This is a genomic window from Embleya sp. AB8 (genome assembly GCF_049739465.1).
GTDB lineage: Bacteria > Actinomycetota > Actinomycetes > Streptomycetales > Streptomycetaceae > Embleya.
In genome coordinates this window covers 230,687-278,170 of sequence record NZ_JBMHHY010000015.1, presented here as the reverse complement: position 1 = coordinate 278,170, position 47,484 = coordinate 230,687, and the positions used below count along the sequence as shown (strand labels likewise).

Genomic DNA, 47,484 nt, shown 5'->3' with positions numbered 1-47,484 from the left:
CAGCAGCCTCGGCTACCGCACGCCCGTCGAATACGAAGCCACACTCGCGGCCTGACCACCACAACGACGGTGTCCGTCAAAGCGGAGCAAGCTCATACACACATCAGGTCGGGCGAGGCCATGGCTCGGGGGCCTTGCCGACATCGGGCGCGCTCAACGCGCGCCGCGGACCAGCCTCCCCGGCCGGGCCCCCGTGTCGACGCCGGCTCGGCGGGTCACCTGGCCGGCCACGATCGTGGCGACGTAGCCCGTTGCGGCCTGGAGCATTCGGCCGCCGCCGGCCGGGAGGTCGTGGACCATTCGCGGTCGGTGCAACGTCAGCGCTGCCAGGTCGATCACGTTCAGGTCGGCGCGTTTGCCCTCCGCCACGACGCCTCGGTCGGTCAGGCCGTAGAGGGTCGCGGTGTCCAGGGTCTGCTTCCGGATCAGGAACTCCAGGGGCAGCCGCTCGCCTCGGGCGCGGTCCCTGGCCCAGTGGGTGAGCAGGAAGGTGGGCTGGGACGCGTCGCAGATCATCGAGCAGTGCGCGCCGCCGTCGGCCAGACCGAAGACGCTCGCCGGGTGGGTGAGCATCTCCCGGATCGCCTCGTGGTCGCCGTCCGAGTAGTTGAACATCGGGACCATCAGCGTGGCCCGCGCGTCGTCGGCCAGTTGCAGGTCGTACAGCGTCGCCAACGGCTCCTCGCCGCGCGCCCGGGCGATCGCCGCCACCGTACGGTCCGGCAGTGGCTCGTAGTCCGGGACCGGATCCATCGGATACATCCGGTCCAGCATGAACTGCATCGCCAGATTCACCGAGTCGCCCGGGATGTTCGGGTCGCTGGGCAGGTCCGCCTCGGCCAGGATCGCCGCCCTGACCTCGGGCCGGGCCAACTCCGCCGCGAACGCCGCAGCGTCCAGCTCACCCGCCATGCGCCGGTCGTCCAGCGCCCGGAAGGTCGGTCGTTTGCTGAACGCGTTGCGCGTGCCGAACCCGGTCAGCATCCCGAACGGCCGCCCCGCGACCTGCGGATGCAGCCGCGCGCCCGCCTCGTTCGCCGCCTGCGACTCGGCCATCAGCTCGCGCCACAACGCCGGCGCCGCGTTTACCTGGAGCAGGGCGAACGACACCGGCATGCCGATCTCGGCGGCGAGTCGGCGCATCCAGGCCACCTCCGAGGCCGGCGCCACGATGTCCTCGCCGGACGAGCCGGTCGGCGCCAGCTCGAACACGGCCCGGCCGCCGGCCGCCATCGCCCGTCCCAGGCCGAAGAGTTCGTCCTCGCCGGCGAACGTGCCGGGCACCGGCTCGCCGCCCATCGCCTTGTGCGCGAGGGTGCGCGACGTGGAGAAGCCCAGCGCGCCGGCCTCGATCGCCTCCTTGACGATCACCGCCATCGCCGCGATGTCCTCGGCCGTGGCCGGCTCGTTGCGCGCACCTCGGTCGCCCATCGCGTACGCCCGTACCGCGCCGTGCGCGATCTGTACGCCGATGTCGGCCGCGAACCGGCGCCCTTCCAGCACGTCCAGGTATTCCGGGAAGGTCTCCCACCCCCACGTCATGCCCTCGGCGAGCGCCGTCCCGGGGATGTCCTCGACGCCCTCCATCAGCCGGATCAGCCAGTCCTCGCGCCCCGGCCGCACCGGCGCGAAGCCCACCCCACAGTTCCCGGAGATCACCGTGGTCACCCCGTGCGACGTGGACGGATCGAGCACCTCGTCCCAGGTGGCCTGGCCGTCGTAGTGGGTGTGGATGTCCACGAAGCCCGGCGTGACCAGGAGCCCGGTCCCGTCGATCGTCTCGGCGGCGTCGCCGTCGAGGGCCGGGTCCGGATCGGTCCCGTCGTGCCGGCGGATCGCGACGATCACGCCATCCCGGATGCCGATGTCACCCACATACCGATCCGCGCCGGTGCCGTCCACGATCGTGGCGTTGCTGATCTTGAGGTCGTAGTGGTCGTAGTGGTCGTACATGTGCGCCTCCCCGGTAACGTGGGCCAGACCGTATGGCTGCGCATTGTGCGAGTCAATATGCGCACTATGCGAAAAGATCGGCAAGACCGGATAAGGTGCCCGCCATGCCCGCACGACCGTCCCCGCAGACCGACCGGCTCGTCTCGCTGATCGACGCGATCGCCGAGCGGCCGACCGACGGACTGACCCTGTCCGAGATCGCCCGCCATCTCGCGGTGACTCCGGCCACCTGCCATCCGATGCTGGCGAGCCTGACCTCCCTCGGCTGGCTGATCCGCCATCCCACCCGCCGTACCTACCGACTCGGCCCGGCCCTGGTCGCGGTCGGCCGGGCGGCGGCACGCGGGCTCGGCGTACTCGACGTCGCCCGCCCGATCATGGGCCGGCTGCGCGACGAGACCGGGCTGACCTGCTTCGCGATGACCCCCGGCGAACACCACGTGGCGATCGCCGAGGTGGTCCGGGCGCCCGGCCCGGAACTGCACCGGCTGAACGTCGGCGCCCAGGCGCCGATCACCCCGCCGCTCGGCATCGGCTACGTGCCCTGGGCCGCCGAGCAGACCGTCCGCCGCTGGCTCGACCAGGCGGACGCTCCGGCCGCGCGCCGCCGGATGGAGCGCGCGATCGACGACGCCCGGCGTCGGGGGTTCGCGATCGAGCAGGTCACCGACGTGGAGACGCGGTTGGGCGAGACGCTCGGCGAACTCGACGAGCACCTGGAGGGGTTGGACACGCTGGGCGCGGGCGCCGCAGCGGCCCGACTGCGCACCCTCCTGGAGGAGATCGCGACCGAGATCGGCGGCAGCTCGGACGGCGGGCAGATCGACGACCTCGATCCGGATCGGGACTACCGGGTGGGCGCGATCAGCGCGCCGGTGCACGACCGGGACGGCGACCTGGTACTGATCCTCAGCCTGCGCGGCTTCGCGCCCCGAACCGACGGTCAGGCGGTGGAGAAGACCGGCCGGCTGCTCGCCGAGGCGGCGGCGGAGGTGACTGCGGCGATCCGCACAGTCGACGCCCCCGCATGACAAAGCCGGTCGGGCCGCTGCCGCGACCCGACCGGCCGTACTGCCGAAACCCGATCAGCCCGCGATCAGTCCTTGTCCTTCGCGCGCCCGTCCGGATTGTCCTGATCGGGGCTGCGCAGGTCGTCCTCGCGGCGCTTGAGGTCCTCTTCCCAGCGCTTGAGCATCTCTTCCTCGTCGTTGCCCGCCGCCGGGACATCGCCCGGCTTGCGCTCGTCCTTGGCCAGCGAGGCCAGGAACTCCGGGTTGTCGTCCGGGGCGAGCTGGCCGCCTCGACCGCGACCGCCGAAGGCGAATCCGCCGCCGCCCGCCGCCTGTGCGCTCTTCTCCCGCCCGGCGACCAGCCAGCCGATCGCGCCGAACAGCGGGAACAGCAGGATGACGAAGACCCAGGCCAGCTTGGGCAGCCCTCTGACCTTACGTTCGTCGGTGGTCAGACAGTCGATGAACGCGTAGATGTCCAGCGCCAAGGGCACCAGAATCATCAGGACCCTGAGCATGTGACGGACTCCTCGGCAGCCGATACGTGGTCTTCCCTCGTCCAGCGTAAACGGTCGGCTCCCCGAACACCGCCGACGCCGGATCGCTCACAACCCGGTGACCTTGCCCGACGCGTGCAGTTCGTACACCAGCGTGACCCGCCGCCGCTCACCCGGGGCCAACCGCAGGTCCCACCGCACGATCCCCTGCGCGTCGACCACGTCCGGCGCCGGCTCCGACAGGTCGTCGCGCACCTTGACCTCGACCGCCGACACCTCCGACACCGGCACCCGCTCGCGCAGTACGACCGGCCCGGGCGGCTCGGCGCCCGGTGCGGCGAGGTGCGACACGAAGACGGTCACCGTACGGGTGACCACCGTGCGCCCGGTGAGCGTGGCCGTCGTCCGCGCCTCGGTCACCTCGCGCACCACCCGGAAGTCGTCCTCGCTTCCGAACGGCAACCGCACCTCCTCGCCCGGCGCGGCGAAGTCGAGCTGCCCGCGCCCGGCGTACCCGCTGCCGCGGACCAGCTCCACCGGGCCCGCGAGGAGTGCGTGGCCGGCGTCGTTGGCGAAGCGGACGACCTGGCTCACGAACGGGGACAGTTCGGGTGAGCAGGCCGCCTCGGGCTCGCACGGCACGGTGAAGGTGGTCAGCCCGACCCGATGCGGCCGGCCGTCGGCGGGCAGCTCCACCGGCGCCGGCGCGGCCAATACCCGAACCTCGCCGCCGTCGTCCACCCCCGGCAACTCGGCCGAAGCCGAAGCCGAAGCCGAGCCCGCCGCCACCGTGCCCACCGTGGCGATGTCCTCCTCACGCAGATCCACCTCGACCTGCTTCCGCTCCTCCTGGCTGCGCTCGCGCAGGGTCAACCGGTCCTCGGCCAGGCTCGGCGGACGCGCCGCCAGGGTCGGCCGCGCGGTGGACAGGGACAACGCCACGTCGGTCCAGTCCTCGCCGGTGCGCTGCCACACCACCGCGTACGACTCGACCTCGATCGACCGCCGATCCGCCGCCAGCGTCGCCCGGTAGGCGGGCCGCCACAGCGCGCACGGCACCAGGTGCACCACCCGCAGTTCGGCCGAACCGGCCCGGTCGGCCTCGATCACCACCTCGACGCTCGCGGTCAGCTCGGTCGGCTCCCGCTCGGCCGCGCTCAACGCCGCCTCCGCGTCGCGCAGTCGGCGGCCCAGCGTGGTCCGCTCGTCGGCCAGCGCGTGCAGTTCGGCGTACCGCTCGTCGGCCTCGGCGGCGAGCCGATCCAGCTCGCCGGCCCAGCGCTCCGGCTCGGCGATACCGAATCCGGTGTTCTCGCCGATCTCCCGGCGCAGGTCCGTCCGGGCCTGTGCGACCAGGCCGAGCCGGGTGCGCAGCCGCTGCTCGCGTCGGGACGACTCCTCCTTGCGCTGGCCCAGTTCGTGGACCAGCCGGCGCAGCTCGGAGGCGTCCGGGCCGGGGCCGCCGGCGGGCTTCGGGGTGTACACCCGGACCACGCGCGCGTCGATCGCGGTCGCGGTGCCGTCGTCCGCGAGCACCTCGGCGCGCAGCGACCGGTCCACCGCGAGCGGGGTCACCGGGCCGATCAGGATCCGCTGTACACCCCGGGCCAGTTCGAGCCGGCCGGACCGGGTCACCTGGGCCCGGTCCTCCAGACACGTCACCGCGGTGATCGGCAGCGGCTCCGGCTTGGGTTCGGCCGGGGCGTGGTGTTCGAGCGTCGACTCGGTCATGTCAGACCCTCCTGTTGCCGCCGACGACGGCCTTCGCTGCCGGGATCCGGATCTCGTAGCCGCCGGTGAGGTTCTTCCGCTCGCCGGGGGCGAGTTCGACGTGCCATACGCGCGCGCCGGGGACGTGTCGTCCGTCGCGCAGTTCGGTGTCCTCCACCCAGCGCGGGGTGCCGGCGTGCTCCTCGATCCTGATGTCCTTGTCGTCGGTGACCGGGACCCGCTCCAGGATGTCCAGGCGGATCGGCCGGGCCAGGTGGTTGACCGCCGCCACCTCGATCCGGTGGTCGAGTACCGCGGTGCCGCCGCGCAGTCCGGCGGTCGACTCGCGCATGTGCGCGTTCCGGGAGACCTGCACGCTCTCCACGACCCCCACGCCGACCCGTTCGCGGGCGCCGGGCGCGAGCGTCGGCAGCGGCACCGTCATCAGGAACTCACCCGCCACCGACACGTCCGCAGGGCCGGCGAGCAGGGCGTGCGCGGAGGCGTTGGCGAGTACGACGGTGCCGAAGACCGCGTCGTCCAGGGCCGGTACACAGACGAACTCGGGTGCCAGGCCGATCTCGATCTCGCACACCGGGATGGTGTGCCACACCCCGTCCGCGGCCACCTCGGCGGGCGCCGCGGTGTCGTAGCGGTAGTCGTACGACCCGGCCGCGTCGCGCGGTGCGAAGGCGTGCTCGGGCAACATCAGGCGGGTGACCTCGTCGGCCCGGCGGCGATACTCCATGGCCGGGCCGCTGGTTCCGGACGACGCGGGGCGCAGCCGGCCCCGGGCCTGCGGGTCGTCCGCGCCGCGCAGTTCGAGCCCCGCGTAGTCGAGCAGGTCGGCGCGCGGCTCGGGGGCGTCCGGCAGCGCGGGTTCGAAGCCCTTCTCGGCGACGAATGCGACCCCCTCCTGCGCTGGCGCGAACCCGGCGACCTCGAACGCGGCGCCGGGCTCGGGCGGGCCGGCGAGTCCGTGCCGCATGCGCTGCCGGTCGGATGCCGCGGCCGGGTGCGGTCCCGGGGCGCCGCCGTAGCCGCCGGATGGCATGGGCGCCGACAGCGGTACCGGCGCCGCGACCACCGGGGTGGGTGGCGGCGCCGGGCGCGACAGCATCCGGTGCTCGGTGTACAGCGTCTCCTCGGCGGCGCCCGCACTCGCCGCCGCCGCCGCGTAGGTCGACCGCTCACGCTCGCGCTCCACCTGCGCCGCCACGTCATATCCGGTGAACAACTCGGCCAGGCCGGTGGGTGGTTCGCGCCAGCCCGGGTGCGCGGGGGCGGTCTGCCGGCGGCCCAGGCGCAGCGACTTGAGTTCGGGCAGGTCGGTGCTTCGGGCCAGGTCGGCGGTGGACAGGCCCAGTCGTACGCCGGTCCAGTCCTCGCCGGTGCGCTGCGCGACGCACGCGCGCAGGATCAGCGTGCCGCCGGTCATCGCCTCGTCCAGACGCAGTTGGTACATCGGCGACCAGCGGGCGCCGGGCACGTGGTACTCCACCGCGAGTTCGACCCGGCCGGCCTCGCCGGTGTGCTCCAGGGTGACCACCGCGCTGCCGGAGACCTGGGCCCGTTCGGTGCGCACCGCGCCGGATCCCGCGTTCAGCCGGGCCCGATACAGCTCGGCTTCCCGTACCGCCTCGCGCAGTTCCGCGTCGCACGCGCCGATCCGCTCGTACAGCGCCGCCGCGCGCGCGTCGGTGAACTCGGCCAGGTCGAGCAGCGCGGACACCGGTGCGTTGCGTGGTGGGTCGCCGCGCTTGACGGTCGGGAGTACGGCCGCCAATCCGGCGATCTCGGCCAGTTCGGCGGCCAGCCGGCCGGCCCGATCGCGCAACGCCCGTACCCGTGACTCGGCCGCCTCCAGGTCGAGCAGCACGCTCGGCAGGGCCGCGTCCTCGACCACCTCGACGTCGACGCCCGGCCGCACGTCGGTCACCCGTAGCGCCACGTCACCCGTACCGTCCGCACCACCCGCCGGCACCCGGGCGCGCAGCCGGTCGCCGTGCGCGGTGAGCGGAAACCCGGTCACCCGTACCCGGATCGGCCCCGGGGGACCCGCCGGCAGCTCGACCTCGCAGTTCCGTACGCACACCGCCCCCACGGCATGGACGACCACCGAACGCAATTCCGAAGCGACCGTGAGCATGTACCCCTCCTGCTCGTCCCTGCCTGTCGTCCCGGCCCGGCACGACGGTCCAAGGTAGCCCGACCGGCCGGGTGCGCGTGCGGGTCCGGCGAGTCCGTATCGGATACTGGCACGCATGGCATACGGGACCTTGCGCGCTTTCCTGAAGGCACTGGAGAAGCGCGGTGACCTCAAGCGCGTGCGCGCCGAGGTCGATCCGCATCTCGAGGTCGGCGAGATCACCGATCGGGTGAACAAGGCCAAGGGTCCGGCGCTGCTCTTCGAGAACGTCAAGGGCAGCTCGATGCCGCTGGCGATGAACGTCTACGGCACCGACGAGCGCATGCTGATGGCGCTCGGGCTGAAGAGCTACGACGAGTTGTCGGAGAAGATCGGCGGGCTGCTCAAGCCGGAACTGCCGCAGGGTTTCGGCGGGATCCGCGAGGCGTTCGGCAAGCTCGGTTCGGTGGTGCACATCCCGCCGAAGAAGATCAAGGACGCGCCGTGCCAGGAGGTGGTGCTCAAGGGCGACGACGTCGACCTGGACACCATTCCGGCGCTGTTCACCTGGCCCGAGGACGGCGGCTCCTTCTACAACCTGGGCCTGACCCACACCAAGGACCCGGACTCCGGCGTGCGCAACCTGGGCCTGTACCGGTTGCAGCGGCACGACAAGCGCACGATCGGGATGCACTGGCAGATCCACAAGGACAGCCGCAACCACTACCAGGTGGCGGCCAAGCGCGGTGAGCGGCTGCCGGTGGCGATCGCGTTCGGCTGTCCACCGGCCGTGACGTACGCCTCTACCGCACCGCTCCCGGGCGACATCGACGAGTACCTGTTCGCGGGCTTCATCGGCGGCCGGCGGATCGAGATGGTGGACTGCGTGAGCGTGCCGCTCCAGGTCCCGGCCGAGGCCGAGGTGGTCCTGGAGGGCTGGTTGACCCCGGGCGAGATGTTGCCCGAGGGCCCGTTCGGCGACCACACCGGCTTCTACACGCCGCAGGAGCCGTTCCCGGCGCTGACCATCGACTGCGTGACGATGCGCGAGAAGCCGCTGCTGCAGTCGATCGTGGTCGGCCGGCCGCCCACCGAGGACGGGCCGCTGGGCAAGGCGACGGAGCGGTTCTTCCTGCCGCTGCTGAAGATCATCGTGCCGGACATCGTGGACTACGACCTGCCCGAGGCGGGCGGCTTCCACAACTGCGCGATCGTCTCGATCGACAAGAAGTACCCCAAGCACGCGCAGAAGGTGATGAGCGCGATCTGGGGTGCGCACATGATGTCGCTGACCAAGCTGATCGTGGTGGTGGACGCGGACTGCGACGTGCACGACTACCACGAGGTGGCGTGGCGCGCGTTCGGCAACACCGACTACGCGCGCGACCTGCTGCTCACCGAGGGGCCGGTGGACCACCTCGACCACGCGTCGTACCAGCAGTTCTGGGGCGGCAAGGCGGGCATCGACGCGACCCGCAAGCTGCCCGAGGAGGGCTACACCCGGGACGGCGGCTGGCCGGAGATGGTCGTGTCGGATCCCGAGACCGCCGCCAAGGTAACCCGTCGTTGGAAGGAATACGGACTGTGACGTCCGCTGCGCTACCCGCTCCCGGGGCACCGTCGGAGGTCGGCCGGATCAAGGCGTTCCTGCGCCTGGTACTGATCGAGCACTCGGTGTTCGCGTTGCCGTTCGCCTACATCGCGGCCTTCACCGCGATGTACGAGAGCAACGAACGCCTGCACTACTGGGAGCTGTTCCTGGTCACCGTGGCGATGGTGGGCCTGCGTACGTTCGCGATGGCCTGCAATCGGATCATCGACCGGGAGATCGACGCACGCAATCCGCGCACCGCGACGCGGGAGTTGGTCACCGGCGCGGTCTCGGTGCGCACCGCGTGGATCGGCGCGCTGGTCGCGCTGTTCTTCTACCTGGTCGCCGCCGCGCTGCTGAATCCGCTGTGCCTGGCGTTGGCGCCGGTGGCGGTGATCCCGATGGTGGTCTATCCGTACGGCAAGCGGTTCACCGACGTCCCGCACGCGATCCTGGGTCTGGCCCAGGCGATCGGCCCGGTCGGTGCGTGGCTGGCGATCACCGGCGAGTGGTCGTGGCAGGCGGTCGTGCTCGGCCTGGCGGTGGGCACCTGGATCGGCGGCTTCGACCTGATCTTCGGCTGCCAGGACGTGGCCGCCGACCGCGCGCACGGCGTCAGGAGCGTGCCGGCCAGGTGGGGCATCGCCGCGGCGCTGAACGCCTCCAAGATCACCCACGTGGTGACGATGGTGCTGTTCGCCTGGTTCGGCGCGGCCACCGGCGCGGGCTTCTTCTGGTGGCTGGGCCTACTGATCGTCGCAGCGGCCTTCGTCTACGAACACTCCCTGCTGGCCCCCGACGACCTGTCCAAACTCAACCGGGCCTTCTTCACGACGAACGGCTTCATCGGCGTGGCGCTGTTCGTCTGCGCGCTGCTGGATCTGGGCGTGCGGGGGCTGCGGCCGTAGGGGATCGGAGAGCTTGTGCCCGGCCGCCCGACTGCCCGGCCGCCCGACTGCCCGGCCGCCCGGCCGCCCGGCCGCCCGACTGCCCGGCCGCCCGACTGCCCGGCCGCCCGGCCGCCCGGCCGCCCGGCCGCCCGGCCGCCCGGCCGCCCGGCCGCCCGACCGCCCGACCGCCCGGCCGTCCGACCGCCCGGCCGTCCGACCGTAGGGCGGGCCCGTTGGTCGGGGGTCGATTCGACCCGGAGCGTGGGATGCTCGTTATCCAGTCCTGGAAGGCCCGAGCCGAGCAGGTGGCCGAGCTGACCATCCCGGGCCACGAGGACGCGATCGAACTTCCGCTGCGCATGCTGCGGTTCTTTCCGGAGGTGGACGGCACCGGTGACGACTCCGACGCTCGATGCGTTGCTGACCTCGGTCCGGAAGCGGGCCTGGCACTTGGAGATGCGGGACGACTACGCCGGTACGTCACCGGCGTTCGTGGCCTGGCAGGCGGGGGTTGTGTACGATCGCGGCCCGGCCGATCGGGCGTGGCATGCCCTGGTGCGTTCGGCCATCGCGCACGGGGCGGAAGTACGCAGGGCCCGGATCGTGTCCGAGCCGATCAGCGACTACATCCGCTACGAGCACGAGGCGACACCGGCGGCGAACCTCGCGGCGGGCGAAGAGGTTCGGTGGCTGCCGCGCCGACAGGCGTCGGATCTCGCCCTGCCGGGCAACGACTTCTGGCTGCTGGACGACGCCGTCATGTTCAACCACTTCACCGGCGACGGCACCTGGACCGGAAACGAAACGGTCACCGATTCGACCGTCGTACAACTCTGCGCGGCAGCCTTCGAAGCAGTCTGGCAACGCGGAACCGACCACCGGAACTACCGCCCCGCCTGAAACCGTCGATCAGTTCGTGGCCACATCAACCGCCTCCGCCGTGCGACAAGCGCGTGAAGCGCTCGGCCCGGGCCTGCGGGAGATTCGCAATCGTGGGCGGTTCGGGCTCGCCATACACGTGGTCGCGGGTGCACTCGTCCGACTGTTGTGCGGACCGCTCACCCGATTCGGGGGCCGACGCGTACGACCCACCGCCGGCGCCGGCAACGCCCCGTGTGCTGAGGCGAGTTCGGCGAATCGGCGGTCTCTTGACCACCCGACGGCAGCACAACACTCTTCGATCACATCGTGATTGATTCGTCACCTAAAGCATCCAACCATTCAATATGGTTGCGTCTCGCGGCTACACACGCCCGCCCGTGTGTACCCGACGGACGACGCGAGGGGGACGCGTGGGATCGACCGTGCCCGCCGACTTGGCGGAGGCGTTGAGCTGGACCGGGGTCCAGTGGCCCGCCATCGACGCGGACGCCCTGGACCGGCTGTCCATCGCGTACAACGTCTACGCGGGCGAGGTCGACAGCGCCCGGATGGACGCCGATGTGGCGGCCACCGAAGTGATGGCCGACAACAGCGGTCCGGCCACGGACGCCTTCGCCGGATACTGGGGCCAGGTCTCGGGCAGCCACCTGGTCGCCGTGTTCAAGGCATCCAAGCAACTGGTCACCGCCTTCACGAACGCCACCACCGAGGTCCGCAACGCACAGACCGAGGCCGAGGGCCAGCTGCGCACCCTCCGCGACAAGATCGCGACACTGCGCGCCGAGGGTCGATTGCCCCCCCGGTAGCCCGATCGGCGACACATACGAGGTCTCCAGCGCCCGCACCGCGCTCACCACCCGCTTCGACGCCATGACCAACAAGGTCGCCGGCCTCCTGCAAACCGCCCACGACCTCGGCGGACTCCAAGCGCTCACCGCCGAGAGCACCCAACTCGGCGAACGCGACATGGAACCCGCCGCGCCCGCACCCCCACCGGCCGACCCCGCCGGATCCGGCGGCCCGATCGTGGCGCCGCAGTCGAAGATCGCCGCCACGCTGGCCCCGAACGGCGGCCACTGATGCCGCCGAAGCCGCCGCCGAAGCCCCCGACCCCACCGACCAAGCCCAACGCGCCCGACCTCACCAAGCCCAACACCCCGGGCGCCCAGCCCCCCAAGGGCCAACCACCAAAGGGCACCGCCCCGCCGGGCAAACCACCCGCCAAGGACACCGAGGGCCCCAGGTTCGACCCACCCGACCAGCCCTCGACACCCAAGCCCGGCAACCCCTTCCTGACCTCGGCACCCGACGGCACTCCCGGTGCGTCCGGCACCTCCTCCTCGCCGTACATGCCCACCATCGCGAGCAGTTCCAAACCGCCCTGGCGCCCACCGGCCCCCGCAGCCCCCGGCGCCAAGACGGTCACCACCCCACAGTCCCTGGAGTCCGCCGCCACGCGCATGGACGCCGCGAGCAAACGCATCGTCGACGCCCAGAACACCCTCCAAAAGGAAACCGCCGGCACCAACCCCTTCGGCAACGACCCCTACAGCGCCAAACTCAAACCTCAATACGAAACCGTCGTCACCACCCACCAACGCGGCACCGCAAACGCCCCCACCCTGGTCACCAAAACCGGCACCGGCCTCCGCAAAAACACCCAACGCACCACCACCAACGACAACACCCAGGCCGACAACTTCCGCAAGACGCCCACCGGCCCGACAGCCAACAAAACCGCAGCCGGAGGTCAGGCCAAACCCCCGCAATCATCCGGAAAAGCCGGTGCCTCAAGGCCCGGCATATCCACCTCCGGTCCGACGAGCGGCCAATCACGATCTCCCGCAGGTCCCTCGGGGGCAGGCAGCGCGGGAAGCGGCGGGCGAGGCGGAGGAGGCGGCAGGCCCGCAGGGCCGGGAAGCGGTGACTTTCGTCGATACGACAGGCCGGGGCCGGAAGGTAATCCGCCGATCCGACGTACCCAGGGTCCAACCGGGCGCGGCGCAACGGGTTATGAGGGGCGCACGACAACCCTGGGACCGAATCAGCCGAGCCAGGTCGAGCGGGACTCGATCATGCGCGAGGCTTCCCAACAGCTCGCGAACGACACACGAGAGGCCGTCGCCCAAGATCCGCAGGTAGGCAAGCGCACACGGCCGACCATGGCCGGTGCCTTCGAACACGACGGAGTGGTCACCAGCCACACGAGCGTGCGTCGGGGTGAGGTCGATATCCACCCGGCCCTGCGCGAACTCTACGATCGCGTGCCCGAGGCGGAGCGAGCCATCGGGCATGGACGTTGCGCGGAGGTGCCATTGTTGTCGGATCGCCTACAGGCCATCGAGGCACAACGCCGAGGGCTGCCGCCGCTCACCCCCGAAGAGGCCCGGGACTACCTCTCCGGTGGTCGGCTGACCACTCACGCCATCAACTATGAAAACGACCCCGCTTTGGCGCCCCATGGCTCATACGTGCCTGCCTGCCGCTCCTGCGCTCGGGTCATCGATTACCTTGGGATCACCCATGTACCCACCGGCGTTTGAGAAGGGAGAACCGTGATGTCCGAGCGTTTCCCCGCTCAAGTCGAGGAAGTCCTCAGGGGCGCCGGCTGGTTCCCGGGGCGAGATGTCTCGGCGAATTTCGAGGACTGGATCGCCGAGACGAATCACCGGCTCGCCGAAATGGAGGGCGATCGGTGTGTCTTTCCCGCGCTGCGCACTGCCTTGGCCGAATTCGGTGGCATTACTGTCCGGCAGGAAGGTCCCGGAGTCTCACTCGGGCGGTTCGACTTCTCGATCGGCGACAACGTATCGGCCGGCGTCATGCCCAAGTCCCTGCTCGAACAAGAAGAAATATACCGGCAGTTCGCCCTCCCATTCGGTCGAACTGCGGATATGGGTGCCAGGCTGTTCATGGGAAGGGATGGCCGGGTCTACCTCGATCACCCGGTCGGCGGGGACTTCCACCTCGGCGCGAATCTCGATGAGGCGCTCGTCGTGCTGGTACGCGGGATCAAAACCGAAGAGGTCGACGTCGGTCATCTCGACGACCAAGACGTTGCGGGCGCCGAGATCCGGCGCAACCCCGAAACCCCCGTCGAGGTACTCGACGGGATTCCGGTGGACTTCCTGCCGGCGACATCCGGGGCTTTGACCATTGCCGATTACGTCTTCAGCCACACCAGCCTGAAAGGTGACGGCGAGCCGAACCTGCACCCGGTGTTGAGGGAGTTCCTCGATGCCCTACCGGTGCGTCTGCTCGAGCCGGGTATCGGCCGTTGCGCGGAAGCCGTTCTCGTATCGGACGCGTTGTGGCACATGCAGGAGGATTGGGGAGACGAACCCATGGACCCTGAATGGGCCTGCGAGTCGTTTCGCCACAACACGGCCGCCGTCACCGTGACCCGGATCCGAGAGTGGGGCGATCCCACGCACGGGACCTTCCAACCGCCCTGCCGCTCGTGCGCCGCCATGCTCGAGTACTTCCACATCGAGGTCGTGCGCACATGACGCAGCTGAACTCCGATGCCCGCCTGCGTCTTGCCGCAGCAGGATGGCAACTCGGCAGCCGGGACGACGAACGGGCTCGCCGGCTACGCTTGGCCGTCGCGACCCACCGCTCGCCCGGCGGCCTGGCGCATACGGCACACCCGGCCGCCGTCGAGGCGTGGGCCCGCTACGCCTCGCTGCGTGTCGAGCAGGACGGCGCGGGTGCCGAACTGGCCCTTCGTACCTTCGCGTTCGATCCGATGGAGGCCATCCACACCGTCCAGGGATGCGCGGCATTCGGAGCGCACGTCGGCCATCGGATGGCGCCCCTCGGCATCCTCGGGGCAGGGGAGGCGTTCCTGCTGATCGACAACACGGGTCGCGTTTTCTCCCGTGACCACACCGGTGACTGGTTCGTCGGCATCGACATCGACGCTGCCATCAACACCCTGACCTCCGGCACGGCCTTCGTACGCGTACGGGAGGACGGCACCTGGTGACGCCGGCGCCGATGCGTCGAGTGCGGCCCGAGTAGGGGTCGGCGCGTCGGATCCGCCTGCCGGGACGCGTCGCTGCCTGGCGGCAATGCCACCCGTGGCTGTGATCGAACCGGCAGGTTTGGGGACTCGTCGGATCAGGCCGTCTTGGTCGGGTCCTCGCCGAAGAGGGATTCCAGGCCGCTGCCGGTGCCGAAGGACTTGAGGATTGCGTTCAGGTCGATGGTGTCGGCTGCGGCCGGGGCCTTGGGGGAGATGGTGCCCTGGAGCTTGGAGTATTTGAGGTCGAGGGTGAACTCGTTGGTGCCGTCGGACTTGTCGTCGGCGGTGACGCGGATCGGGAAGGGCTTGCCGTTGGCGGCCACGTAGATCGTCGTGGTCGTGCCGTCCTCGTCCTTGGTGATCAGCGGGATCACCTTGGTGCCGTTGATCTCGGTGACCGCGCCCTTGGTCGGCTTCGGCTTCGGCTTCGCGGAGTCGGTCGGGTCCGGGGAGTCGTCGGAGGGGTCCCCGGAGCCGAACGGCAGGCCGGTGCCCGCGCCCGGGCCGAAGAGGCCGTCGAGCTTCGGGGCGCTGCCGCCCTTGAAGAAGTCCTTGCCGAGTTTGCCCGCGTCGGAGCCGCCGAACTTGAGGTACTTGCCCTCGACGAGCTTGGCCGCCTCGGTGAACATCTTGGTGAACCGGTCGCCGAGCGCCTTGTCCTCGGGTGACTCCGTCGCGGCCGAGTCCGAGCCCGAACCCGAAGCCGCCTCGGCCTTCTTGCCCAGGTCGATCAGCGCCTGGATCGTGCCGGGCGCGATCCGGACGTAGGCGGTCTTGTCCACGCCGATCACGTCCACGCGCTTGTCGGCCAGGGTGAGGTTGCCCTCGACCTGTTCGCCCGTACCGATCTTGAGGTCCACGCCGAGCGGGGTGTCGTAGGCCTTCCCGGTGCCCTCGACGCGCAGGTTGGCCAGGTCCTTGAAGGCGGCCTGCGCCTTCTTGGCCAGCTCGTCCACGCTCAGGCCCTCGTTGGAGGGGCCCTTCGGGTCGAGCGCGTCGCCGCCATTGGCCGCGACGGTCTTGAGCGGGTCGCCCGACCCCTGTCCACAACCGGCGACCAGCAGGGCCAGCGGTACGGTCAGGGCCGCAGCGGATATCCGGAGCGAGCGCACAGTTGAACTCCCCGTGGAGGAACGATCGAAGACACCACACCAAGCGGGATGCCTACCCGAATCGTAGGCAGCGATGTCCAGCCGATTATCCGATCGGCAGTCCATCGGGCGAGAGCTGCGACACATCGCGCCGACCCGGACGCCGGCGACGCAGCGCCACCGCCGCGAGCATGCCGCCGATCAGCCCGAACAGATGGCCCTGCCACGACACCCCCTCCGCGAGCGGGGTCAGCCCCATCGCGAACGAGCTGCCGTAGAAGCCCAGTACGGCGAACCCGATCAGCACGTCGACCACCCGCCGGTCGGCGAAGCCGCGCACGATCAGGTAGCCGAACAGGCCGAAGACCAGGATGCTCGCCCCCGCCGTGTTCGACCCCGAAGGTGCGGTCAGCCACACCCCGAAGCCGCCGACCAAAATGATGGCGAGCAATACCACCAGGAATCGGGCGATCCCGCGCAGCGCGGCCAGGAAGCCGAGCAACATCAGCGGGAACGTGTTGGACACGATGTGCCCGGTGCCGAAGTGCAGGAACGGCGCGGTGAGGATGTCGGGCAGCTCATCCGTCCGCCGCGGCGTCAGCCCGTACGTCAGCAGCGAGTCGTCGGTCGTGTAGTTGATCACCTGGACCACCCAGATGGCGCCGATCAGTACGGCGGTGATCAGGGCCGCGTCACGGACTCCCGACACGGATATTCGGGACGACATGCGCACCCCTCCCCTGCGGTAGGCGCTACCGCTCCGAAGCCACAATAGGAGGCATGTACGACGAGCGGAGCAGTACGCGGGGACGACGGCCGTGGATCGTCGGCGTGTCGGGGGCCTCGGGCACGCCCTACGCCGCGGCGGTGTTGCGCGGACTGCTGGACGCGGGTGCGGAGGTGGACCTGGTGGTCAGCCGCGCCGCCCGGCTCACCCTGATCGACGAGACCGGCATCGCCTTCCGCGACGCGCACTGGCGGACCGACCTGGCGGCCTGGACCGGGCTCGACGACGCGGCGCTCGACCGGGTGCGCTACTGGGCGGCCGGCGACCTGGCCGGGGGACCGGCCAGCGGGTCGTATCCGGCCCGGGGCATGGTCGTCGTCCCGGCCAGCACCGCCTCGGTCGCGGGCATCGCGCTCGGCCTGTCCAAGGACCTGCTCCAGCGCGCCGCCGACGTGACGCTCAAGGAGCGCCGCCCACTCGTGGTGGTGCCGCGCGAGACCCCCCTGACCGGCACCACGCTGCGCCACCTGGTCCGCCTCGACGACGCCGGCGCGGTGATCCTGCCGGCCTCCCCGGCGTTCTACGCGGGGGCCCGGGACGTACAGCGCCTGGTCGACTTCGTCGCGGGCAAGGCGCTGGACGCGCTCGGCGTCGCACACACCCTCTACCGCCGCTGGGACGGCGAACTGGGTGGCGCCCGACGCGACGAGGTGGGCGGATGAGAGACAGCCGAGCCCGCACGACCGAAGAAACCAAAAAGGCCCCCGTGAACACGGGAGCCTTGGCGGTTCGGGTCGGGTCTGCCGAGGTGATCAGCGACCGGACTTGCGGCGGCCGACCAGACGCTTCACACGCTTCAGCGTGCTCGACGGCTGGGTGGCACGTGAGCGTTCCGCGATCGCTTGCAGTTCCTGCATGTGTGCGCGGGCCATCTCCAGGGTGTACACGGTGTCGTCTCCCCACGAATCGTCATCGGAGGCTGGTGGCTTCCGATGCCTTTGATTCTAAGGGTTAGAATCAAAATCGTCCAATGAATTACAGGCCCTGCTGGGGTTTGCACCTTTGTCATGTCGCAGACCCCTGCCGGCCCCCCGGTGGACACCATCGATTACCTGGAGGAAACGGACATGGATGCCGTCGACCGCAAGCTGATCCAGGCGCTGCGCGGCAACGGGCGGGCGTCGTACGCGGAGTTGGGCCGACTCGTCGGCCTGTCCGGTCCGAGCGTCACCGATCGCATCAACCGGCTCGAACAGGCCGGCGTGATCACCGGCTACCGGGCCTCCGTCGACCCGGTCTCGCTCGGCCTCGGGGTCACCGCGCTGATCGGGATCCAGCTCTCCGACGCGGCCGACCACGACGACGTCAGCCGCCGGCTGCGCGACCTGGACGAGATCGAGGACTGCTGGTTCATCGCCGGCGACGACTCGTTCATGCTCAAGGTCCGGGTCTCCGACATGGAGGGCCTGGAGAACGTGGTCCGCCGGCTGTCCGGCACCCGCGGCGTCGCGCGTACCCGCACCACCGTGGTGCTCTCCACCAAGTGGGAGTACCGCGCGGCCGAACTCCCCGAGCCCACCGAGTAGTCGGCCGAACCCGCAGCGCCCGAACCGGCTGCGCCCGGAGCGGCCTCGGCCGGCACCCTCGCAGGCTCTCGTAGGCTGACGGCCATGACGAATCTGGTGACTCTCGAGGACCTCCGGGCCGCACAGAAGCGGATCGCGGGCACGGCCGTACGCACCCCCCTGCTGCCGTCCCTGCACGGTGCCGCCGATCGTCCGCTGTGGCTCAAGCCGGAGAGCCTGCAACCGATCGGCGCGTTCAAGATCCGCGGCGCGTACAACGCGATCGCGGCCCTGACCGACGCCGAGCGCTCGCGCGGGGTCGTCGCACACTCCAGCGGCAACCACGCGCAGGCGGTCGCCTACGCGGCCCGCCTGTTCGGCGCCAGGGCGGTGATCGTGATGCCGGACACAACGCCGCGGATCAAGATCGACGCGACCCGCGCACTGGGCGCCGAGGTGGTCATGGTCACCCCCGACCGCCGCGACAGCGCCGCGGCGGAGTTGGCCGAGGAGCACGGCTACGCATTCGTCCCGCCCTACGACGACGCCCGGATCATCGCCGGCCAGGGCACCGCGGGCCTGGAGATCATCGAGGACCTGCCCACCGCGGACACCGTGCTCGTCCCGGTCAGCGGCGGCGGCCTGATCTCCGGCATCGCCGCCGCGGTCAAGCTGACCAGCCCGCACACCAAGGTGATCGGCGTCGAGCCCGAACTGGCCGCCGACGCCGCCGAGTCCTTCCGGACCGGCGTACGCACCACCTGGACCACCGGGCAGACCTACCGCACCATCGCCGACGGACTGCGTACCACCTCGGTCGGCGTGCTGCCGTTCGCCCACATCCAGGCGTACGTGGACGACATCGTCACGGTGAGCGAGGACCAGATCCGCGAGGCGATGCGCTTCCTGGCCCGGCGCGCCCGACTGGTCGCCGAACCCGCCGGCGCCGTGGCCACCGCCGCCTACCTCTTCCGCGCCGACGTACTGCCCGCCGGCCGCGCCCACGTCGCCGTGGTCAGCGGCGGCAACGTCGACCCCGCGCTGTTCGCCGAAGTGCCGGCCGGGTGACGAGCGGGTGACGGCCCGAGCGGACGGCGGACACACCGGGCGTAACCTCGTACGAGCCGTGCAGCGGCAACCGAGAAGAACCAGAGGGAGTGTGCCGGGACATGGACGCGGGCTTGCGCAAGGAGATCGAGGACAAGGTTTTCGCCGGGGAGCGACTGAGCCGTGAGGACGGCATCGCGCTCTACGCGAGCGACGACCTGGCGTGGCTCGGCGGGCTCGCGCACCACGTGCGGACGGTGAAGAACGGCGACAAGGTCCACTTCAACGTCAACCGCCACCTCAACATGACCAACGTGTGCAACGCGTCCTGCGCCTACTGCTCGTTCCAGCGCAAGCCGGGCGAGAAGGACGCGTACACGATGCGCATCGAGGAGGCCGTGCGACTCGCCAAGGAGATGGAGCCGGACGGCATCACCGAGCTGCACATCGTCAACGGCCTGCACCCCACCCTCCCGTGGCGCTACTACCCCAGGTCGCTCAGCGCGCTCAAGGAGGTGCTGCCGAACGTCGCGCTCAAGGCGTTCACCGCGACCGAGATCCACTGGTTCGAGAAGATCTCCGGCCTGTCCGCCTCGGACATCCTCGACGAGCTGATGGACGCGGGCCTGGAGTCGCTCACCGGCGGCGGCGCGGAGATCTTCGACTGGGAGGTCCGGCAGCACATCGTCGACCACGACACGCACTGGGAGGACTGGTCGCGGATCCACCGCCTGGCCCACTCGAAGGGCCTCAAGACCCCCAGCACGATGCTCTACGGGCACATCGAGGAGCCGAAGCACCGGGTCGACCACGTGATCCGGCTGCGCGAACTCCAGGACGAGACCGGCGGCTTCCAGGTCTTCATCCCGCTGCGCTACCAGCACGACTTCCACGACAGCCGGGACGGCGTGGTGCGCAACCGGCTCCAGGCCCGGACCACCATGGCCACCGGTGCCGAGGCGCTCAAGGTGTTCGCGGTCTCCCGGCTGATGTTCGACAACGTCCCGCACGTGAAGTGCTTCTGGGTCATGCACGGCCTGGCCACCGCGCAACTCGCGCTCAACCACGGCGCGGACGACCTGGACGGCTCGGTCGTGGAGTACAAGATCACCCACGACGCGGACGACTTCGGCACGCCGAACAAGATGACCCGCGACGACCTGCTCGACCTCATCCGGGACGCCGGTTTCCGGCCGGTCGAGCGCAACACCCGGTACGAGACGCTGCGCGAGTACGAGGGCCCCGACCCGGCCCGCCGCGACACGCCGCAGCCGATGAAGCTCTGACGCCCGTCCGGGTCGGTGGGAACGGGGCACTGGGGAGTGCGGCATGCCTGAGGCACCTGATGCACCTGAAGCACTGCGGATCGGGGTCACTCGACGCGACGTCGAGGAGTGGTTCGGGTCCGGGCCCGGTGACGTGGTGCGGTACGACCTGCCCGAGATCGCGCACGAGCCCACCCGGCGCTTCCTCGCCGAGGTGGGCCTGCCGCGCGAGGCGGCGCTGATCCGCTTCGACCCCGGCGGCGAGCAGGACGGGCTGATCGTGCTCGGCGAGTACGGCTCGCTGCGCACCCCGAGCCTGGCCGTGCTGCTGGACGGCGCGACCGGGCGGGTGTTCGCCGAGGAGCACTACGGCGACCCCGCGGTGATCTCGATGGATGTGTCCACGCTGGTGCGCAACGCCGGTCTGGTGGAGGCGATCCGCACCGGGCGCGGGCCGCTGCGCACCGGCGAGGAACTGCTCGACCTGCTCGGCGAGACCGAGCCCGAGCTGGATCCGGGGCACTCGTTCTGGCACACCTCGTTCGCGCTGTGGCAGCTGCGCCGCGCGGCGGTGCCGGGGGAGGGGTTGGCGGTCCGGATCACCCCGGCGATGCTCGACCTGGTCTACGAGGACGAGTTCTCCGGCTACGCGGAGCGGCAGTTGCCGGCCGCGATCACGCACGAGCCGACCCGCCGCTTCCTGCTCGACATCGGGCTGATCGACGCGTGGGCCTACCTGGACATGCGCAGCGACGGCAAACCGCTGCCCACCCTCGCCGAACTGGCCGCCGAGCGCCGGGCGGACTGGGACGACGCGCCGGCGCCGCCGCCGGACGCCGAGCACCTGGTGGTGCTCGGCTACGTCAGCGAGGACGGCGACCTGCTCGTGGACGGGCGTACCGGGGTGGTCCGGCGCTGGTACACCGGCGGCGACGAGCCGGTGACGGACACGCTCAACACCGACCTGTCCACGCTCGCCTTCACGATGTGGGTGATCGGCCGGATGCACCAGCAGGGCGAGCGGTTCGGGATCGGCATCCACGACGTGTGGGAGTCGATCGCGGTCGACCTGCTGTCCTCGGTGGACCCGCTCGCGTGGGCCGAGCCGGAGAGTTACTGGGAGCAGATGATCCTGGACGGGATCAACGGCCTGGGTCCCTGAGTCGGGGCCCGGATCCGCGTCCCGGATGCGGGATGCTTGACTGGAGGGGACGGCCGGCCCGGCCCGCCGTCACTCGTACCGCGACCGCTAGGGGAACCGAAGGTGACCATGTCGAATCCCGCGCTGCGTTACTCGCTCTACCGGCTCGGCATCTTCGCCGCGGCGTTCGCCGCGGTCATGGTCGTGTTCGGGCTCTTCGACCTGGACGGTCGGGGCAACGTGTTCATCGCGATCGCCATCGCGGCGTCGGTGTCGGCGCTGATCAGCTACAAGTTCCTGAACGCGCAGCGGGACGCGATGTCCGAAGCGCTGTACAACCGGGTCCAGGCGGCCAAGGAGCGGATCGCCGAGGACAACCGCGCCGAGGACGAGTCGGTGGCGTCGATCACCCGGGTCGCGGGGGAGACGTCCAAGGCCTGAGGCCGTGTCCGGCCCGCCTTGCCGGGCCCGCCTCGCCGGGCCCCTTCGCCAGGCCTGCCCGGTTGTGACCGCCCGTGTCGGCCTGCCGCGTTAGCCGCGTAAGCGAGGTGTGGCCGGCCGTGTCCGCCGGTGTCCATCGGTGTCCGCCGGTGTCCGGTCCGTAATTCTTTGCGTTTATCGGTTTAGTGTCGCTATCCTCACTCCCATGATCGGTGCAGGCGACACGCAGATGACGCACACGGCGGTGGGTTTCCCGCTCGTGTCCCGTCGTCATGTCGACCTGGGCCGTTGCTCCACCGCGCTGTGTCGCGGCTGACCGCCGCCGTGCCCCTGCCGGGCCGACCCGCTTGACGCTCGTCGCCCCGGCCGCCCGCACGCCGGCCCCAGGCGGCCGTTCTGCGCGAAGTATCGCTTCTTCTTCGTAGTTGTTCCTGCGGGCATTCGCGTGCCCATGTGATGCGCAGGTGTTGAAGCGCAGGTCCACGGCCGCTCCGTACCGCCACCCTCCGTCCCCACGGTGCCCGTTCAGGAGCCCTGCCTTGTCTGCAGTCGATTCGCTCAAGTCCCTGAAGAGAACGCCCTTCTGGGTCCAGATAGTCACCGGCCTCGTGCTCGGCGTGGTCCTCGGCTTCATCGCCAAGGAGTACAGCGTCGATTGGCTGACCGAGACGCTCACCCAGATCGGCACGATCTTCGTCCAGCTGCTCAAGCTGGCCGTGCCGCCGCTGGTGTTCACCGCGATCCTGGTCAGCGTCGTCAACCTGCGCAACGTCAACAACGCCGCCCGGCTCGCCGCCCGCACCCTGCAGTGGTTCCTGATCACCTCGCTGATCGCGGTCGGGATCGGCATCACCATCGGCTTGGTCACCAACCCGGGCGACGGCTTCAAGGCACCGGCCAAGGCCGATGTGTCCAAGCTGCACAACGGTGGCTGGCTGGACTTCCTGACCGGCATCATCCCGACCAACATCGTGAAGTCCTTCTCCGAGGTCAACGTCCTGCAGATCGTCTTCCTGGCGGTGGTGGTCGGCGCCGCGATCCTGTCGGTGGGAGCCAAGGCCGAACCGGCCATCAAGGCCGCCGAGATCGTCCTGGAGATCGTGCAGAAGGCCCTGTGGTGGGTCATCAAGCTGTCCCCGCTGGGCACCCTGGGCCTGATCGGCAAGTCGGTCGCCGTCTACGGCTGGGACCTGGTCAAGCCGCTGGGCACGTTCACCGCGGACATCTATGTCGGTTGCGCGCTGGTGCTGTTCGTGGTCTACCCGCTGCTGCTCGCGCTGGTCGGCAAGGTCAACCCGCTGCACTACTTCAAGGGCGCGTGGCCGGCCATCCAGCTCGCGTTCGTCTCGCGCTCCTCGGTCGGCACCATGCCGGTCACCCAGAAGGTCACCGAGCGCCTCGGCGTCCCCAAGGACTACGCCTCGTTCGCGGTGCCGTTCGGCGCCACCACCAAGATGGACGGTTGCGCCGCGATCTACCCGGCCGTCGCCGCGATCTTCGTGGCCGAGGTCTACGGGGTGAACCTGGGCATCAAGGACTACCTGCTGATCGCGTTCGTCTCGGTGATCGGTTCGGCCGCCACCGCCGGCCTCACCGGCGCGATCGTGATGCTCACCCTCACCCTCAGCACGGTCGGCCTCCCGCTGGAGGGCGTCGCCCTGCTGCTCGCCATCGACCCGATCCTGGACATGATGCGGACCGCGACGAACGTGGCCGGGCAGGTCGTGGTACCGATCCTGGTCTCGTCTCGGGAGAAGACGTTGGATCTGGAGATGTACAACAACCCGCGTGATCTGGACGCGCCCGACGAGCCGGTCACGGCGCACGTCCCGCTCCAGAAGACGCCGGAGCGTGAGCCGGTCGCGGTCTGACCCGCGCTCCCGCCGAAACGGCGCCCCCGATCCCCTCGTGCCGAAGGGGTCGGGGGCGCTTCGGTGTTCATGGGGTGTCCGGGATCCGCGCGGTGGCGTTCGTGTAGCGCTCGGCCAAGCGCCTGATGTAGGCGACCAGTTCGGGCGGCTCCTGCACCTCGAAGTCGGCGTCGAGCAGGCTGATGTAGACGGCCAGGTTCTCCATGCTGGACGCGACCGTCTCGAATACGCAGGTCTCCTCGTCGACCACGGCGAACGAGCCGAACCCCGGCGGTACCCGTTCGGCCACCGTGCCGATCGGGGCGCGGACCACCACTCGGGCCCGGTACTGGCCGCGGGCGCTTTCCACGCCCTGGCTCACGAACGCCGCCACGTCGCCGTCGGCGGGCAGTTCGCGCGGGGTGAAGCGCGGTCCGTGTGGGGGACGCGGGGTGATCCGGTCCATTCGGAAGGTGCGCCAGTCCTGGCGTTCGAGGTCCCAGGCGACCAGATACCAGCGGCCCATCCGGTGCACGAGCCGATAGGGCTCGACCCGGCGTGAGGACTCCTTGCCCGCGTGCGAGCTGTAGCCGAAGCGCAGTTGCTCGTGGTCGCGACACGCGCCGGCCAGTACGGTCATCACGTCCATGTCCACGGCCGGGCCGGTCTGGCGGACCGGGACGGTGTACTTCTGCAGCGCCTTGACCCGGCGGTGCAGTCGGGAGGGCAACACCTGGTCGAGCTTGGTGAGCGCGCGCAACATCGCCTCGTCCATGCCGTCCACGACACTGCCGGCGGCGATCCGCAGGCCGACCACGACGCTGACCGCCTCCTCGTCGTCGAGCAGCAGCGGCGGCAGTGCCTTGCCCGCGCCGAGCCGGTAGCCGCCGACCACGCCGCGGCGCGCGTGTACCGGATAGCCCAGGCCGCGCAGCCGTTCGATGTCGTAGCGGACGGTGCGCCCGCTCACCCCGAGTCGTTCGGCGAGTTCGGGACCGGTCCAGTCGGGCCGCGTCTGCATGAGCGAGAGCATGCGCAGGAGTCGCGCGGAGGTTTCCAACATGCCCCGAAGTCTGCCGGCCGGGGAGAGCAAAACAGGAACGGAGCTTGCCTGATTTATCTTTAGGTTTGGAGACGTGGAAAACAGCGGCGAGACGATCCTCGCAACCCCGTCCTCCAAGTCCTCCCGGCCCTCGGTGGGTACCAGGCAGCGCTGGCTCGGGCTGCTGGCGGTGCTGGCCGCCACGTTGATGAACCTGCTCGACTCCAGCGTGGTGGGCGTCGCGGCGCCCGCGATCCGCCGGGATCTGGGCGGGAGTTACGCGAGCCTGCAGTGGATCGCGGCCGGATACACGCTGGCGCTCGCGGTGGGCCTGCTCACCGGCGCTCGGCTCGGCGACATGTACGGCCGCCGGTTCATGCTGATGGTCGGCGTGGTCGGCTTCGTGGCGCTCTCGGTGGCATGCGCGGTCGCCTGGTCGCCGGAGACGCTGATCGTGGCGCGGGTGCTGCAGGGGTTGTGCGGCGCGTTGATGATCCCGCAGACGTTCGGGCTGATCCGGGATCTGTTCCCGCCGGCCGAGATCGGCAAGGCGTTCGCGGTGTTCGGCCCGGCGATCGGGCTGTCCACGGTGCTCGGGCCGATCGTCGCGGGTGTCCTGGTCGACGGCGACGTGTTCGGCACCGGGTGGCGGATGATCTTCCTGATCAACCTGCCGCTGGGCGCGTTCGCGCTGTTCGTCGGCGCCCGGGCGTTGCCGAGGGTGGCCCCGAGCGAGCGTGGTGGTCGGCTCGACGTGGTCGGCATGGCGCTGGCCGGGGTGGGCACCTTCATGCTCGTCCACCCGCTCGTCCAGGGCCGCGAACTGGGCTGGCCGGTCTGGTCGTTGGTGGAGTGCGCGGCCTCGCTGCCGGTGCTCGGCGCGTTTGCGGTCCACCAGTTGCGGCGGCAGGCGGCGGGACGGGTGCCGCTGATTCGGCTGGGTGTGTTCCGGCGGCGGTCGTACGCCTCGGGGGTCGGGTTCGTGATGGTCTTCTTCGGCGCGATCGTCGGGATGTCGATGGCGATCGGGCTGTTCCTGCAGATGGGCCTCGGTTACAGCCCGACCCGGGCGAGCCTGACCATGGGCGCGTGGGCGCTGGGCGCGTTCGTCGGGTCCGGGGTCAGCGGTGTGGTGATGGGCAAGCTGGGGCGGCGCATCCTGCACATCGGGTTGAGTGTGATGGCGGTCGGTATCGGGTGGCTCTACCTGGTCTTCGACCGGACGGGGACGGGCATCGGCAGCGGCGATCTGCTCGGCCCGCTCGCGGTGTTCGGGCTCGGCATGGGGATGATCTTCGTACCGGTCTTCGACATCATCATGGGCGAGGTCGAGGACCACGAGGTCGGCTCGGCGTCCGGCGCGCTGGAGTCCCTGCAACAGCTCGGCGCATCGCTCGGGATCGCGGTGCTCGGCACGGTGTTCTTCGGCGTGATCGGTGCCCAGGCCACGCACAACTTCGACACGTCGGCGGCGCCGAGGCTGCGCACGCAACTGTCGGCGGCGGGAGTCCCGGCAGCCACGCAGGACACGATCGTGGCCGGCCTGCGGGCGTGCGTGGACGCCCGGGAGAACGCGACGGACCCGGACCGGGTGCCGGCCGTTTGCGGGACGATCCCGGTCCCCGCGACTCCTTCGGCCGCGGGCGCGGTCGCCGCGGCGGGCGCCGAGACCCACACCCGCTCCTCGATCGACGCGGTCAAGCGCACGTCGCTGCTGGCCCTGGGCCTGACGGTGGTGGCGTTCGCGCTGGGCTTCCTGCTGCCGAGGCGGGCCCGGGAGAACCAGGTTGTGGCGGGGGAGGCGGCGAGTTCGACGCGGTTCGAGTCCGCGTCGCCGTCGACGGACGAGCGCGAGCCGGCACTGACCTGACCTCGGATTCGATTGCGACGCCGCCCGGCGCGAGACCCATGGTGGGTCTCGCGCCGGGCGGCGTTCGGGCGTCGCGTCGGTGGAGACGATGCCGGACATCGATCACTCGTCTGCTTCGACTTCGGGGAGGGCGGCGAGCGATTCGCGCGTGTGCCCATATGCGGCGAGGACGTCGTCGAGCGGCGTGCGCCTGCCGCTGCCGCCGCTGTCGGTTGCGGCGCGCGCGAGCACGAGTGCGAGATCACGGAGGTCCGCTTCGGCCGCTGCCAACTCCGTGAGACGGTCGATGCCCACGATCGCCGCCACGGGACGCCGACGCCGGGTCACGAGGAACTCGGCGCCCTGCTCCACGTCGGCCACCAGGCCGGACACGCCCTGGCGAGCCGCATCGGTGACCGAGATTTGGTGGGATGGGGGCATGATGGTTGGACTGTAGAGAAATCTGCTTATCGCCGTGCCGGTGCGCTCAGTTGCGCTGGTTGGTGGGGTGCGAGATGGGTTTCCGGTGGAGCTTCGGGGTGGGTCGGGGGCGCAGTTGCGCGGAGCGCCGGTAGGGCGCACAACGTCGCCAAGGGGAGTTCGGCGCAGCCGGCCATGGTGAGGGCGATGGTTCGGTCGAGGCCCGGGGCGGCGGTGAGGATGTCGAACCAGGCGTCGGCCAGCAGGAGGGCTGCGGTGGCGGCGGCCACCGGCGCGGCGCGGGGGTCGGCGCGGCGGAGCAGGGCGCCGGTGCCGAGCAGGCCGGCGGCGATCAGCGCGTCGAGGCCGATCCAGGCGGTGGACCAGTTGTGCGCCTCGGTGGTGGCGGGGAGGGCTTCGGCGAGCACGCAGATCCACGGGAGCAGGGCCGCCCCGGAGAGGGTGGCGATGGTGGCCAGGCGGGACTCCGGGAGGAGGGTGCGCAGCAGGGTGGGCATCGCCGTGTGCTCCTAATCCTGTTCGTGGGTCGGGACTTGCGGCCTCGCCCCGCCAGCCTCCCGGGTGCGCGGCGGGATGTCGGTGGTGGCGGATGCCGAGTTCGTGGTGGTACTGGGTTCACCTCTCCTCGGGATGCGGGGGACCTGGATCGGCTCGGGTTCGGTCCCTACCGTTTTGCGCATGAACCTTCCGTCCGCGGTGCCGGCTGGGATCGAGCGATTTCGCCGGCGGGTGACCTTCCTGGTCACCGGAGTGCTGCTGCACGGCGTCGCGTTGTGGTTGTGGATCTGGTTCCTGCTGCCGTTGTTCGTGGTGTCGGCGGCCGCCCTGGTGCCGGTCCTGCTCGCCGCGGCTTCGGTGGTGCCGAGGACCCGGTTGCAGCGGGGTAGGTTCGCGTGGATCGTCGGGGTCGAGATCCCGGCCACGCCGGCCATCCCCGGGCGCTACGGGCCGACTCGGGTCCATCGGCGGCTCGGATCGCGGACGTACTGGCGGCAGTTGGTCTTCCACCAGGCCGTCGGGCTGCTGCTCGGGGTCGCCGAGGCGGTCGTGCTGGCGTTGTGGGCGGCCGGTCTCGCGGCGGTGTTCGTCTTCGTCTGGGCCAGACCCGCCGAGGACTCGCCGGAGCAGGTGTTGGTGGTCGCGGCCGGCGTGGTCATCCTCGGCCTGGTGCCCAGGCTCGTGGACGCGCTGATCCGGTTCGAACAGCCGATTGCTCTGCGCCTGCTCGGGCCCAGCCTGGCCGAGGACTTGGCGCAGCGCGTCGAGGATCTGACCGAGCGCCGCGCCGACACCGTGGCCGCCGCCGACGCCGAGCGGCGCCGGATCGAGCGGGACCTGCACGACGGCGCCCAACAGCGCCTGGTCTCGCTCGCGGTCAACCTGGGACTGGCCCGGGTCACCCTGACCGACCTGCCCCCGGAGGCCCGCCGGGTCATCGACGACGCGCATCGTGAGGCCAAGGCGGCGATCGAGGAGCTGGGCCGGCTGGTCCGCGGGTTGCATCCGGTCGTACTCGAAGACCGGGGCCTGGACGCCGCGTTGTTCGGGGTCGCGGCCGGGTCCACGGTGCCGGTACGACTGCGCGTCGACCTGGCGTCGCGGCCGGCCCCGGCGGTCGAGGCGGTGGCCTACTTCGTGGTCACCGAGGCGCTGACCAACATCACCAAGCACGCCCGGGCCGAGCAGGCCGAGGTGAGCGTGGTCCGCGAGCGGGACATACTGCGGGTGTCCGTGACCGACGACGGTACGGGCGGCGCCGACCCCGCGGCGGGCAGCGGCCTGGCCGGGCTGCGTCGACGGGTCGCCTCGGTCGACGGGACCTTCCGGCTGAGCAGCCCGCGCGGCGGCCCGACCGTCATCACCGTGGAGTTGCCGTGCGTGCTGTGATCGCCGAGGACTCGGTCCTGTTGCGGATCGGGGTGGCGAAGGTGCTGGAGACGGCCGGCTTCCGGGTCGTGGCCGAAACGGCGGACGCCGAGGGCCTGTTGCGGGCGGTGGACGAACATCGACCGGACATCGCGGTGGTGGACGTACGGATGCCGCCGGGGTTCACCGACGAGGGCGTGCGGGCGGCGCTGGTGATTCGGCGGCAGTGGCCGGATACCGCGATTCTGCTCCTGTCGCAGTACGTGGAGGAGCGGTACGCGGCCGACCTGCTGTCCACGGACAGCGGCGGGGTCGGCTATCTGCTCAAGCAACGGGTCGCCGACGTCGAGGAGTTCATCGAGGCACTGCGCCGAGTAGCGGCGGGCGGCACGGCGTTGGATCCGCAGGTGGTCGCCCAACTGCTGGTACGCAGGGGCGCGGCCGACCCACTCGACCGCCTCACGCCACGCGAACTCGAAGTCCTCGGCCTGATGGCCGAGGGCCGCTCCAACGCCGGGATCGCGAGCCATCTGGTGGTGGGGGAGAGCGCGGTGGCCAAACACATCAACAACATCCTGGCCAAGCTGGACCTACCACCGGCCGAGGGGGCACATCGAAGGGTGCTGGCGGTACTGCGCTTCCTGGGCCGGGGGTGAGGCGGGGGCGGGCGGGTCGGGGTGTGTCCGTAGGCTCCGCCCATGGCGGCTTTCGAGGAAACGCTCGCGTCGGCGGGTCGGCGGCTGGGCGAGGTGTTGCGGCGGGCCGGTGTCGATGCGTCGTTCGGTCCCGGGCCGGTCGCCGAACTTCGGGATGTGGCCCGGGAGTTGGCGTTCTCTGCCGAACTGCGTGACCTCTACGCGACGGCCGGTCCGGTGCACCGCGTACACATCCCCGCCCCGCTCGGCGGGATCACCCTGACCCCCGGCCGGGAACTGGCGGCCTATCAGTCCGGCTACCGGACGAACGGCAACGACGGGCGCCGGCAAGCCGGTTGGCCGGACTCATGGGTGGTCGTCGCCGACCACTCGGCGGATCCGTTCATCGCCGACACCGGGACACCGGGCACCCCCGTCGGCATCGCGATGCACGGGTCGGGCTCCTGGCGGCCGTACTGGGTGGCCAGGACGCCCACCGACTTCCTCGGGCTCCTCGCCTGCTTCACCCAGGCCTACGTGGTGGAGTACCTCAACGGACCGGACGACGACGCGGGCGCGAGCGCGGATGCGGATGCCGACGAGATCCGGCCGCCCGCCTATCACGACCGGCTGGCCGCGCTCCTGCACGCGTCCGAGCCGGGCGTCGACGTCGCCGCGTTTCTGGACTACCTGAGCCAATAGGGCGGGTGAGGCGCGGTGGGGCGGGGTGCCCGGGCAGCGAGCCGCGCCCAGGCGCCCCGCCCCACCCCGAGCACCCCGCCTACGGCGAATCCGCCGTTCAGTACGCCACGGTGAACCGCTTGCCCCGGTGCTTCGGGTTCTCGATCTCGTCCAGCATCGCCACCGCGTAGTCCGCGACCGAGATCCGGCTCACCCCGTCCGCGTCCACGACCAGGTCGTCCAGGCCGGTGCGATAAGCCCCGGTCCGCTCGCCCGGCCCGATGTCGGCCGCGGGCGACAGGTACGTCCAGGTCACGTCGTCGACCGTGCGGTAGTGGTCCAGTGCCGCGCCCTGACCCCACATCACCTGGATCGCGAGCTCGGGCAGGCCCTCGCCGTCCCAGGCCCGCGAGCCGTCCGCCAGGCGCAGCGACCCGGCGCCGCCCACCACGAACAGGCCGAGCGCGGGGGCCTCGGCACCGAGCGAGCGCAGGCCCTCGGTCAGCGCCGCCGCCGCGGCGGCCACCAGGGCGGCGTGCGCGGCGCCGTCCACATAGTCGCCGCCGATCGCGCTGACCACCGCGTCGTGCCCGGCCGCGATCGAGGCGACGGAGCCCGGATCGGTCACGTCGCCGGTGACCACCGTCGATTTCTCGTGCGTCTCGGCGCCGCGCACCGAATACACCCTGACCCCACTCGGCGAAGGCCTGATCGAGACCTACCGCGCCGTCCAGGACTGGGCCGAGGCCCACGTATCCGAGGTCCTCGCCAACCGCGAGACCTACGACCGCACCCAGGGACGATAAGGATCTCCTCCTGAGGTAGCCCCGGGGGTCGAACGGGTGCGCGGGAGAATGGTCGTATGACAACGCCCGTCCGGCTTTCCGCGATCGATCTCGTCACGTACACCCCCGGTCTGGCCGCGCTGCTCGTCGACGCGGTGGAGGACGGGGCCGGGGTCGGCTTCCTGGCCCCGTTGCCGATCGACGCGGCGGCCGAGTGGTGGGCGGCGCAGGGGGCCGAGATACGCAGCAATCGCGTCATCGTGTGGGCGACCTCGGATCACCAGGGGGTCACCGGGACCATTCAGCTGCGCTTCGCCGGCATGCCGAACAGCCGGCATCGTGCCACGATCGCCAAGCTGCTCGTCCACCGGCGCGCCCGAGGCAACGGGCTGGCCCGCGAACTCCTGGCCACCGCCGAGCAGTTCGCCGCGGCGTCCGGGCGCAGCCTGCTCACCCTGGACACCCAGACCGGCAGCGACGCGGAGCGGCTGTACAAGCGGGCCGGCTGGGTCGAGTCGGGCGCGATCCCCTCCTACGCGGCGGATCCGTCGGGCGTACTGCGCTCCACCACGATCTTCCACAAGCACCTGGGCTGAGCCGGACGGGTTACCGTTGGAGGCGATATGACAACCAAGACCTCCAAGGGCGCCAGGCCCGAGCCGCTCGACGCCCGCCTGGACGCGATCGACAAGCTCCCGTCCCGCGCCAAGTTCCACCTTCCCGGTCGGGAACGCACCGTTGCCCTGACGCTGGGCGAGTCGGGCGTGCGCTGGTACGCGTACGACCTGATCGCCCGCCGCCTGGGCCCGGCCAAGCCCGCCAAGGAGGGCCGGCAGACCCCGTACCGGGGGCACCCGGTCTTCGTCGCGCAACACGCCACCGGCACGTGCTGCCGCGGCTGCCTCGAAGAGCTGCACGGCATCGCCAAGGGCCGGCCGCTGGACAAGGCCGAGCTCAACTACGTCGTCAATGTGATCTGCCGGTGGCTCGAGCGTGAGATCGGCCCGGTGGCCAAGCCGACCGGCCGCGGCGCCCGGGCGGCGCGCTCGGCGATGCCGACCGTGCCGGAGAACCCGACCGGCTCCACCAGGTCCGCCCGCGCCACCCGCGCGGCCAAGTCCCGCTGAGCCACACCGCTCACGACCCGGCCGGCGCGGCGGCGATGACCAGGTCGTCCGAGTAGACGCCCCAGGTACCGTCGGGCAACTGTCCCCGGATCTTGAGCACGTGTCCGAGCGCGGGCCGATCGCCCAGCGGCAGGCTGTACCGCACGTCGCCGGGCGGCGGTGCGACACCCCACATCACCGTGGTCAGGAACTGCCCGTCCAGGTAGACCTCGTAGCTCGCGACCGTCCCGTCCACGTCGGGCGGCGTCCAGGTCAGGTCGACGTACGTGCCGTCCACCGCGGTCCTGGGGATCGCCCGCAATCCGGTCGGCGCGGTGTTGCGGCCGTTGCCGGTGCCCTGTTCGGTGACGACGGTGACCGGGTTGCTCTCCGGTGACTTGTTGTCGGCGGCGTCGCGCGCGGTGACGGTGAAGTGGTACTCGGTGCCCGGCCGCAGTCCGGTGACCACCGCCGTGGTGTGATCCCCGGTCACGCTGTGCACCCGGACGCCGCCCTGCCAGATGTCGTACGCGGTCACCCCCACGTCGTCCGTGGCCGCCTCCCAGGCCAGCGTCGCGCCGTCCTTGCCCCGGGCCTGCCCGCGCGCGTCGCGCGGCGCGGTCGGCGGCACACGTTCGCCCTGCGCGACGGACAGTGTGGTGGCCGGCACCCGCGTGCTGGCCGGGGACACGTTGCCGGCCTTGTCCTTGGCCCGGACGAAGAACGAGTACGAGGTGCCCGGGGTCAGCCCGCCGACATCGACCATGTGCCGCCCGCCGGTCACGTCCAGCACCTTGGTGTCGCCGCGATACACCTCGAACACCGCGACACTCGGATCGGCCCGCCACATCACGTGCACCGACACCGAGCTCGACGCGAACGCACTCACCTCGATCGGCACCGCCGGCGCGGTGGTATCCCGCCCGCCATCGGAACACCCGGCCACCGCCAACGCGACGACCGAGCCGATCCACGCCATCCGCCGCACCACGATGCCTCTCTCCGCCGAGAGCAAATTGGTCTAGACATATATGGCACAGCACTCCACTCCCGAACAAGAGCAGGGCGGCCCACTCTCGTGCGGGTCTCTTCGCCCGAGATCGTCAGGCAGCAGCGCGCGGGGTCAGTCGGACGGTCAGCTCGGCATCCAATGCCTTGGCCAAGCGCTCCAGAACCTGAATCGTCGGGATGGTTCCACCGGCCTCGAAACGCGCCACGGCAGACTGCGTCATCCCGGCCGCGTCGGCCAGTACGGCCTGCGTGAGTCCGTGTCGTTCCCGCATCTCCCGCACGCTGCGCCCGAGCTCGAATGCGATGCGAGCCGCCTCATATGCCTCTTCCGCGCCCGCCTCCGCCATCCGACGTGAGCGGATCTCCTGCCAATCGCCGCGACCGGTCATGCGCCTACTCCTTGCCATCGTCGGCTGTATGAGCTTGCTCAATGCATCGTTGCAACGCTCGTCGGGCCCGTTCGACCTCGCGCGTCTCGACCATCCTCGTCTTGCGAAATACGGTCAGCAGAATGATCCTCCGCCCCGAAGCGATCCAGTAGGTGACCCGAAAGGCATCGCCATCCAGGTGAAAACGGAGCTCGCGAAGCTTGCCGTCCAACTGGCGCGTGTACGGCTCGCCAAGGAGCGGGCCCTGAGCAGCGACCAGATCGATGTAGAAGGCTGCCGATGCGAACTGCGCGATCGACAAGCCTTCAAGCCACGCCTGGACGTCCGGCTCCATTTCGACGGTACCCCAATTCATAGCGTTGATGCTATGAAGTCGAGCGAGACTCGCGGCTCGTTCGCCGAGCTTTTCACCCGACCGGGTATGACGAGGGATGCCTTGGGGTCGGCTGACACCCCGATCGCCGCCTGATCCACAAGACCGCCGCCGACGGCATTCGGATCGTGGCTGCCCGCGACGACTACGGCGGGTAGCGCCGTCGAACGGCGGACCGATCGCGCAGGACGTCGCCGCTTCCGAATTTGTTCGGCTGAGGCGGAGAAACCGTACCGAACACTTCGCGACGCTTGAGGACTCCCGCGCGCCTTCGTCGTCGAGCAAGGCCGCTCTCGTTGCCTTCGCGGGTAACTCCCACGAGCTCGCGGCGGACCCGGGCAGTCCGGTGGTTCCGGGCGCGGGAGGGTGCACCGACCGCTTCAATGGTCTTTGGAGCAACGCTTAGGAAACCGGGGGCATATCCATGATGCGCGTGGTGGCGGTGGGGACGGCGCTGGTGCTCGGTGGGGCGCTGCTGGTGGGGTGCTCGGGGGGCTCGTCCCATGGCAGTCCGTTCGGGCTGAAGAGGAGCGATTCGCCTACTGTCTCGGCGAGTTCGCGACAGACCAGCGAACCCCCGCCGCCGCCCTCGCCGGATCCGGTCACGCCCGCGCCGCCGGTGACGAGTGCGTCGGTCGGTGCCTCCGCGACCGCGCATGCCGATGTCGTGCTCACCGCCGCGCAGGCGCAGACCCTGGTCGGCACCGTTGCGCTGGTCCCCGCCGACTGGGGGCCGAACTATGTGCCGCAGGAGAAGAATTACGAGTACACCGGCCTCGATCGGGTGGTCACCGGCACCGACTGCAAGCAGGTGGTCCAGGGCACCGTCCCCGGCGCCCTGGCGACCATGGCGCGCTACGTGTACATCCCGGACGGCAAGCCGAGCGTGGACAATCTCAGCAAGACGCTCGCCACGTCGTCCGCGACGGTCTACTCCAGTACGGCCGCCGCCCGCACCGACATGCAGACCGGCGTCGCCGACGGGCGGCGTTGCCCGGATCAGGTGCTCGTCGGGGACGAGCAGCTCAACGGGATCCAGATCCTCGACCTGACCGTGCAGGGCATCGACGAGGTACATGTCGCGCGCGCCCAGTGGTTCGGCGGCCACGGCGGCGCGCCGTTCCGGTACGTGTGGGTGACGGCACGTCAGGGCCAGGCGGTGCTCACCGCGGCGGTGGTCGACCGCGGCGACAAGACGTTCGAGTCGGCCAAGAACCAGGCCATCGACGCGCTCGCCAAGATGGTCGCCCGGACCCAGCTGCAACTGCGCTGATCCGGGACAACATGGCTGATTACCATGGGGGTTCACGTTCACGGGGGGATCATCGGCATGTCCGGCACGAGCAGCACCGCAGTCCGCGCGATCGGTCCGATACTCGGCGCCCTGATGCTGGCGGCGACGGGGTGCGCGAAGAGCGGCGGTGACCCGTTCGCGGTCACCCCGAACACGGCGCCGGCGAGCGCCCCTTCCGGCAACCCGGGCGCCGCCGGCGCCCCGGTCACCACCTCCGCGCCGCCGAACCGCACCCCCGAGCAGGCCCAGGCGCTCGCCACTTCCATAGCGCTCACCCCCGAGGACTGGGGGACCGGCTTCGTCAAGCAGAGCACGTACGAGTTCGCCGGCAAGACCTGGACGGACTACGCCGCCGACTGCACCCAGCAGACCGTCCCGCTGGCGCCGAGCATCATCGGCCAGTGGGTACGCCAGGTGCAACTGCCGGACGCCGCACAGCCCAACACCCTCTCCAGCGGCAGTACCAGCACGATCGTGCACAAGGACGCGCGCGGTGCGCACGACCAGGTGCAGAACGCGCACCAGGTCAAGGACCGCTGCCCGACCCGCACCTACACCGACGGCACCCAGGCCAAGGACACCCCGGGCGCCGCGCAGCCGGTGTTCCCCGAGGCCGACGAGGTGTTCGCCGAGGAGGGCACGATGAACCTCAAGTCGGGCGGCATCCCGTACGTTTATGTGGTGGTGACCGTGCGTAAGGAAGCGGTGGCGATGTCCGCCTACTTCAGCGCCCCCGGCGCCGACCGGCTGCCGGACGTACGCACCCGTACCGTGCAGGCCGCCCGGCTGATGCTCGACCGACTGCTGCGCGCCTAGGCTCGGACTCCGGTCCGGGCGACCCGACCGACCCGTCTCCGATCGCATACCTCCGCGAAAGCGGATGTGCGCCGAAGGGCGCTCGGCCGGATACCGTTTCGGTCATGACCCAATCGCACGGCTTTGAGACCCTGGCGATCCATGCCGGGCAGGAACCCGACCCGCTGACCGGGGCCGTGGTTACGCCGATCTACCAGGTGTCCACGTACAAGCAGGACGGCGTCGGCGGGCTGCGTGGCGGCTACGAGTACAGCCGCTCCGGCAACCCGACCCGTACCGCCCTGGAGGAATGCATCGCGGCCCTGGAGGCCGGCACCAGGGCGCTGACCTTCGCCTCCGGACTGGCCGCCGAGGACTGCCTGTTGCGCGCCCTGTGCGCGCCGGGCGATCACGCGGTGATCCCGGACGACGCCTATGGCGGTACGTACCGACTGTTCGCGAAGGTCGCCTCCCGGTGGGGGATCGACTACACGCCCGCGCACGCCGGCGACCTCGACGCGGTGCGCGCGGCGATCCGGCCGGGCGTGACGAAGATCGTCTGGTGCGAGACGCCGAGCAACCCGCTCCTGGGCGTCGCGGACATCGCCGCGCTCGCGGCCGTCGCGCACGACGCGGGGGCGCTGTTCGTGGTGGACAACACATTCGCGTCGCCCTACCTCCAGCAGCCGCTGACGCTGGGCGCGGACGTGGTGGTGCACTCGACGACCAAGTACATGGGCGGGCACTCCGACGTGATCGGCGGCGCGCTCGTGGTGAACGACGCGGCGCTGGCCGCCGAGTTGGTGTTCCACCAGAACGCGATGGGCGCGGTGCCGGCGCCGTTCGACGCGTGGCTGACGCTGCGCGGCCTGAAGACGCTAGGTGTCCGGATGGACCGGCACTGCGCGAACGCGGAGCGGATCGTGGACCTGCTGTCGCGGCACTCGAAGGTCGCCGAGGTGCTGTATCCGGGGTTGCCCGGCCACCCGGGACACGACGTCGCGGTCAAGCAGATGAAGGCGTTCGGCGGCATGGTGTCGTTCCGCGTGCACGGCGGCGAGGAGGCCGCCGTCGAGGTGTGCAATCGGACCGAACTGTTCACCCTGGGCGAGTCCCTGGGCGGCGTCGAGTCGCTGATCGAACACCCCGGCCGGATGACCCACGCCTCGGCGGCCGGCTCTCCGCTGGAGGTCCCCGGCGACCTGGTCCGCCTGTCGGTGGGCATCGAGTCCGCCGACGACCTGCTGGCCGACCTGGAACGTGCCCTGGCCTGACGATCACTGCTCGGTGGTGGATCGCGCGCCGGACGGGCCGTAGGAGGGCCCGTCCGGCGCGGCGGCGTCGGGCCCGCTCGGCGGTCCGTTCGGGGGTCCGCTCGGCCCGGTATCTTCGGTCCTCGTCCGTGATCTTGCGTCCACTCCGGCGCCGGAGACACGCGGAGGAGGCGTTCGATGGGTGAACCGGGGGCCGAGGACGGCGCGCGGATCGCCGCCGCGCGAGCCGGCGACGAGGCCGCGTTCACCGAATTCGTCGAGCGTTACCGGCGTGAGTTGCAGGTGCACTGCTACCGGATGCTCGGCTCGTTCGACGAGTCGGAGGACCTGGTACAGGAGACGTTCCTGCGCGCGTGGCACAAACGGGAGAGCTTCCAGGGCCGCTCCACCTTCCGGGCCTGGTTGTACCGCATCGCCACCAACGCGTGTCTCGACTTCCTCGACCGCAATCCCCGGCAACCGCTGCCGCTCGACGCGGCGCGGGCGGTCGAGCGCGACCCGACCTCGCCCGCCGAGATCTCCTGGCTCCAGCCCTACCCGGACCGGCTGTTGGAGCCGGACGCCGCCGCGGTGCGCAAGGAGACCATCGAACTGGCTTTCCTCGTCGCCATCCAGCATCTCGCGCCCAGGCAGCGGGCGGTGCTGATCCTGCGGGACGTGCTCGGGTGGTCGGCGAAGGAGACCGCCGCGCAACTCGACATGAGCGTGGCCGCGGTGAAGAGCGCGCTGCAACGGGCGCGGCCGATCCTGCGTACGCACCTGCCGCGACAGCGGCTGGAGTGGCCGTCGGCGGCGGCTTCGGCTTCGGCTTCGACTGCGCAGGAGCGGGCCCTGTTGCAGCGCTTCATGGCCGCGCACGAGCGGGTCGATCCGGCCGCCTTCGCGGAACTGCTCGGCGCGGACGTGCGGTTGACGATGCCGCCGCTCCCGTTCCGATTCCTCGGCCGCGAGGCGGTCGCGGCCTTCGCCGTACACGCCTTCGGGCCGGACTCGCCGCTGCATCGGGGGCAGTGGCGGAGCGTACCGGTCCGGGCGAACCTCGGGCCGGCGGTGGCCGGGTATTGCCGGCTGCCGGGGGATACCGTCCATCGGGCTCGGGTGCTCAACGTGCTCCGGATCGAGGACGGGCGGATCGCCGAGATCACCGCCTTCGAGCCGCGCGTGTTTCGGGCGTTCGGTCTTCCGCCGACTCTGGGCTGATGGGCCGGCCCGGACGGTCGGGCCGAGCGACCGAGAAGGTGGGCCGAGTGGGTGGACCGATTCCTTTTCGGGAGCTCCGCCGTCTCAACAGTCGTCGATCCCGGCAAGCGTGGTCGACGGCGACGAGGAGACGGACGAGATGACGAACGAGCTACGCGACGAGGTGATGGCGCTGCCGCAGGGCGATCTCGGCCTGCTGGACAGCGACGTGGCGCAGCGGCTGCTCGCCTCGAAGGAGTTGGCCCGGGTGGCGTATGTCGCGGCGGACGGGACACCGCGCGTGTTCCCGATGTTGTTCCACTGGACGGGTACGGAGGTCGTGTTCTCCACGTTCGGCGGCGCCAAGGTCGGCGCGCTGCGGGCCAGGCCCGACGTGGCCATCACCATCGATGCCGCCACCACCCCGCCGACGGTGCTGCTGATCCGCGGCCGGGCGTCGGTCACCGAGGTCGACGGGATCGTGCCGGAGTACGCGCTCGCGCAGCGCCGCTACGCCGGGGACGAGCAGGGTGCGGCCAATGTGGCGGAGGTCGACCACCCCGGCGTGCGGATGATCCGGATCGCGGTGCGCCCGCTCTGGGTCGGCGTCCTCGACTTCCTGACCCGGCTGCCCGGAGGCATCGGCATGGCGGAATTCGAGAACCGGGGACGAGTGTGAGGAGCATCGACGGCTGCGGGTGGACGGAGTGGGCGTCATGACTACATACGTGCTGATCCCGGGCGCTGCGTCCGATTCGTGGTACTGGCATCTGCTGACGGCCGAACTTCGGGCCCGCGGCCACGACGTGGTCGCGCCCGACCTGCCCTGCGAGGACGACTCGGCCGGCCTGTCCGAGTACGCCGACGTGGTGGTCGACGCCATCGGCGATCGCACCGATCTCGTCGTGGTCGCCGTGTCCTTCGGCGGGTTCACCGCGCCGCTGGTGTGTGTGCGGGTGCCGGTCGAACTGCTGGTGCTGGTAACGGCGATGGTCCCCACACCGGGTGAACCGCCCGGCGACTGGTTCGCCAATACCGGGTGGGTGCGGGACGAGCGGGACGAGCGGGACGACGACGTGGACGTGTTCCTCGACGGCGTCTCGCCCGAACTGGCCGCAGAGGCGACCAGGCGGGTCCGTCGCCAGTCCGAGACGCCGAGCACCGAGCCGTGGCCGCTGCACGCCTGGCCGGACGTACCGACGCGGTTCCTGCTCTGCCGCGACGACCGGTTCTTCCCCGCCGAGTTCATGCGCCGCGTCGTCCGCAAACGCCTGGGCATCGCCCCCGACGAAATCGACGGCGGCCACGCGGTCGCCCTCAGCCACCCGGGACAACTGGCCGACCGCCTGGAGGCATATCGAACGGCTCTGCCTCGGTCGCCACAGGCTTGACCCACGGGCTTCGGCTCCGCACCCGGTGGGGTGCGGAGCCGAGGAGGCCGACGGGGGTTCGGTCAGGCGGTGGCGGTCTTGGCGTTGGCCCGGTCGAGGGAACACGGTGCTCGGCCCCGCGCCCGGTGGAGGTGCGGGGTCGAAGAGGCCGAGGGGGCGGTCAGGCGGTGGCGGCGGTCTTGGTGCCAGCCCGCTGCAGGGCGCGGATGATCAGCCACTGGTCGAGGATGGCGCCGAAGGTGGCGAACAGGCCCATCACCACGCCCACGACCAGGTGTCCGGTCTGTGCGGCGAGTTCGAAGCCGATCAGGTGGATCAGCAGGCGCAGTCCGAACCGGATCGCCACCAGGCCGAGCGCGAGCATCCGGGTGTGGCTGTTGCGCATCATCGCCTTGAAGAACTTCATCCGGGCCCGCATCACGGTGAACGACACGGCGACGTTCACCACGACGATGGGGATCAGGTACACCCACAGCGCCGGGTAGCCCTGCGCAACGTCGCACCCGCCGACCGACACCCCCACCATCGCGAAGTACCAGGCGGGCAACCCCTTCGGCGCCTCGACCTCGGCGGTGGCGGCGGTGGTGGTGCTGGTGTTCTTCGCGAAGGCGATGGTGGCGGTGGCGATGCTCATGATCCCTGTGCTCCCCGTTTCGGCCGTTCCCCTGACACCCATCAGCCTGCCGCCCCACCCACCCCCACCAGGACGACCGACCGACGTACACCCCGTGTCCACCGAACGACGGACACGACCCCGACGGGCCCGCCGGCGGCATCCCGCGAGGCCCTGCCCCTGACTCGAAAGGGCGGGCCGTCTCGGACGCGACCCGGTGCCGAGCTCAGACCGGAAGCTGCCAGGACGGTCCGTCGGGACTCCCGATCCAGACGGTCTGCGTGAGATCGGCGGCCACGGTGAGGCCGAACTCGGATTGTCCCGCTCCCGATTTCCAGCACCCGGTCACCTTCCCGAATGCCGGCCACGTCCAGCATCCGCATCACCAACGACGGCAGTGTGGACGAGGATGTGGGATTGCCGACCATCGCTCCCTCGGCATCGGCGACATGCACGCCATCCACCTGGGTCACCCACGTCTCATCCGAGTAGACCAGCCGCAGCCACGCCTCCTCGCCCACCACCGCCCGCCGAACGGGCTCCCAGCGACTTCCGCTCGCCCGGAACACGGCACCGCCCAGGAAACATTCACGCGGAACGCCCTCAACCGCCGCGCGCCAGGCCGGATCGACGGCCAAGCCCTTTTTGCCGACCCGCTCGGCGAGAGCCAGGCGCAGGGCATCGGTTTCACCGGTCACCTTGGCCTCCGGGCTGAAGTTGGTCGGCCGGGCGACCGCACTCAAGCATTGAACCCGGTGCGTGATGGAGCGCACACTTAATGTACGGGGCGGGCTCGACTCGGACCGGTCGGCAAAGGAGGTACGCCCACGTGAGCGACGGCACCGATGAACCGCAGGCTCACGACCCGGAAGCGTGAACCCGCAGTGCGAAAGGGCCGATAAGGATCTTGGCCACGCACCGCGTCCCGAGGTCATCGCCGGCATGGCGAACGCCCCGTGTGCCTATGGCAGTTCGCAGATCGCTCGGACGGCACAACGCCCCATCGGCCGATGGTTGACGGGGCGCTGCAGCGGCGGTCACGCGCTCCTGTCGGGCGGAGGCTCGTGATTTGCATACGCGGGATCACCCCCGGCCTCGCGGATGCGCTCGGCTGGTCGGGCAGGGTTCGCGATGTATCCGCGCGGGGGCGGTAGTGGCTCCGCGCGCTTGCGTTTAGTGCAACAGGCCGACAGCTTGAACGAGGCCGGTCCACGCCTTCGACGTGAAGGCCAGCACGTCGGACTCCCCGTGCTTACTGTCAATCACTGCCGCACCTTGGATCGACGGCGCCACGGTGACGCAATTCTCGTCGCCCGAGAACGACGATTTGCGCCATGAGCCTGTAATAACGACAGCACTAGGCATTAGTTAGCCATTCCTCTCATCGCATCGGCGATAATTTCGATGGACTCTTTCGGAGACAGGGCATCGGCACTCAAGCTTTCAAATGCCCGTCGATACTTCCGGGCATCTTCCTGTTGCTCGAAGAATACTGCCCCGGGAAGGTTTTCGGTGTAGACGATATCGACTTCTTCGATCGCGGGGAACGAAAAGATCACGAACGCCCCGGTCATTCCCGCGTGAGCGCCCCGCTCGAACGGCAAGACTTGAATCTTTATTTGCGGTCGCTCGTGCAGCTCAAGAAGCCTGCCGAGCTGCTCATGCATTACGGCGGAGCCGCCTACGGGTGTCCTGATTGCGGCTTCGGACATGACGCACGACAGGGTCACCGTGCTGGTCTTGGCGAACAAGAGTCTTTGCCGTTCCTCGCGGACGCGAGTAAGCTCCGTCGCTCGCTCGTCCGTCGTGGCCAGCACTGACGCGGCCAAAACGGCCCGACTGTAGTCGGACGTTTGCAACAACCCGGGAATGTAGAACGCTTCGAACGTTCGGATTTCATGGGATTGCTGCTCGAGGCCGAGGTAGTCACCGTAGGCTTCGGTCACTTCTCCGTGCTTGCGCCACCATCCCTGAGTGCGCCCGTGGCGCGACAGCATGACCAGGGCCTCGATGGACTGTTCGTCGGTTACGCCGTAGTCCATCAGGAGGGCGCGAACGTCCCGTTGTCGGACGCCCGTTCGCCCAAGCTCGACTCTGCTGATGGTGGCTTTGTTGACGCCCAGTGCTTGCGCAGCCTGGTCAAGACTCCATCCGGCCGTTTCGCGCGCCTTCCTCAGCTCGCGGCCGAGTGTGCGTGCGCGAACGGTTGGCGACGCGTTGGCAGGCATCGCGGGCCCCTCCCTTGGCTGCTCACAGTGTCTCGCGATGCTCACCGTATCGGTAGCGCCGGAGCGGCCTTTGCCCGTTTAGCTGTTCGTATTGCACCTTGCCACACCGTCGCGCTACGGTCGCAGGAGTGGCCACATTGCGTGGCCCGTCATGATCATTCTGTGATCGTGGGAGGCGACAGCTTGTGTCAGTTACGCGTGCGCCGGCCCATTGGGCATGCGCGCCCCTGAAAACCTCCGTGCCGAACGCACGACACCAAGCGCGACGTGAGATTGAAAGCGCGGGCTTCGTCGCGCCCGACTCCGATGCGGCCTACTCCATCGAGTTGGCCGTCACAGAGCTGGTTACCAACGCGGTGCACGCCTTCGCGAACGCTGCTTCGGGACGGTCCGTGCGTCCGGCATCTCTCATCGACGTTTGCTTGCGATGGACGTCCGCGAGCGTCGTCGTCGAGGTGACCGACGAGCTTCCCGGTGTGCCGACCATGTGCCCAACGAGCGCGGATGACGAGTCGGGCCGGGGCCTTGCCCTGGTGGCGTTGCTTGGCACGTGGGGCGTTCGGCCCACCCCTGTCGGCAAAACGGTGTGGTGCGAAATCCCGTACGAAGCAAGGGGTGTGGCATGTTGACCGAGGCCATCGAGGTATATCGCACCCGTGGGCGGGCCGCATGGGTGGAGCGCGACCGGGGCGCCGCCACCGCGTTCGTAAGCGAGGCCGAAACGGTCCTCGCCGCCGTGGACGGCGTAGGCGAGGCCACCCGGGGCGACGTGGTTCGCGTCCTCGACGTTTTCTTGACCAACGGCATTGCTCACGGTGTGGGTGACGGCGTTTGGGCCATGGTCGGCGTATCCCGCAACCTCCGTGAACTGGTGGCGCAGGTGTCCGTCGAGAACCAGTGCGCGTGCCCGATCTCTACGTCCGGCGGCACGTACCACAACCGTGGTGCGGGCACGTTGCTTGCTCGCTACGGCGCGGGCCTCGCCCTGGTGGACAGGCTTGCCCCCTCGTGGGGGGCCGCGCACTACACCGCTGCGGAGCAACGGGAGTGCGACGTAAGCTTTTTCGGTTCCTCATGGGCCGATCATGTCGAGTCGCTTTTCCCGCGGCTGAACGTTACGGACGTGCACGCAACATGGCGATGGCCCGTATCGTCCCTCGGTTTCGGGTGCCGGATGGCCGAGCCCGGGGCGATCCCGCCCAACACCGGTGAATGGCCGGCACGTTGATCGCCGGCGTGCTCCGCAGCCGTTTCGGGGATGGGCGTAGGGGGTGGGGGCGACCTGGACAGCTGGCCCCACCCCCTGCGTGCCACCTTCAGACCAGAAAGGACACAGCTCAACGATGACAGATGATTCTGCCGGGATGGAAATCGGTCCGGTCTTGGCTTCCGGCCTTGAGCGCGTGCCGGATCGGCGGGTGCGACTGCCGATTCCGGACGCGAGGGTCGGCGGGGGCAAGTCGGCGGGTGCGTCGGGGACCTGGACGGCCGTCGGGGCTTCGGACGTGATGGTTTGCCTCGATCGGTCCGCCGTGGGTCGGTCCTCCATCGATACGACGCGGCGGGTTGCCGGGTGGGTGACCGATGCGCAGGTCAATCGGGCCGCCGCGTTTGTCGAGCGCTATCGGGACGCCTGGTGTCGGGACGATCGGACCGGGCGGGAGGGGGCGCTCATGGATGTGAACGGGGGCAGCGTGTACCTCCGGGGCATGGACGGCGTCGAATTCACGTGCCGGTTGCCGATGTTGGTGGTGGTGCGGTTGCCTCCGCCGTTTTTGTATCGGCGGGTGCGGTACGTGGGGATGGACGACTCGGCTTGTCGGCCGCCAGGGGACGTCATGGAGATGTGGGCCGTCACGAACGGCACCCTCGCGACCGTGCAACCGCGCACCGGCCCCGCGTGGTTCGCGCTGGTCGCCGATCTGGAACGCGACCTGCCGGCCGGACCTGTGGCTGCCTGGGCCGAACCGCCGTTCCACCCCGAGGAGGAGGCATGACCTCGGCCCCCTCCTCGATGGACGTGGCTTCGCGCGCCGTCGAATTCCCTTTCGGGCGCCGCGACTTCGTGCGCACGTTCCGCCTGAGTGGGAAACGCCTCGGCTCGGGGCGCGTCGTCGACGTGGACGTACGCAGGGGCAGGGTTACGGTGGAGATGCGTGACGGACGACGTGCCTCGTTTCCGCTGGCCCAGGTCGAGCCCGTGACTGCGGTCGCCGATTGACCCATCCACGGAGACTCCCGGTGCCGCCTGTGCCGGCGCGCCTGCCGGGGGTCTCCGAGCCGGTGCAGGCCACCCTCGGCGGCTTTGCTGTCGACATCGCCTGACGAATTCCGGCCCGGTGTCTTGGTTCGTCGTCAGCCGGTCACAGGTCCGGCTCCCAATGGGCGACCACGAGGTTGCCGCTCTCGACCGTCTCGATCGGGGCGGAGCTGAGGCACTTTTCGACGGTCATTGTTGCCGGGTCGCCGCCCGCCGCCCAGCTGTAGCCGAGGCGGTCGTGCGTGCCGTTGTCGTGGACGGTGAACCCGACGCGTTTGCCGACCAGTTGGGCTGGTTCGGCGCTGGTGATGATGCCCGTCGCGACGGCGACGGAACCACCGGACAGCAGGCAGTCGATCCGGCCCTCGGCCGTGACGTTCAGGGTCGCGGAATGATGCTCGAAGCGGAACGTGCCGTGCGCCTGGTCGGCCAGTCCGTGTGCGTCGAAGGTGAAGCGGATGTCGTCGCCGGTCTTGCGGAACAGCTTCGCCGAGCCGGTCAGTGCGGGTTCCGGCGCGCCGGGACGAGGCGTGCGTTCGGCGTCGGCGATGCCGACGGTGAGACCGAGGGCCGACAGTACGACGACGCCGATCGCGACGGTACGGATGCGAATGCGGATGCGGGGGAGGGAGCGGGTGAGCGTACGGGAGTTGCGGAAGTTCATGGCCTGGGCATCGGCAGCGCGCGTTGCGTCCTTGATGTCCGCCGCCGTCCACGTGGTCAGTGCATCGTTGCCGTGCAACCGGCGCAGGCGGTGACCAGGTTGCCGTCTTCGTCGTAGATGGTGATCGAGATCGGGGGGCCGCCGGTGGTGAAGGTCCACAGGTAGGCCACGCCGGGGAGGCCCGAGGGGCGATCGAGGCGCATTTGTTGGGCGCCTTTCGGGTCGCGGAGTTCGCCGCGTACGGCTGGCGCCGGGAGGCTTTGTCCGATCAGGATCGCCACCACCAACTGTTGGCCGGTGGGGGCGTATACGCCGGGGGCGAGGGCCACCGTGTCCAGGCGGCCCGGGGTCGGCAGGAAGCGGCACGTGGCCACGGTCGGGTCGGCCGCTGCGCCGCCGAGGCACCAGGACGAGCCGTGTTCCGGGCTCGCGTCCGCGATCCACACCGAACCGCCGAACCCGACGTCGGTACGCAGCTCGGGTGGTTGCTCGTCCTCGATCGGCCACAGCGGCGCGGGGTCCGGCGGCGCCGGCAGCCGCCCACGTCCGCTGCCGTGTCCCGGCGTGGCCAGCAACAGCCCACCGATCGCCGCGCCGGCCAGTACGCCCGACCCGATCAGCCGCCGCAACCGCCGTCGATAGGCCCGTCGGCGCGCCCGCCGCGCCAGGTCCGCCGGCACCGGCCGATACGGGAACACCGGCGCCTCGGGCACCTCTTCCGAACCCGAACCCGAGCCCGAACCCGAGCCCGAACCCGAGCCCGAACCCGCTGGCCGCACGGTGACGCTCATCGCCCCGACCCCGCGCCGTCACGCATGCCGCCACCATCCGTGCCGCTGCCACCCAAGCCCCCGCCGCCGCTCCGGCGAACCTCCGCCATCCCCCGCCGCCAAGCCCCCGCCACCGTTTCGATCGGCAGCCCGATCGCCTCGGCCGCGTCGTACTCGTCCAGGCGGGCGTACCACCGCAGCACCACCGCGGCCCGTTCCACCCGGCCAAGACGGTCCAGCGTCACGAACGGCTCGCCCGCCTCCCGGAGTTGGCCTCGATACCCCCGCGGTCCCGGTCGCCACGGGTCCAGATAGCCCGCCAGCAGCGCACGCCAGGCGGTCCGGACCGGGTCCTGGTCCGGTAACCGGTTCCAGGTCAGACACGTATGCGCGAGCGCCCGTTCCACCCGGCGTTCGGCCCGCCGGCGATCGCCGGTGAGCAGGTCGGCGGCGTGCAGGAGTCGGCTGCCCATCGTGTGGACGAAGAGGTCGAATTCGCGACTGTCGCGCTTGTGCACGGTGCCTCCCGCAGGTCGGCCGGGTGTCGTCGCCGCTCTCCCGGAAAGCTGCCCCACACCCGTTCGGGTAGTCGCGGGTCGCGACACATCGCCCCCTACCGATCCCGACCCGACCTGGATACCTACCCCGACCTGGATACCTACTCCGACTGCGATACCTACCCGAGCCGTGGGCCACCCGCGCCCCACCCCACCCCGACGCGACCCACCCCGAACCGACCCGATGGCAAACCCCCGTAGACACCAAGGAGAACCCCCCACACCCCCTGCGGAGTGGAATCGCCCGGTCGAGGCCCGGTGATCCCGGTCCGCGCAATATCCTCTCTGCACCACATCGGATCGACGAGCGAGCGGCGAGATGACACCGGATCAGGCCCCAGACGACCCCACCGGCTCTGCCGACCCGCTCTACGACCGGTTGCAGCACGAGGTCGCGCTGTTCGCGCGGCGCGCCGAGCAGACCCGGCTCGGCGCCGTCGGCGAACTGCGCAACTCCATGGACCGC

At 70.2% G+C, this 47,484-nt stretch carries 53 protein-coding genes and 1 pseudogene (1 of these 54 running past the window's edge); 34 read left to right on the top strand and 20 right to left on the bottom strand.

The features are described from left to right. Positions 1-153 precede the first annotated feature (153 nt). Entirely contained in the window at positions 154-1,953 is a 1,800-nt protein-coding gene (locus ABIA38_RS23905; protein WP_424640824.1) for an N-acyl-D-amino-acid deacylase family protein, read from the bottom strand. A 104-nt stretch (positions 1,954-2,057) separates the two neighbouring features. On the opposite strand from ABIA38_RS23905, the gene ABIA38_RS23900 reads away from it, so the two are divergent. Further along, positions 2,058-2,984 (top strand): IclR family transcriptional regulator, encoded by a 927-nt coding sequence (locus ABIA38_RS23900; protein WP_424640823.1) that lies wholly within the window; start codon positions 2,058-2,060, stop codon positions 2,982-2,984. A 65-nt stretch (positions 2,985-3,049) separates the two neighbouring features. On the opposite strand, the gene ABIA38_RS23895 is transcribed toward ABIA38_RS23900, so the two are convergent. The 3 genes from ABIA38_RS23895 to ABIA38_RS23885 form a co-directional block, all read right to left on the bottom strand. Next, positions 3,050-3,481 (bottom strand): PLD nuclease N-terminal domain-containing protein, encoded by a 432-nt coding sequence (locus ABIA38_RS23895; protein ID WP_424640822.1) that lies wholly within the window; start codon positions 3,479-3,481, stop codon positions 3,050-3,052. Between the two features lie 87 nt (positions 3,482-3,568). Next, on the bottom strand, positions 3,569-5,191 hold the full coding sequence (locus ABIA38_RS23890) for a mucoidy inhibitor MuiA family protein (protein WP_424640821.1): 1,623 nt from the start codon (positions 5,189-5,191) through the stop codon (positions 3,569-3,571). Position 5,192: 1 nt separating this feature from the next. Beyond that, complete coding sequence (locus ABIA38_RS23885; RefSeq protein WP_424640820.1) at positions 5,193-7,319, bottom strand: DUF4139 domain-containing protein; 2,127 nt, start codon at positions 7,317-7,319, stop codon at positions 5,193-5,195. Positions 7,320-7,434: 115 nt separating this feature from the next. On the opposite strand from ABIA38_RS23885, the gene ABIA38_RS23880 reads away from it, so the two are divergent. The 8 genes from ABIA38_RS23880 to ABIA38_RS23845 all read left to right on the top strand — a co-directional run bounded on the left by ABIA38_RS23880 (position 7,435) and on the right by ABIA38_RS23845 (position 14,649). Beyond that, positions 7,435-8,886, top strand: a complete 1,452-nt coding sequence (locus ABIA38_RS23880; RefSeq protein WP_424640819.1) for a menaquinone biosynthesis decarboxylase — start codon at positions 7,435-7,437, stop codon at positions 8,884-8,886. Beyond that, positions 8,883-9,797, top strand: coding sequence for a menaquinone biosynthesis prenyltransferase MqnP (gene mqnP / locus ABIA38_RS23875; protein WP_424640818.1), 915 nt, complete (start codon positions 8,883-8,885; stop codon positions 9,795-9,797). Before ABIA38_RS23880 ends, mqnP begins: the two co-directional genes overlap by 4 nt. Positions 9,798-10,172: 375 nt before the next feature. Then, entirely contained in the window at positions 10,173-10,679 is a 507-nt protein-coding gene (locus tag ABIA38_RS23870; protein ID WP_424640817.1) for a DUF6879 family protein, read from the top strand. A gap of 392 nt (positions 10,680-11,071) precedes the next feature. Beyond that, positions 11,072-11,467 carry a hypothetical protein gene (locus ABIA38_RS23865; protein ID WP_424640816.1) on the top strand — a complete coding sequence of 132 codons (396 nt, stop codon included), beginning with the start codon at positions 11,072-11,074 and terminating at the stop codon, positions 11,465-11,467. Positions 11,468-11,531: 64 nt separating this feature from the next. Next, positions 11,532-11,741 carry a hypothetical protein gene (locus ABIA38_RS23860; RefSeq protein ID WP_424640815.1) on the top strand — a complete coding sequence of 70 codons (210 nt, stop codon included), beginning with the start codon at positions 11,532-11,534 and terminating at the stop codon, positions 11,739-11,741. Positions 11,742-12,010: 269 nt separating this feature from the next. Beyond that, positions 12,011-13,204 (top strand): YwqJ-related putative deaminase, encoded by a 1,194-nt coding sequence (locus tag ABIA38_RS23855; RefSeq protein ID WP_424640814.1) that lies wholly within the window; start codon positions 12,011-12,013, stop codon positions 13,202-13,204. A 15-nt stretch (positions 13,205-13,219) separates the two neighbouring features. Further along, positions 13,220-14,170, top strand: coding sequence for an SUKH-3 domain-containing protein (locus ABIA38_RS23850; protein WP_424640813.1), 951 nt, complete (start codon positions 13,220-13,222; stop codon positions 14,168-14,170). Further along, on the top strand, positions 14,167-14,649 hold the full coding sequence (locus tag ABIA38_RS23845) for an SUKH-3 domain-containing protein (protein ID WP_424640812.1): 483 nt from the start codon (positions 14,167-14,169) through the stop codon (positions 14,647-14,649). The genes ABIA38_RS23850 and ABIA38_RS23845 overlap by 4 nt, the downstream gene beginning before the upstream one ends. 134 nt (positions 14,650-14,783) lie before the next feature. On the opposite strand, the gene ABIA38_RS23840 is transcribed toward ABIA38_RS23845, so the two are convergent. Further along, entirely contained in the window at positions 14,784-15,800 is a 1,017-nt protein-coding gene (locus ABIA38_RS23840) for a hypothetical protein (RefSeq protein WP_424640811.1), read from the bottom strand. A gap of 85 nt (positions 15,801-15,885) precedes the next feature. After that, positions 15,886-16,506: a rhomboid family intramembrane serine protease gene (locus tag ABIA38_RS23835; protein ID WP_424640810.1), complete on the bottom strand. Its 621-nt coding sequence runs from the start codon at positions 16,504-16,506 to the stop codon at positions 15,886-15,888. Positions 16,507-16,559: 53 nt separating this feature from the next. Between ABIA38_RS23835 and ABIA38_RS23830 the strand changes: the two genes are divergently transcribed. Next, entirely contained in the window at positions 16,560-17,228 is a 669-nt protein-coding gene (locus ABIA38_RS23830; protein ID WP_424640809.1) for a UbiX family flavin prenyltransferase, read from the top strand. A gap of 90 nt (positions 17,229-17,318) precedes the next feature. On the opposite strand, the gene ABIA38_RS23825 is transcribed toward ABIA38_RS23830, so the two are convergent. Beyond that, complete coding sequence (locus ABIA38_RS23825) at positions 17,319-17,453, bottom strand: hypothetical protein (RefSeq protein ID WP_424640808.1); 135 nt, start codon at positions 17,451-17,453, stop codon at positions 17,319-17,321. A 180-nt stretch (positions 17,454-17,633) separates the two neighbouring features. Here ABIA38_RS23825 and ABIA38_RS23820 point away from each other — a divergent pair, with 180 nt between their 5' ends. The 6 genes from ABIA38_RS23820 to ABIA38_RS23795 all read left to right on the top strand — a co-directional run bounded on the left by ABIA38_RS23820 (position 17,634) and on the right by ABIA38_RS23795 (position 23,836). After that, positions 17,634-18,092: an Lrp/AsnC family transcriptional regulator gene (locus tag ABIA38_RS23820; protein WP_026219445.1), complete on the top strand. Its 459-nt coding sequence runs from the start codon at positions 17,634-17,636 to the stop codon at positions 18,090-18,092. Between the two features lie 84 nt (positions 18,093-18,176). Then, on the top strand, positions 18,177-19,139 hold the full coding sequence (locus ABIA38_RS23815) for a threonine ammonia-lyase (protein ID WP_424640807.1): 963 nt from the start codon (positions 18,177-18,179) through the stop codon (positions 19,137-19,139). 101 nt (positions 19,140-19,240) lie between these two features. Next, positions 19,241-20,404, top strand: coding sequence for an aminofutalosine synthase MqnE (gene mqnE, locus ABIA38_RS23810; protein ID WP_424640806.1), 1,164 nt, complete (start codon positions 19,241-19,243; stop codon positions 20,402-20,404). A gap of 43 nt (positions 20,405-20,447) precedes the next feature. Then, complete coding sequence (locus tag ABIA38_RS23805; protein WP_424640805.1) at positions 20,448-21,545, top strand: SUKH-4 family immunity protein; 1,098 nt, start codon at positions 20,448-20,450, stop codon at positions 21,543-21,545. A 108-nt stretch (positions 21,546-21,653) separates the two neighbouring features. After that, positions 21,654-21,965: a DUF4229 domain-containing protein gene (locus ABIA38_RS23800; RefSeq protein WP_424640835.1), complete on the top strand. Its 312-nt coding sequence runs from the start codon at positions 21,654-21,656 to the stop codon at positions 21,963-21,965. Positions 21,966-22,504: 539 nt separating this feature from the next. Next, on the top strand, positions 22,505-23,836 hold the full coding sequence (locus tag ABIA38_RS23795) for a dicarboxylate/amino acid:cation symporter (RefSeq protein WP_424640804.1): 1,332 nt from the start codon (positions 22,505-22,507) through the stop codon (positions 23,834-23,836). A 67-nt stretch (positions 23,837-23,903) separates the two neighbouring features. On the opposite strand, the gene ABIA38_RS23790 is transcribed toward ABIA38_RS23795, so the two are convergent. Beyond that, positions 23,904-24,878 (bottom strand): helix-turn-helix transcriptional regulator, encoded by a 975-nt coding sequence (locus ABIA38_RS23790; RefSeq protein WP_424640803.1) that lies wholly within the window; start codon positions 24,876-24,878, stop codon positions 23,904-23,906. 73 nt (positions 24,879-24,951) lie between these two features. Between ABIA38_RS23790 and ABIA38_RS23785 the strand changes: the two genes are divergently transcribed. Beyond that, the gene (locus ABIA38_RS23785) at positions 24,952-26,727 is read left to right on the top strand and encodes an MFS transporter (RefSeq protein WP_424640802.1); all 1,776 of its coding nucleotides are present in this window, start codon (positions 24,952-24,954) and stop codon (positions 26,725-26,727) included. Positions 26,728-26,829: 102 nt separating this feature from the next. On the opposite strand, the gene ABIA38_RS23780 is transcribed toward ABIA38_RS23785, so the two are convergent. Both ABIA38_RS23780 and ABIA38_RS23775 read right to left on the bottom strand, forming a co-directional pair. Further along, positions 26,830-27,147: a prevent-host-death family protein gene (locus ABIA38_RS23780; RefSeq protein ID WP_424640801.1), complete on the bottom strand. Its 318-nt coding sequence runs from the start codon at positions 27,145-27,147 to the stop codon at positions 26,830-26,832. Between the two features lie 26 nt (positions 27,148-27,173). After that, positions 27,174-27,644: a hypothetical protein gene (locus ABIA38_RS23775; RefSeq protein WP_424640800.1), complete on the bottom strand. Its 471-nt coding sequence runs from the start codon at positions 27,642-27,644 to the stop codon at positions 27,174-27,176. Between the two features lie 181 nt (positions 27,645-27,825). Here ABIA38_RS23775 and ABIA38_RS23770 point away from each other — a divergent pair, with 181 nt between their 5' ends. The 3 genes from ABIA38_RS23770 to ABIA38_RS23760 are packed head-to-tail and all read left to right on the top strand — an operon-like array spanning position 27,826 to position 30,350. Then, entirely contained in the window at positions 27,826-29,034 is a 1,209-nt protein-coding gene (locus ABIA38_RS23770) for a sensor histidine kinase (protein WP_424640799.1), read from the top strand. Next, complete coding sequence (locus tag ABIA38_RS23765; protein WP_424640798.1) at positions 29,022-29,669, top strand: response regulator; 648 nt, start codon at positions 29,022-29,024, stop codon at positions 29,667-29,669. The genes ABIA38_RS23770 and ABIA38_RS23765 overlap by 13 nt, the downstream gene beginning before the upstream one ends. A gap of 42 nt (positions 29,670-29,711) precedes the next feature. Further along, positions 29,712-30,350: a hypothetical protein gene (locus ABIA38_RS23760; RefSeq protein ID WP_424640796.1), complete on the top strand. Its 639-nt coding sequence runs from the start codon at positions 29,712-29,714 to the stop codon at positions 30,348-30,350. 97 nt (positions 30,351-30,447) lie between these two features. Here the strand turns inward: ABIA38_RS23760 and ABIA38_RS23755 are convergent. Continuing rightward, positions 30,448-30,993, bottom strand: a pseudogene (locus ABIA38_RS23755) (NAD(P)-dependent oxidoreductase); the annotation flags it as partial. Between ABIA38_RS23755 and ABIA38_RS23750 the strand changes: the two are divergent. The 3 genes from ABIA38_RS23750 to ABIA38_RS23740 are packed head-to-tail and all read left to right on the top strand — an operon-like array spanning position 30,965 to position 32,241. Then, positions 30,965-31,135, top strand: a complete 171-nt coding sequence (locus tag ABIA38_RS23750) for a hypothetical protein (RefSeq protein WP_424640795.1) — start codon at positions 30,965-30,967, stop codon at positions 31,133-31,135. The pseudogene ABIA38_RS23755 and the gene ABIA38_RS23750 sit on opposite strands and share 29 nt — an antisense overlap. A gap of 56 nt (positions 31,136-31,191) precedes the next feature. Then, positions 31,192-31,710: a GNAT family N-acetyltransferase gene (locus ABIA38_RS23745; RefSeq protein WP_424640794.1), complete on the top strand. Its 519-nt coding sequence runs from the start codon at positions 31,192-31,194 to the stop codon at positions 31,708-31,710. Positions 31,711-31,737: 27 nt separating this feature from the next. Then, entirely contained in the window at positions 31,738-32,241 is a 504-nt protein-coding gene (locus ABIA38_RS23740) for a DUF4186 domain-containing protein (protein WP_424640793.1), read from the top strand. Positions 32,242-32,251: 10 nt separating this feature from the next. Here ABIA38_RS23740 and ABIA38_RS23735 read toward each other — a convergent pair whose 3' ends face one another. The 3 genes from ABIA38_RS23735 to ABIA38_RS23725 all read right to left on the bottom strand — a co-directional run bounded on the left by ABIA38_RS23735 (position 32,252) and on the right by ABIA38_RS23725 (position 33,975). Further along, the gene (locus ABIA38_RS23735) at positions 32,252-33,199 is read right to left on the bottom strand and encodes a fibronectin type III domain-containing protein (protein ID WP_424640792.1); all 948 of its coding nucleotides are present in this window, start codon (positions 33,197-33,199) and stop codon (positions 32,252-32,254) included. A 124-nt stretch (positions 33,200-33,323) separates the two neighbouring features. Continuing rightward, complete coding sequence (locus ABIA38_RS23730; protein ID WP_424640791.1) at positions 33,324-33,620, bottom strand: helix-turn-helix domain-containing protein; 297 nt, start codon at positions 33,618-33,620, stop codon at positions 33,324-33,326. Positions 33,621-33,624: 4 nt separating this feature from the next. Then, positions 33,625-33,975, bottom strand: coding sequence for a type II toxin-antitoxin system RelE/ParE family toxin (locus ABIA38_RS23725; protein WP_424640790.1), 351 nt, complete (start codon positions 33,973-33,975; stop codon positions 33,625-33,627). A 442-nt stretch (positions 33,976-34,417) separates the two neighbouring features. Between ABIA38_RS23725 and ABIA38_RS23720 the strand changes: the two genes are divergently transcribed. The 6 genes from ABIA38_RS23720 to ABIA38_RS23695 all read left to right on the top strand — a co-directional run bounded on the left by ABIA38_RS23720 (position 34,418) and on the right by ABIA38_RS23695 (position 39,926). Then, the gene (locus ABIA38_RS23720; RefSeq protein WP_424640789.1) at positions 34,418-35,266 is read left to right on the top strand and encodes a hypothetical protein; all 849 of its coding nucleotides are present in this window, start codon (positions 34,418-34,420) and stop codon (positions 35,264-35,266) included. 57 nt (positions 35,267-35,323) lie between these two features. Then, entirely contained in the window at positions 35,324-36,103 is a 780-nt protein-coding gene (locus ABIA38_RS23715) for a hypothetical protein (protein ID WP_424640788.1), read from the top strand. Between the two features lie 104 nt (positions 36,104-36,207). After that, a complete protein-coding gene (locus ABIA38_RS23710) occupies positions 36,208-37,356 on the top strand; it encodes a cystathionine gamma-synthase (RefSeq protein ID WP_424640787.1) in 1,149 nt (382 codons plus the stop codon). Positions 37,357-37,533: 177 nt separating this feature from the next. Further along, positions 37,534-38,556, top strand: a complete 1,023-nt coding sequence (locus tag ABIA38_RS23705; protein WP_424640786.1) for an RNA polymerase subunit sigma-70 — start codon at positions 37,534-37,536, stop codon at positions 38,554-38,556. A 139-nt stretch (positions 38,557-38,695) separates the two neighbouring features. Continuing rightward, positions 38,696-39,214 (top strand): pyridoxamine 5'-phosphate oxidase family protein, encoded by a 519-nt coding sequence (locus ABIA38_RS23700; RefSeq protein ID WP_424640785.1) that lies wholly within the window; start codon positions 38,696-38,698, stop codon positions 39,212-39,214. A gap of 37 nt (positions 39,215-39,251) precedes the next feature. Further along, entirely contained in the window at positions 39,252-39,926 is a 675-nt protein-coding gene (locus ABIA38_RS23695; RefSeq protein ID WP_424640784.1) for an alpha/beta hydrolase, read from the top strand. A gap of 160 nt (positions 39,927-40,086) precedes the next feature. Here ABIA38_RS23695 and ABIA38_RS23690 read toward each other — a convergent pair whose 3' ends face one another. The 3 genes from ABIA38_RS23690 to ABIA38_RS23680 all read right to left on the bottom strand — a co-directional run bounded on the left by ABIA38_RS23690 (position 40,087) and on the right by ABIA38_RS23680 (position 42,767). Continuing rightward, entirely contained in the window at positions 40,087-40,560 is a 474-nt protein-coding gene (locus tag ABIA38_RS23690) for a hypothetical protein (RefSeq protein WP_424640783.1), read from the bottom strand. Between the two features lie 1,152 nt (positions 40,561-41,712). Then, positions 41,713-41,904 (bottom strand): DUF397 domain-containing protein, encoded by a 192-nt coding sequence (locus tag ABIA38_RS23685; RefSeq protein WP_424640782.1) that lies wholly within the window; start codon positions 41,902-41,904, stop codon positions 41,713-41,715. After that, the gene (locus ABIA38_RS23680; RefSeq protein WP_424640781.1) at positions 41,904-42,767 is read right to left on the bottom strand and encodes a helix-turn-helix domain-containing protein; all 864 of its coding nucleotides are present in this window, start codon (positions 42,765-42,767) and stop codon (positions 41,904-41,906) included. The genes ABIA38_RS23685 and ABIA38_RS23680 overlap by 1 nt, the downstream gene beginning before the upstream one ends. A gap of 185 nt (positions 42,768-42,952) precedes the next feature. Here ABIA38_RS23680 and ABIA38_RS23675 point away from each other — a divergent pair, with 185 nt between their 5' ends. The 4 genes from ABIA38_RS23675 to ABIA38_RS23660 all read left to right on the top strand — a co-directional run bounded on the left by ABIA38_RS23675 (position 42,953) and on the right by ABIA38_RS23660 (position 44,988). After that, positions 42,953-43,396 carry an ATP-binding protein gene (locus ABIA38_RS23675; RefSeq protein ID WP_424640780.1) on the top strand — a complete coding sequence of 148 codons (444 nt, stop codon included), beginning with the start codon at positions 42,953-42,955 and terminating at the stop codon, positions 43,394-43,396. Then, on the top strand, positions 43,390-43,995 hold the full coding sequence (locus ABIA38_RS23670; RefSeq protein ID WP_424640779.1) for a hypothetical protein: 606 nt from the start codon (positions 43,390-43,392) through the stop codon (positions 43,993-43,995). Before ABIA38_RS23675 ends, ABIA38_RS23670 begins: the two co-directional genes overlap by 7 nt. A gap of 445 nt (positions 43,996-44,440) precedes the next feature. Beyond that, complete coding sequence (locus tag ABIA38_RS23665; protein ID WP_424640778.1) at positions 44,441-44,764, top strand: hypothetical protein; 324 nt, start codon at positions 44,441-44,443, stop codon at positions 44,762-44,764. Further along, positions 44,761-44,988: a hypothetical protein gene (locus ABIA38_RS23660; protein ID WP_424640777.1), complete on the top strand. Its 228-nt coding sequence runs from the start codon at positions 44,761-44,763 to the stop codon at positions 44,986-44,988. The genes ABIA38_RS23665 and ABIA38_RS23660 overlap by 4 nt, the downstream gene beginning before the upstream one ends. Before the next feature lie 142 nt (positions 44,989-45,130). Here the strand turns inward: ABIA38_RS23660 and ABIA38_RS23655 are convergent, their stop codons facing one another. From ABIA38_RS23655 to ABIA38_RS23645, 3 genes are read right to left on the bottom strand one after another with little or no spacing between them, the layout of a single operon-like run. Beyond that, a complete protein-coding gene (locus ABIA38_RS23655) occupies positions 45,131-45,769 on the bottom strand; it encodes a hypothetical protein (RefSeq protein ID WP_424640776.1) in 639 nt (212 codons plus the stop codon). Next, positions 45,748-46,482 carry a hypothetical protein gene (locus tag ABIA38_RS23650; protein WP_424640775.1) on the bottom strand — a complete coding sequence of 245 codons (735 nt, stop codon included), beginning with the start codon at positions 46,480-46,482 and terminating at the stop codon, positions 45,748-45,750. Before ABIA38_RS23650 ends, ABIA38_RS23655 begins: the two co-directional genes overlap by 22 nt. Further along, a complete protein-coding gene (locus ABIA38_RS23645; protein WP_424640774.1) occupies positions 46,479-46,979 on the bottom strand; it encodes an RNA polymerase subunit sigma-70 in 501 nt (166 codons plus the stop codon). The genes ABIA38_RS23650 and ABIA38_RS23645 overlap by 4 nt, the downstream gene beginning before the upstream one ends. A 358-nt stretch (positions 46,980-47,337) precedes the next feature. Between ABIA38_RS23645 and ABIA38_RS23640 the strand changes: the two genes are divergently transcribed. Then, positions 47,338-47,484, top strand: the start of a protein-coding gene (locus tag ABIA38_RS23640; RefSeq protein ID WP_424640773.1) for a MarR family winged helix-turn-helix transcriptional regulator. The gene runs 351 nt beyond the window's last position; only the first 147 of its 498 coding nucleotides appear in the window; the start codon lies at positions 47,338-47,340; its stop codon lies off the right edge, out of view.

What these genes read in the sequence shown, in the direction of transcription:
- ABIA38_RS23905 (WP_424640824.1), bottom strand. Translation starts at nt 1,953, where the DNA reads ATGTACGACCACTACGACCACTACGACCTCAAGATCAGCAACGCCACG.
- ABIA38_RS23900 (WP_424640823.1), top strand. Translation starts at nt 2,058, where the DNA reads ATGCCCGCACGACCGTCCCCGCAGACCGACCGGCTCGTCTCGCTGATC.
- ABIA38_RS23895 (WP_424640822.1), bottom strand. Translation starts at nt 3,481, where the DNA reads ATGCTCAGGGTCCTGATGATTCTGGTGCCCTTGGCGCTGGACATCTAC.
- ABIA38_RS23890 (WP_424640821.1), bottom strand. Translation starts at nt 5,191, where the DNA reads ATGACCGAGTCGACGCTCGAACACCACGCCCCGGCCGAACCCAAGCCG.
- ABIA38_RS23885 (WP_424640820.1), bottom strand. Translation starts at nt 7,319, where the DNA reads ATGCTCACGGTCGCTTCGGAATTGCGTTCGGTGGTCGTCCATGCCGTG.
- ABIA38_RS23880 (WP_424640819.1), top strand. Translation starts at nt 7,435, where the DNA reads ATGGCATACGGGACCTTGCGCGCTTTCCTGAAGGCACTGGAGAAGCGC.
- ABIA38_RS23860 (WP_424640815.1), top strand. Translation starts at nt 11,532, where the DNA reads ATGACCAACAAGGTCGCCGGCCTCCTGCAAACCGCCCACGACCTCGGC.
- ABIA38_RS23855 (WP_424640814.1), top strand. Translation starts at nt 12,011, where the DNA reads ATGCCCACCATCGCGAGCAGTTCCAAACCGCCCTGGCGCCCACCGGCC.
- ABIA38_RS23850 (WP_424640813.1), top strand. Translation starts at nt 13,220, where the DNA reads ATGTCCGAGCGTTTCCCCGCTCAAGTCGAGGAAGTCCTCAGGGGCGCC.
- ABIA38_RS23845 (WP_424640812.1), top strand. Translation starts at nt 14,167, where the DNA reads ATGACGCAGCTGAACTCCGATGCCCGCCTGCGTCTTGCCGCAGCAGGA.
- ABIA38_RS23835 (WP_424640810.1), bottom strand. Translation starts at nt 16,506, where the DNA reads ATGTCGTCCCGAATATCCGTGTCGGGAGTCCGTGACGCGGCCCTGATC.
- ABIA38_RS23830 (WP_424640809.1), top strand. Translation starts at nt 16,560, where the DNA reads ATGTACGACGAGCGGAGCAGTACGCGGGGACGACGGCCGTGGATCGTC.
- ABIA38_RS23820 (WP_026219445.1), top strand. Translation starts at nt 17,634, where the DNA reads ATGGATGCCGTCGACCGCAAGCTGATCCAGGCGCTGCGCGGCAACGGG.
- ABIA38_RS23815 (WP_424640807.1), top strand. Translation starts at nt 18,177, where the DNA reads ATGACGAATCTGGTGACTCTCGAGGACCTCCGGGCCGCACAGAAGCGG.
- mqnE (WP_424640806.1), top strand. Translation starts at nt 19,241, where the DNA reads ATGGACGCGGGCTTGCGCAAGGAGATCGAGGACAAGGTTTTCGCCGGG.
- ABIA38_RS23805 (WP_424640805.1), top strand. Translation starts at nt 20,448, where the DNA reads ATGCCTGAGGCACCTGATGCACCTGAAGCACTGCGGATCGGGGTCACT.
- ABIA38_RS23800 (WP_424640835.1), top strand. Translation starts at nt 21,654, where the DNA reads ATGTCGAATCCCGCGCTGCGTTACTCGCTCTACCGGCTCGGCATCTTC.
- ABIA38_RS23790 (WP_424640803.1), bottom strand. Translation starts at nt 24,878, where the DNA reads ATGTTGGAAACCTCCGCGCGACTCCTGCGCATGCTCTCGCTCATGCAG.
- ABIA38_RS23780 (WP_424640801.1), bottom strand. Translation starts at nt 27,147, where the DNA reads ATGCCCCCATCCCACCAAATCTCGGTCACCGATGCGGCTCGCCAGGGC.
- ABIA38_RS23775 (WP_424640800.1), bottom strand. Translation starts at nt 27,644, where the DNA reads ATGCCCACCCTGCTGCGCACCCTCCTCCCGGAGTCCCGCCTGGCCACC.
- ABIA38_RS23770 (WP_424640799.1), top strand. Translation starts at nt 27,826, where the DNA reads ATGAACCTTCCGTCCGCGGTGCCGGCTGGGATCGAGCGATTTCGCCGG.
- ABIA38_RS23760 (WP_424640796.1), top strand. Translation starts at nt 29,712, where the DNA reads ATGGCGGCTTTCGAGGAAACGCTCGCGTCGGCGGGTCGGCGGCTGGGC.
- ABIA38_RS23745 (WP_424640794.1), top strand. Translation starts at nt 31,192, where the DNA reads ATGACAACGCCCGTCCGGCTTTCCGCGATCGATCTCGTCACGTACACC.
- ABIA38_RS23740 (WP_424640793.1), top strand. Translation starts at nt 31,738, where the DNA reads ATGACAACCAAGACCTCCAAGGGCGCCAGGCCCGAGCCGCTCGACGCC.
- ABIA38_RS23735 (WP_424640792.1), bottom strand. Translation starts at nt 33,199, where the DNA reads ATGGCGTGGATCGGCTCGGTCGTCGCGTTGGCGGTGGCCGGGTGTTCC.
- ABIA38_RS23730 (WP_424640791.1), bottom strand. Translation starts at nt 33,620, where the DNA reads ATGACCGGTCGCGGCGATTGGCAGGAGATCCGCTCACGTCGGATGGCG.
- ABIA38_RS23725 (WP_424640790.1), bottom strand. Translation starts at nt 33,975, where the DNA reads ATGAATTGGGGTACCGTCGAAATGGAGCCGGACGTCCAGGCGTGGCTT.
- ABIA38_RS23720 (WP_424640789.1), top strand. Translation starts at nt 34,418, where the DNA reads ATGATGCGCGTGGTGGCGGTGGGGACGGCGCTGGTGCTCGGTGGGGCG.
- ABIA38_RS23715 (WP_424640788.1), top strand. Translation starts at nt 35,324, where the DNA reads ATGTCCGGCACGAGCAGCACCGCAGTCCGCGCGATCGGTCCGATACTC.
- ABIA38_RS23710 (WP_424640787.1), top strand. Translation starts at nt 36,208, where the DNA reads ATGACCCAATCGCACGGCTTTGAGACCCTGGCGATCCATGCCGGGCAG.
- ABIA38_RS23705 (WP_424640786.1), top strand. Translation starts at nt 37,534, where the DNA reads ATGGGTGAACCGGGGGCCGAGGACGGCGCGCGGATCGCCGCCGCGCGA.
- ABIA38_RS23700 (WP_424640785.1), top strand. Translation starts at nt 38,696, where the DNA reads ATGACGAACGAGCTACGCGACGAGGTGATGGCGCTGCCGCAGGGCGAT.
- ABIA38_RS23695 (WP_424640784.1), top strand. Translation starts at nt 39,252, where the DNA reads ATGACTACATACGTGCTGATCCCGGGCGCTGCGTCCGATTCGTGGTAC.
- ABIA38_RS23690 (WP_424640783.1), bottom strand. Translation starts at nt 40,560, where the DNA reads ATGAGCATCGCCACCGCCACCATCGCCTTCGCGAAGAACACCAGCACC.
- ABIA38_RS23685 (WP_424640782.1), bottom strand. Translation starts at nt 41,904, where the DNA reads ATGCCTAGTGCTGTCGTTATTACAGGCTCATGGCGCAAATCGTCGTTC.
- ABIA38_RS23680 (WP_424640781.1), bottom strand. Translation starts at nt 42,767, where the DNA reads ATGCCTGCCAACGCGTCGCCAACCGTTCGCGCACGCACACTCGGCCGC.
- ABIA38_RS23670 (WP_424640779.1), top strand. Translation starts at nt 43,390, where the DNA reads ATGTTGACCGAGGCCATCGAGGTATATCGCACCCGTGGGCGGGCCGCA.
- ABIA38_RS23665 (WP_424640778.1), top strand. Translation starts at nt 44,441, where the DNA reads ATGGATGTGAACGGGGGCAGCGTGTACCTCCGGGGCATGGACGGCGTC.
- ABIA38_RS23660 (WP_424640777.1), top strand. Translation starts at nt 44,761, where the DNA reads ATGACCTCGGCCCCCTCCTCGATGGACGTGGCTTCGCGCGCCGTCGAA.
- ABIA38_RS23650 (WP_424640775.1), bottom strand. Translation starts at nt 46,482, where the DNA reads ATGAGCGTCACCGTGCGGCCAGCGGGTTCGGGCTCGGGTTCGGGCTCG.